Annotated in this window: 48 protein-coding genes and 1 riboswitch (1 of these 49 running past the window's edge); of the genes, 30 read left to right on the top strand and 18 right to left on the bottom strand. The window is 39.2% G+C overall.

Annotated elements, in window-relative coordinates; all coding sequences use genetic code 11:
• Positions 1-853: 853 nt before the first annotated feature.
• Complete coding sequence (locus PVK71_RS13205) at positions 854-2,125, bottom strand: cation:proton antiporter (protein WP_274419282.1); 1,272 nt, start codon at positions 2,123-2,125, stop codon at positions 854-856.
• Between the two features lie 180 nt (positions 2,126-2,305).
• On the opposite strand from PVK71_RS13205, the gene metH reads away from it, so the two are divergent.
• Positions 2,306-5,986: a methionine synthase gene (gene metH, locus PVK71_RS13210; protein WP_274419283.1), complete on the top strand. Its 3,681-nt coding sequence runs from the start codon at positions 2,306-2,308 to the stop codon at positions 5,984-5,986.
• 120 nt (positions 5,987-6,106) lie between these two features.
• Here the strand turns inward: metH and lysC are convergent, their stop codons facing one another.
• A complete protein-coding gene (gene lysC, locus PVK71_RS13215) occupies positions 6,107-7,456 on the bottom strand; it encodes a lysine-sensitive aspartokinase 3 (protein ID WP_274419284.1) in 1,350 nt (449 codons plus the stop codon).
• Positions 7,457-7,521: 65 nt separating this feature from the next.
• Positions 7,522-7,694, bottom strand: a riboswitch (Lysine riboswitch).
• A 215-nt stretch (positions 7,695-7,909) separates the two neighbouring features.
• Here lysC and PVK71_RS13220 point away from each other — a divergent pair.
• Positions 7,910-9,019 carry a pyridoxal-phosphate-dependent aminotransferase family protein gene (locus tag PVK71_RS13220; RefSeq protein WP_274419380.1) on the top strand — a complete coding sequence of 370 codons (1,110 nt, stop codon included), beginning with the start codon at positions 7,910-7,912 and terminating at the stop codon, positions 9,017-9,019.
• A gap of 61 nt (positions 9,020-9,080) precedes the next feature.
• Here PVK71_RS13220 and PVK71_RS13225 read toward each other — a convergent pair whose 3' ends face one another.
• From PVK71_RS13225 to galU, 3 genes are all read right to left on the bottom strand, one after another.
• Complete coding sequence (locus PVK71_RS13225; RefSeq protein WP_274419285.1) at positions 9,081-10,835, bottom strand: PglL family O-oligosaccharyltransferase; 1,755 nt, start codon at positions 10,833-10,835, stop codon at positions 9,081-9,083.
• 99 nt (positions 10,836-10,934) lie between these two features.
• Positions 10,935-13,760 (bottom strand): excinuclease ABC subunit UvrA, encoded by a 2,826-nt coding sequence (gene uvrA / locus PVK71_RS13230; protein WP_274419286.1) that lies wholly within the window; start codon positions 13,758-13,760, stop codon positions 10,935-10,937.
• A 175-nt stretch (positions 13,761-13,935) separates the two neighbouring features.
• Positions 13,936-14,805, bottom strand: a complete 870-nt coding sequence (gene galU, locus PVK71_RS13235; RefSeq protein WP_274419287.1) for a UTP--glucose-1-phosphate uridylyltransferase GalU — start codon at positions 14,803-14,805, stop codon at positions 13,936-13,938.
• A gap of 507 nt (positions 14,806-15,312) precedes the next feature.
• On the opposite strand from galU, the gene PVK71_RS13240 reads away from it, so the two are divergent.
• The 26 genes from PVK71_RS13240 to tldD all read left to right on the top strand — a co-directional run bounded on the left by PVK71_RS13240 (position 15,313) and on the right by tldD (position 45,655).
• Positions 15,313-15,855 (top strand): single-stranded DNA-binding protein, encoded by a 543-nt coding sequence (locus PVK71_RS13240; RefSeq protein ID WP_274419288.1) that lies wholly within the window; start codon positions 15,313-15,315, stop codon positions 15,853-15,855.
• Positions 15,856-16,167: 312 nt separating this feature from the next.
• Positions 16,168-18,147 carry an RNase E specificity factor CsrD gene (csrD, locus tag PVK71_RS13245; protein WP_274419289.1) on the top strand — a complete coding sequence of 660 codons (1,980 nt, stop codon included), beginning with the start codon at positions 16,168-16,170 and terminating at the stop codon, positions 18,145-18,147.
• Between the two features lie 120 nt (positions 18,148-18,267).
• Positions 18,268-19,725 carry an MSHA biogenesis protein MshI gene (locus PVK71_RS13250; protein ID WP_274421829.1) on the top strand — a complete coding sequence of 486 codons (1,458 nt, stop codon included), beginning with the start codon at positions 18,268-18,270 and terminating at the stop codon, positions 19,723-19,725.
• A complete protein-coding gene (pilO, locus tag PVK71_RS13255; protein ID WP_274419291.1) occupies positions 19,725-20,363 on the top strand; it encodes a type 4a pilus biogenesis protein PilO in 639 nt (212 codons plus the stop codon). The genes PVK71_RS13250 and pilO overlap by 1 nt, the downstream gene beginning before the upstream one ends.
• A 1-nt stretch (position 20,364) precedes the next feature.
• On the top strand, positions 20,365-20,700 hold the full coding sequence (locus PVK71_RS13260; protein WP_274419292.1) for a type IV pilus, mannose-sensitive hemagglutinin D (MSHK): 336 nt from the start codon (positions 20,365-20,367) through the stop codon (positions 20,698-20,700).
• A gap of 11 nt (positions 20,701-20,711) precedes the next feature.
• Positions 20,712-22,349, top strand: a complete 1,638-nt coding sequence (mshL, locus tag PVK71_RS13265; RefSeq protein WP_274419293.1) for a pilus (MSHA type) biogenesis protein MshL — start codon at positions 20,712-20,714, stop codon at positions 22,347-22,349.
• Positions 22,350-22,360: 11 nt separating this feature from the next.
• Positions 22,361-23,209: an ExeA family protein gene (locus PVK71_RS13270; protein ID WP_274419294.1), complete on the top strand. Its 849-nt coding sequence runs from the start codon at positions 22,361-22,363 to the stop codon at positions 23,207-23,209.
• Positions 23,206-24,318, top strand: coding sequence for a tetratricopeptide repeat protein (locus PVK71_RS13275; protein WP_274419295.1), 1,113 nt, complete (start codon positions 23,206-23,208; stop codon positions 24,316-24,318). The genes PVK71_RS13270 and PVK71_RS13275 overlap by 4 nt, the downstream gene beginning before the upstream one ends.
• Positions 24,318-26,042 (top strand): GspE/PulE family protein, encoded by a 1,725-nt coding sequence (locus tag PVK71_RS13280; RefSeq protein ID WP_274419296.1) that lies wholly within the window; start codon positions 24,318-24,320, stop codon positions 26,040-26,042. The genes PVK71_RS13275 and PVK71_RS13280 overlap by 1 nt, the downstream gene beginning before the upstream one ends.
• 11 nt (positions 26,043-26,053) lie before the next feature.
• The gene (locus PVK71_RS13285) at positions 26,054-27,283 is read left to right on the top strand and encodes a type II secretion system F family protein (protein ID WP_274419297.1); all 1,230 of its coding nucleotides are present in this window, start codon (positions 26,054-26,056) and stop codon (positions 27,281-27,283) included.
• Positions 27,283-27,735, top strand: a complete 453-nt coding sequence (locus PVK71_RS13290) for a type IV pilus, mannose-sensitive hemagglutinin protein MshF (RefSeq protein WP_274419298.1) — start codon at positions 27,283-27,285, stop codon at positions 27,733-27,735. The genes PVK71_RS13285 and PVK71_RS13290 overlap by 1 nt, the downstream gene beginning before the upstream one ends.
• Positions 27,736-27,823: 88 nt before the next feature.
• Positions 27,824-28,387 carry a prepilin-type N-terminal cleavage/methylation domain-containing protein gene (locus PVK71_RS13295; RefSeq protein WP_130046936.1) on the top strand — a complete coding sequence of 188 codons (564 nt, stop codon included), beginning with the start codon at positions 27,824-27,826 and terminating at the stop codon, positions 28,385-28,387.
• 150 nt (positions 28,388-28,537) lie between these two features.
• Positions 28,538-29,008, top strand: coding sequence for a type II secretion system protein (locus PVK71_RS13300; RefSeq protein WP_274419299.1), 471 nt, complete (start codon positions 28,538-28,540; stop codon positions 29,006-29,008).
• Between the two features lie 176 nt (positions 29,009-29,184).
• Entirely contained in the window at positions 29,185-29,733 is a 549-nt protein-coding gene (locus tag PVK71_RS13305) for a prepilin-type N-terminal cleavage/methylation domain-containing protein (protein WP_274421831.1), read from the top strand.
• Entirely contained in the window at positions 29,730-30,320 is a 591-nt protein-coding gene (locus tag PVK71_RS13310; protein ID WP_274419301.1) for a prepilin-type N-terminal cleavage/methylation domain-containing protein, read from the top strand. The genes PVK71_RS13305 and PVK71_RS13310 overlap by 4 nt, the downstream gene beginning before the upstream one ends.
• The gene (locus PVK71_RS13315) at positions 30,320-31,045 is read left to right on the top strand and encodes a PulJ/GspJ family protein (RefSeq protein ID WP_274419302.1); all 726 of its coding nucleotides are present in this window, start codon (positions 30,320-30,322) and stop codon (positions 31,043-31,045) included. Before PVK71_RS13310 ends, PVK71_RS13315 begins: the two co-directional genes overlap by 1 nt.
• On the top strand, positions 31,035-31,469 hold the full coding sequence (locus tag PVK71_RS13320; RefSeq protein WP_274419303.1) for an MSHA biogenesis protein MshP: 435 nt from the start codon (positions 31,035-31,037) through the stop codon (positions 31,467-31,469). The genes PVK71_RS13315 and PVK71_RS13320 overlap by 11 nt, the downstream gene beginning before the upstream one ends.
• A complete protein-coding gene (locus PVK71_RS13325) occupies positions 31,466-34,663 on the top strand; it encodes a DUF6701 domain-containing protein (protein ID WP_274419304.1) in 3,198 nt (1,065 codons plus the stop codon). The genes PVK71_RS13320 and PVK71_RS13325 overlap by 4 nt, the downstream gene beginning before the upstream one ends.
• 122 nt (positions 34,664-34,785) lie before the next feature.
• The gene (locus tag PVK71_RS13330; protein WP_130044409.1) at positions 34,786-35,829 is read left to right on the top strand and encodes a rod shape-determining protein; all 1,044 of its coding nucleotides are present in this window, start codon (positions 34,786-34,788) and stop codon (positions 35,827-35,829) included.
• Positions 35,830-35,852: 23 nt separating this feature from the next.
• Positions 35,853-36,710, top strand: a complete 858-nt coding sequence (mreC, locus tag PVK71_RS13335) for a rod shape-determining protein MreC (RefSeq protein ID WP_274419305.1) — start codon at positions 35,853-35,855, stop codon at positions 36,708-36,710.
• A complete protein-coding gene (mreD, locus tag PVK71_RS13340; protein WP_274419306.1) occupies positions 36,700-37,191 on the top strand; it encodes a rod shape-determining protein MreD in 492 nt (163 codons plus the stop codon). The genes mreC and mreD overlap by 11 nt, the downstream gene beginning before the upstream one ends.
• Before the next feature lie 9 nt (positions 37,192-37,200).
• Positions 37,201-37,794 (top strand): Maf family protein, encoded by a 594-nt coding sequence (locus tag PVK71_RS13345; protein ID WP_274419307.1) that lies wholly within the window; start codon positions 37,201-37,203, stop codon positions 37,792-37,794.
• Positions 37,795-37,813: 19 nt separating this feature from the next.
• Complete coding sequence (rng, locus tag PVK71_RS13350) at positions 37,814-39,283, top strand: ribonuclease G (RefSeq protein WP_274419308.1); 1,470 nt, start codon at positions 37,814-37,816, stop codon at positions 39,281-39,283.
• 13 nt (positions 39,284-39,296) lie between these two features.
• Complete coding sequence (locus PVK71_RS13355; RefSeq protein WP_274419309.1) at positions 39,297-43,169, top strand: YhdP family protein; 3,873 nt, start codon at positions 39,297-39,299, stop codon at positions 43,167-43,169.
• Positions 43,170-43,279: 110 nt separating this feature from the next.
• On the top strand, positions 43,280-44,098 hold the full coding sequence (locus PVK71_RS13360) for a carbon-nitrogen hydrolase family protein (protein WP_274419381.1): 819 nt from the start codon (positions 43,280-43,282) through the stop codon (positions 44,096-44,098).
• A gap of 111 nt (positions 44,099-44,209) precedes the next feature.
• A complete protein-coding gene (tldD, locus tag PVK71_RS13365) occupies positions 44,210-45,655 on the top strand; it encodes a metalloprotease TldD (RefSeq protein ID WP_274419310.1) in 1,446 nt (481 codons plus the stop codon).
• A gap of 82 nt (positions 45,656-45,737) precedes the next feature.
• Here the strand turns inward: tldD and yjgA are convergent, their stop codons facing one another.
• Positions 45,738-46,268 (bottom strand): ribosome biogenesis factor YjgA, encoded by a 531-nt coding sequence (gene yjgA / locus PVK71_RS13370; RefSeq protein ID WP_165367117.1) that lies wholly within the window; start codon positions 46,266-46,268, stop codon positions 45,738-45,740.
• A 118-nt stretch (positions 46,269-46,386) separates the two neighbouring features.
• Between yjgA and pmbA the strand changes: the two genes are divergently transcribed.
• A complete protein-coding gene (pmbA, locus tag PVK71_RS13375) occupies positions 46,387-47,730 on the top strand; it encodes a metalloprotease PmbA (RefSeq protein ID WP_130044441.1) in 1,344 nt (447 codons plus the stop codon).
• Between the two features lie 86 nt (positions 47,731-47,816).
• On the opposite strand, the gene mgtE is transcribed toward pmbA, so the two are convergent.
• The 12 genes from mgtE to PVK71_RS13435 form a co-directional block, all read right to left on the bottom strand.
• On the bottom strand, positions 47,817-49,172 hold the full coding sequence (gene mgtE, locus PVK71_RS13380; protein WP_274419311.1) for a magnesium transporter: 1,356 nt from the start codon (positions 49,170-49,172) through the stop codon (positions 47,817-47,819).
• Between the two features lie 150 nt (positions 49,173-49,322).
• Positions 49,323-49,601 carry an HPr family phosphocarrier protein gene (locus PVK71_RS13385; protein ID WP_130046924.1) on the bottom strand — a complete coding sequence of 93 codons (279 nt, stop codon included), beginning with the start codon at positions 49,599-49,601 and terminating at the stop codon, positions 49,323-49,325.
• Between the two features lie 2 nt (positions 49,602-49,603).
• Positions 49,604-50,458: an RNase adapter RapZ gene (gene rapZ / locus PVK71_RS13390; RefSeq protein WP_274419312.1), complete on the bottom strand. Its 855-nt coding sequence runs from the start codon at positions 50,456-50,458 to the stop codon at positions 49,604-49,606.
• Positions 50,459-50,477: 19 nt separating this feature from the next.
• Positions 50,478-50,921 carry a PTS IIA-like nitrogen regulatory protein PtsN gene (gene ptsN, locus PVK71_RS13395; protein ID WP_274419313.1) on the bottom strand — a complete coding sequence of 148 codons (444 nt, stop codon included), beginning with the start codon at positions 50,919-50,921 and terminating at the stop codon, positions 50,478-50,480.
• A gap of 1 nt (position 50,922) precedes the next feature.
• Complete coding sequence (gene hpf, locus PVK71_RS13400; protein WP_130044396.1) at positions 50,923-51,210, bottom strand: ribosome hibernation promoting factor; 288 nt, start codon at positions 51,208-51,210, stop codon at positions 50,923-50,925.
• 19 nt (positions 51,211-51,229) lie between these two features.
• Positions 51,230-52,699, bottom strand: coding sequence for an RNA polymerase factor sigma-54 (locus PVK71_RS13405; RefSeq protein ID WP_274419314.1), 1,470 nt, complete (start codon positions 52,697-52,699; stop codon positions 51,230-51,232).
• Between the two features lie 24 nt (positions 52,700-52,723).
• The gene (gene lptB, locus PVK71_RS13410; protein ID WP_274419315.1) at positions 52,724-53,449 is read right to left on the bottom strand and encodes an LPS export ABC transporter ATP-binding protein; all 726 of its coding nucleotides are present in this window, start codon (positions 53,447-53,449) and stop codon (positions 52,724-52,726) included.
• A gap of 2 nt (positions 53,450-53,451) precedes the next feature.
• A complete protein-coding gene (gene lptA / locus PVK71_RS13415; protein WP_130044393.1) occupies positions 53,452-53,949 on the bottom strand; it encodes a lipopolysaccharide transport periplasmic protein LptA in 498 nt (165 codons plus the stop codon).
• A complete protein-coding gene (gene lptC / locus PVK71_RS13420) occupies positions 53,930-54,493 on the bottom strand; it encodes an LPS export ABC transporter periplasmic protein LptC (RefSeq protein ID WP_274419316.1) in 564 nt (187 codons plus the stop codon). The genes lptA and lptC overlap by 20 nt, the downstream gene beginning before the upstream one ends.
• A complete protein-coding gene (gene kdsC, locus PVK71_RS13425) occupies positions 54,490-55,050 on the bottom strand; it encodes a 3-deoxy-manno-octulosonate-8-phosphatase KdsC (protein ID WP_274419317.1) in 561 nt (186 codons plus the stop codon). Before kdsC ends, lptC begins: the two co-directional genes overlap by 4 nt.
• Positions 55,050-56,024 (bottom strand): arabinose-5-phosphate isomerase KdsD, encoded by a 975-nt coding sequence (gene kdsD / locus PVK71_RS13430; RefSeq protein WP_274419318.1) that lies wholly within the window; start codon positions 56,022-56,024, stop codon positions 55,050-55,052. Before kdsD ends, kdsC begins: the two co-directional genes overlap by 1 nt.
• 200 nt (positions 56,025-56,224) lie before the next feature.
• Positions 56,225-57,193, bottom strand: coding sequence for a calcium/sodium antiporter (locus PVK71_RS13435; protein WP_274419319.1), 969 nt, complete (start codon positions 57,191-57,193; stop codon positions 56,225-56,227).
• 200 nt (positions 57,194-57,393) lie between these two features.
• Here PVK71_RS13435 and mlaF point away from each other — a divergent pair, with 200 nt between their 5' ends.
• Positions 57,394-57,671 carry the beginning of a phospholipid ABC transporter ATP-binding protein MlaF gene (mlaF, locus tag PVK71_RS13440; RefSeq protein ID WP_274419382.1) on the top strand. 529 nt of this gene lie beyond the right edge of the window, so the window shows 278 of its 807 coding nt (coding positions 1-278); it begins with the start codon at positions 57,394-57,396; the stop codon falls past the right edge of the window.

Raw genomic sequence — 57,671 nt, forward strand, 5'->3', positions numbered from 1 at the left:
TACGCCTGTAGAAAGTTAAATGATACAGAATATACGTATAGGAGGGGACTTCATACTAATCCGGAAATTAACTGTTTATAAGTATCCCATCTCTTCCACTCATTTTTGTGATGTGATTTCTACAGTCAGAAATGTATCCCAACCGTAACAAACCTCAAAAACAATGCTGCCATAATACAAATGCCAATAATAATCTGATCAATATTACTGGTTAAATCATTCAATAGTTGCGTTAAAAATTATTGTAGAATAACAATTTATAAGAAATTTTGACTTACTCTTAAGTTATTTTACTGTGTGATAAATAGACAATTTAATCACTTACATTGGTATAATTAGTGAAATTTTGATTGGCAAAATAGTGTTGTCGTAACCAACTATAAACTTATGCTATAGGGCTCAGGTTTGGTGAGTTTTGGTAGAAGATTAATGATACTGACATTATTAAATTTGATCGTAATGTCATCGGTATGCCAGTAATACCATTCATTACAAATATAGTGTGACGTCCTTTTTATTCACTTTAGATAATTTATCGTAATATTTTTCTTAATCTAAATCCTTCTTACTGACTAAATCTGGTTAGTCTTGAATTTACTGTGGTTATTTAGTGTTCTTATACCATTTTGGATAAGTAGTTGTTCAGATAATTGCGTAAGAAAAATCGATTAGAACAAGGCTTGAATTACAGTAACTGGTAGAGCTAATTACAAAATTTATAACGCAGATATAATCGATTTTAACAAGCAAGAATGATCAAATACTTATGTAGATTGGTATTAGTAAGGGGCATAAAAAAATGGAGATACATAAAATGCATCTCCACGAATAGATTTCGAATTTTTGGTCAAAATTACTTTTCTAGTTTCTTTGCTTTTTCAATCATTTTTGTAATGGTAGAACCTTGAATTAAAATAGAAAAGACAACAACAGAATAAGTCATAACAAGAATAATTTCTCTGACATCTATATTCTTATCTGGGATGATGATAATTCCTGATGGGATAGCCAGAGCCATTGCCAAAGCCAACCCGCCTCGAAGACCACCCCACGTTAAGATATTTACTGATAATGGATTATAAGTTCTGAATCGTTTAAAGCCAATATATGGTAAGTAAACGCTTAAATAGCGACTTGCTAGCACCAGTGGGATAGATATTGCCATTAAGATCCAGTCTTCTTGATGGAATTGGAATAACAACATAGACATACCAATAAGAAGAAATAGGACGCCATTTAAAAATTCATCAACTAATTCCCAGAAGTGATCTAAGTGGTCTTCACTCTCTTTTGAAAAACCAATATAACGAGTCCAGTTACCGATCATAATACCAGATACAACCATGGCTAATGGACCTGAAACATGGAGTATCTCTGCAAATGCATAGCCTGACGTAGGAATGCCTATGGTTAATAATAATTCCATTGAATGGTCATTTGTTGAGCTGATTAGGTAATGAAAAATTAGACCTAAAACAAAGCCGTAAATAATGCCGCCAATGGCTTCTTGTAAAAATAATGCAGTTACACTACCAACTGTTGGTGTCTCTGAGCCAAACGCGATAGTAAATAATGTGACGAAAATAACCAAACCAAAACCATCATTGAATAATGATTCTCCTTCGATTTGAGTAGAAATTCGTTGTGGTGCGTTCAGTTTTTTTACAATAGCAAGAACAGCAATAGGGTCGGTTGGTGAGATAAGCGAACCAAATAGTAAGCAGTAGATTAAATCAAGGTTAATGCCGATTAGATTACATATTCCCCATAAAGCAAAACCAATAAAAAAGGTCGAGAATAAGGTTGAACCAAGGGCAAGTACGGTTATTTCCCATTTTTGATCTTTAAGGTTTTGAAGTTTTATTCCTAACCCACCAGCAAACAATAAGAAACCTAATATTCCCTTCAGTAGAAAATCTTCAAAATTTATCTCTGTTAAGGTTTCTGTAGCCACTTCTCTAAGGTTAAACCAATCATTTTGGCCTGCGATAATGATCCCAAGCGATAGCATCATTGAACCTGCGGTGATGGCGATTGTTGTTTGCATCTTTCCTATTTTGCTATTAAAAAAAGCAATTAGCATAGCAGCCGCTGCTAAAAAGCAGAGTGTGTTATACACAGACATAGATTAACCTCTAATATGTTCTTAATGTAACAAAATGTGATTAAGGTCATTTTCCGCTCTATTTGATAAAGATCAAACTTTATTTCTAATTTGGATAAATAAATCCGTTTTGGACGTCTAGATTCCTATTAGATGTGTGATAGGATTGTAACAGAAACGTATTATGGATGAGGCAGTACCGTGGCAGGAAGCAATAAGAAAACTGAAATAGAAAAGCATCTTCTGGAACGTATACTTTTGATCGATGGTGGCATGGGAACCATGATCCAAGAGTATAAGTTTGAAGAACAAGATTATCGAGGAGAGCGCTTTAGTGATTGGCATTGTGATTTAAAAGGTAACAATGACCTTCTAGTGCTTTCTCGTCCTCAAATTATTAGAGATATTCATTCTGCTTATTTAGAAGCGGGTGCAGATATCTTAGAGACTAACACCTTTAACTCAACAACGATCGCAATGGCTGACTATGATATGGAAAGTCTGAGCGAAGAAATGAATTTCGAAGCTGCAAGGTTAGCAAGAGAAGTAGCTGATGAGTGGACATTAAAAACGCCTCATAAACCGCGTTATGTCGCAGGTGTTTTAGGTCCGACGAACCGAACATGTTCTATTTCCCCAGACGTAAATGATCCAGGTTACCGAAATGTCTCTTTCGATGAATTAGTCGAAGCTTACTCTGAATCAACTCGTGCATTAATCAATGGTGGTTCTGATTTAATTCTTATTGAAACCATCTTTGATACTTTGAATGCAAAAGCGTGTTCTTTTGCGGTTGAATCTGTTTTTGAAGAAATGGGTATCATATTACCAGTGATGATTTCAGGTACGATTACAGATGCTTCAGGTCGTACGCTTTCAGGACAAACTACAGAAGCGTTCTACAATGCTTTGCGTCATGTTAAACCAATCTCATTTGGTTTGAATTGTGCATTAGGGCCTGATGAATTACGTGAATATGTAAGTGAACTGTCTCGTATTTCTGAGTGCAGTGTTTCAGCACACCCGAATGCAGGCTTGCCTAATGCCTTTGGTGAATATGATCTCTCTCCAGAAGAAATGGCAGAACACGTAAAAGAGTGGGCCGATAGTGGTTTTTTAAACTTGATTGGAGGCTGTTGTGGTACGACTCCAGAGCATATTCGTCAAATGGCACAAGTGGTAGAAGGGGTTAAGCCGCGTCAATTACCTACACTTCCTGTTGCTTGTCGTTTATCTGGTTTAGAACCATTAACTATTGAGAAAGACTCTCTTTTTGTGAACGTAGGTGAAAGAACCAATGTTACCGGTTCTGCTCGTTTTAAGCGTTTAATCAAAGAAGAGTTATACGATGAAGCCTTGAGTGTCGCTCGTGAGCAAGTAGAAAACGGTGCTCAAATCATCGATATCAATATGGATGAAGGGATGCTTGATGCTGAAGCGTGTATGGTTAAATTCTTAAACCTGTGTGCTTCAGAACCTGAGATATCTAAAGTTCCTGTAATGGTCGATTCTTCTAAATGGGAAGTTATCGAAGCTGGACTTAAATGTATTCAAGGCAAGGGTATTGTTAACTCAATATCACTTAAAGAAGGTAAAGAAAAATTCTTACAACAAGCTAAGCTAATCCGTCGCTATGGTGCTGCTGTGATTGTGATGGCTTTTGATGAAGTAGGCCAAGCGGATACGCGTGAGCGAAAAATAGAAATATGTACTAACGCCTATACTATCTTAGTGGATGAAATTGGTTTCCCACCAGAAGACATTATTTTTGACCCAAACATCTTTGCTGTTGCCACAGGGATCGATGAGCATAACAACTACGCTGTTGATTTTATTGAAGCCGTTGCTGATATAAAAAGAACGCTCCCCCATGCCATGATTTCCGGTGGCGTATCTAACGTATCATTCTCATTCCGAGGTAATAATTACGTACGTGAAGCGATTCACGCCGTGTTCTTATATCACTGTTTTAAGAACGGTATGGATATGGGTATCGTAAATGCAGGCCAATTAGAAATTTACGATAATGTACCTAAAGATTTACGTGAAGCGGTAGAAGATGTCGTACTTAACCGTCGTGATGATTCAACAGAACACTTACTTGATATGGCAACAGAATATCTAGAACGAACGGTCGGAAAGGTTGAAGATAAATCGGCTTTAGAATGGAGAACGTGGTCGGTAGAAAAACGCCTTGAACATTCTTTAGTGAAGGGAATTACTGACTTCATTGTTGAAGATACAGAAGAAGCTCGAGTCAATGCCGCTCGCCCTATTGAAGTGATCGAAGGTCCTTTAATGGACGGCATGAACGTCGTGGGTGATTTATTTGGTGAAGGGAAAATGTTCCTTCCTCAAGTGGTTAAGTCTGCGCGAGTGATGAAACAAGCCGTAGCGCATTTAGAACCTTTTATTAATGCCACGAAAGATGTCGGTTCAACCAATGGCAAAATCTTATTAGCAACGGTGAAAGGTGACGTACACGATATCGGCAAGAATATCGTTGGGGTTGTTCTTCAATGTAATAACTATGAGATCATTGATCTTGGCGTGATGGTTTCTTGTGAGAAAATTCTAAAAGTTGCGAAAGAAGAGAACGTCGATATTATTGGACTTTCAGGCCTTATTACACCATCACTTGATGAGATGGTTCATGTGGCTAAAGAGATGGATCGTCAAGGCTTTGATTTGCCACTTTTGATTGGTGGGGCAACGACGTCTAAAGCGCATACCGCGGTGAAGATAGAGCAAAATTACTCTCAACCTGTGGTTTATGTTAATAACGCTTCTCGTGCGGTTGGTGTTTGTACCTCGTTATTGTCTGATGAATTGAAACCAGCATTTATTGAAAAATTAGATTTTGATTACGAGCGTGTGCGTGATCAACATAGCCGTAAAACACCACGAACAAAACCCGTTTCACTAGCAAGAGCACGAGCAAACAAAGTCGATATTGATTGGGTAAACTACACGCCTCCAGTACCTGTAAAGCCGGGTGTACATATTATTGATGATATGGATGTTGCGACGTTACGCGAATATATTGATTGGACTCCTTTCTTTATGACATGGTCTTTAATGGGCAAATACCCTGCAATTTTAGAGCATGAAGAGGTGGGTGAAGAAGCGAAGCGTTTATATAAAGACGCGAACGATCTGTTGGATCGTGTAGAAAAAGAAGGCTTACTAAAAGCGCGAGGAATGTGTGCTCTTTTTCCTGCCAACAGTGTTGATGATGATATTGAAGTGTATACCGATGAATCACGTACAGAGGTATTGAAAGTACTACATAATTTACGTCAACAAACAGAAAAACCAAAAGGGTTTAACTATTGTTTATCTGATTATATCGCACCGAAAAAGAGCGGAAAGGCCGATTGGATAGGTGGCTTTGCTGTGACTGGTGGCATTGGTGAACGAGAGCTTGCAGACGACTATAAAGCCAAAGGTGATGATTATAATGCCATTATGATCCAAGCGGTTGCTGACCGTTTAGCAGAAGCATTTGCCGAGTATTTACATAAAGAAGTCCGCAAAAATATCTGGGGATATTCACCTGATGAAGATCTTTCTAATGATGATCTTATCCGTGAAAAGTATCAAGGCATTCGCCCTGCACCTGGATATCCAGCTTGTCCGGAACATACCGAAAAAGGGACATTGTGGGAGTTGATGGATGTTGAAGAAACAATAGGAATGTCGTTGACTTCTAGCTACGCTATGTGGCCGGGAGCCTCTGTTTCTGGGATGTATTTCTCTCATCCTGATTCTCGTTATTTTGCGATAGCTCAGATCCAAAAAGATCAGGCAGAGAGTTACGCAGAAAGAAAAGGCTGGGACATGTTAGAGACTGAAAAATGGTTAGGTCCAAATTTAAACTAATTTCTTTTTAAATTAAAAATAAAAAATCCCATTAATAAATCTATTAATGGGATTTTTAGTTTATACACTTGATATTAATTCAAGTGTAAATGGTCAGGTCCTTATTTAAATTAGTTCTATTTATTCAAATAACTCTTTATGTAGAACTTGAACTGCACGTTTTGAGTCTGATTCATTTAATAAAAAGCATAAATTATGTTGGCTTGCACCATAACAAATCATACGTAAATTGAAATCCTCTAAAGTACCGAATACTTGTTTAGCTGAGCCTTTAGAATGACTCATTTGATTACCAATGAGCGCAACTAAGCACAAATTGTGTTCTATTTCGATTGTGCAGAGTTCTTCAAGTTCTTGCTGTGCTTCTGGTGGCAATTCAGGTGCTTTGCCATTGGTATTTGTTTGATCAAGAGTGAGAGCAACACTGACTTCGGAAGTTGTAATTAAATCTACAGATATTTGGTATTTTGCCAAAATTTTAAACACTTCGGCAAGGAAACCGTAAGCATGAAACATATTTGGGCTATGTAATGTCACCATGGTTTGATTGCAGCGTAGGGTTAGCGCTCTAAATAGTGGAGAGCTATTTACCTGTTGTTTAATCCATGTGCCGCCTTTTTCTGGTTCTTTTGATGAACCAACAAATACCGGAATTTGATGGCGAAGTGCTGGCAATAGGGTTGATGGGTGCAATATTTTAGCCCCATAATTTGCCATTTCAGAGGCTTCGCTGAAACTGATTTCAGGGATTGGTGAGGCAGCAGAGGCAATACGTGGGTCGGTTGTATAAATACCAGGAACATCGGTCCAAATCTCTAATCCACATGCATTCACTGATTCCGCAATCAAAGCGGCACTGTAATCACTGCCTCCTCGGCCTAATGTTGTTGTATTCCCTTGGCTATCTGATCCAATAAATCCCTGTGTTACAACGATATGTTTTTGACATAGAGGTATCAGTTTTTCTCGAGCTAAACGAGTAATTTCTTCAAGTTGAGGTTCACCTTTACCAAATTTTGAATCGGTGCGTAGTACGGTTCGAATATCAAAGCGAACCGCAGAATTTCCACGTTCAATCAGTAGTTGAGTAAAAAGGTGGGTAGACATTAACTCACCACACGCGACAAGGTGGTCAGTAAGTTTGTCGCTAGGTTGGAAAGTCGCAGCGTCAGCCGTTTTTTCTATATCATCAAGAATTTCAAGAATGGCTTTTTCAGGGTAAATGGGTTCGGAAAGTTGGTCTAATACTGAAAAATGTATGGACTTGAGTTCAGAGAGGATTACTTTTTTTCTTTGGTTATCTTGTGTGCCATTTGCGAGTTCAACTAAAAGATTAGTGACTCCGGAGCAAGCACTGATAACGACAAGGTGAGTATTTTTGTTCTGTTCTATGACATAAGCGCTGCGGCTCATTGCTTCAAAATTTGCAACACTTGTTCCGCCAAATTTAGCAACATTTATAGGGTTCACTTTCCTGTCTCCCGACTACATCCAATGTGGAAATAAATGTGAAGAGTCATAGCAAAAAATAAATAGCTGCTAGAAGCTCTCCACTTAAAATTAAGTGGCAATCGTAAGGATTCAGCCTGTACGATCGATAATCTTTTCCCAATCAAGATTATCTCGGCACTGCTCTCCCTCACTTATTTGTTTGGGAGTTTGGGCTCCACAAATAAAGCTACCTAGGCAGTGCTCCTCTTCTGTGTATGTTTTATATAACAAAACATGTGTTAACAATGTGCTTTTTTATGAAACAAATGTCAATCAATAGTAATGGCTTTATTTGTATTTCTCTGATTTAAAGTCAATATAAGTGTTTTATGGCTATTTTCTATAGTTAAGTCACTCTAATTACTTCGTCTAATTGAGTTTAATTATTATTGTGTCTATTCTTTAAACACCCTATATTTCAAGGAGTGAATGATGCAAAGTTTTATCCCACCAAAAAGAACCCTTATGGGACCTGGACCTTCTGATATATCGCCACAAGTATTACAGGCATTAAGTCGCCCAACGATTGGTCACTTAGATCCTCTATTCATTAAAATGATGGATGAAGTAAAAGAGCTACTTAAGTATGTATTTCAAACAGAAAATGAGTTTACCATTGCGGTTTCTGCACCAGGAAGTGCAGGAATGGAAACTTGTTTTGTTAACTTAGTGGAAAAAGGTGAAAAAGTATTAGTTTGTCGTAATGGTGTTTTTGGCGAGCGTATGCGTCAGAATGTTGAGCGATGTGGTGGAACTGCGATTGTTATCGATGATAAATGGGGTGAGCCAGTTTCACTAAATAAAGTTGAAGAGGCTTTACTGAAACATGCAGATATTAAGATCGTCGCTTTTGTGCATGCAGAGACATCAACCGGTGTATTAAGTGATGCAGAATCCATTTCAACTCTTGCGCGTCAATATGGCTGCTTAACTATTGTTGATGCAGTAACATCGTTGGGTGGTGTACCATTATTCGTTGATAAATGGCAATTAGATGCGGTTTATTCTGGCTCTCAAAAATGTTTATCTTGTACTCCTGGTTTATCACCTGTGACGTTTTCTAAGCGAGCGGTCGATAAGATGAAATCAAGAACTAAAGCTGTGCAAAGCTGGTTCTTAGATCAAAGCTTAGTCCTGTCTTATTGGAGCGGTGAAGGAAAACGAAGTTATCACCATACAGCGCCTGTAAATAGTTTGTATGCATTGCACGAATCATTATTGATGCTTAAAAATGAAGGATTAGAAGCCGCGTGGAGTCGACATGCATTTTATCATCAAGAATTAAAAGAAGGATTAGAATCGCTAGGTATTCAGTTTATGGTTGATGAAGCGTATCGTTTACCACAGCTTAATGCCGTTTATATTCCAGAAGGTGTTAGCGACGTAGAAGTTAGAAGTCGATTACTGAATGAGTATAATTTAGAAATTGGCGCAGGGCTGGGTGATTTAGCCGGAAAGACTTGGCGTATTGGTTTGATGGGATATGCGGCTAAAAAAGAAAATGTCGCATTATGTTTAAAAGCATTATCTGACGTTCTTTAGATTACAAATACAAAAGCCGCTAAAAACGTAGCGGCTTTTTACTGTTTCTTTATTTATGATTTTATTTTTGACGTAACTTTTCGTCGAGTTGTACCAATTCAAATTTGTTATTTGGAAAGAGAAAAATGGCTTCTCTTCTAATATCTTCTGCTCTTTTTTCTTCGCCTAAAGCTTGATAAGCAATGATTAGGTTTTGATAAAAGGCTGGTCTTGGCTTGGTTTTAATCAGTTCTTTTGACCAAGTAATATAAGGCGTGATCAGTTCTGGTTTTTTGTTCATTATCCCAATGGATAGTTGAGCAGATAACACATCCCAATTAAATCTGTCTTCCCAAATCACAGGATTAGTTACTTGATTTAAAATATCAGGGTTCATTGGTCGAGTCGTTTCAAATTTAGTTAAAACCCAATTAGTGTGAAGTGTTGAAAGCATATAAAAAGCAGTGACGATTGGCAGTACTAATGAGCTGACTCGTAATGTTATTTTACTGATATCACTAATGCGGTACTTTTTATATTTACAGCTTAGTTGATCTATCCAGAACAGAAGAATGATGAACGTAAACCAGTGCAACATAGAGTGGTAAAACGGATACTCTAATTGACTATGAATGAAGATCGGGGCGATTAAAGCCAACAGAGCAAATTGTGTATCGAGTTTACTTTTTCGTATTTTGAGTAACACCCCTCCGGCGGCAATGAGTAAACCTAAAATTGCGACGATGCCACCTTCAACAGCCCAATATAGAATTTCATTATGAGGGTGATCCATCGAAGGCAACCCAGGTTTGTAGCTTGATGATATTTGGTGCTGTTTTGCTGTGTATAAGGTGTAATCAGCCTCAAAATTACCATAACCATAGCCGGTAATCGGCTTTTCTAAAAACATGTCTAGAGCTTGTGGAAAGGTATAACGTCTCGGGCTTTCTAGATCAGCTTTTTGACTAATTAATGATACTTTAGATAAATTATCTTGAGATAAGTTAAATAAAACAAAGCTACCACTAAAACCAATAATTAACGCTAATACCCAAGAAAAGAAACGTTGTTTCGTACAATATTTCCACATGTATGGCGTTAATAAAATAAGGCTGAAAACCGTCGCTAGCCAACCTGTACGAGACGCTAATACTACGATCAGAGGTAAGGTAAATAAGATCGTTGCATAAAGTAAAGTGAGAGCAATAACATTTTCACGATATTTAATTGGTTGTCGAGCGAGAAAGTAAGAGGCGATGGCGAGTCCAGTAGCGAGAAAACTTGCCATAACATTCGGTTGCTGAAAAATGCCATAAGGGCGGTTTGCTATAACATTATAACCAAAACTGTTCCCTTCTTTTAAAAAAAGGTATTGGATATAGCCAAAAATCGCTTCGATTAACACTGAGCCTATGGTGCACCACAAGAGCCATTGCTTCTGTTTATTTGAAAAAGCAAACTGTTGCAGAGTTATGAAGAAAAGCAATCCAGCCCATAAACCTAAGAACCTACCTAATGCTAATTGAGGAGAGGCATCATGATAAAAAAGAGGAAGAGAGAGTAAGCTAACAGCGAATAATAAAACCAGAGTTAAGGTCGAATATTTAATTAAACCTTGTTTTGCTATATGGAATAAGGCAATTGCAATTGCAATGCTAGCTGGGATCCAAGAGGCGGCATTGAATGCTAGATGTAGTCCTGAACCACCAGGATTAGGTTGGAAAAAATGAGCACAAACAAAGAAAAGAACACTTAAGCTAAATAGATAGAATTTGGTTAATGGTTTTTTTATCTTTCTAGTTTCTAATTGTGTTCCTTGAGTAAGTAGCGTTGCCATGTTTCATTAATTCCTTATTGCGAGCATGAGAATAAAAGTAAAGCCAACAAAATGCTGGCTTTATTCTATCTGATCCAAGCAATAAAAGGCTTAATTTTATTACTTTAGCATTGGTTTTAAGAAGCGTGCCGTATGAGAGCCCTCAACTAATGCAACATCTTCAGGTGTTCCTTCTGCAATGATCTCTCCACCTCCTTGTCCGCCTTCTGGTCCTAAATCGATAATCCAGTCTGCGGTTTTTACTACATCAAGATTGTGTTCGATAACCACTATCGTATTTCCTCGTTCTCGTAAACGGTGAAGAACATTTAATAGTTGTTGAATATCGTGGAAATGCAATCCAGTTGTTGGCTCATCTAAGATATACAGTGTTTTTCCTGTGTCTCGTTTAGAGAGCTCGCGAGCTAACTTTACTCGTTGGGCTTCACCACCAGAGAGAGTGGGAGCTGCTTGGCCTAAGCGAATATAAGATAAGCCTACATCCATTAAGGTTTGTAGCTTTCTAGCGATCACAGGTACTGGTTCAAAGAAAGTGTGAGCATCTTCAATCGTCATTTGAAGAACTTCATCAATACTCTTACCTTTGTATTTTACCTCTAGTGTCTCGCGATTATATCGTTTACCTGTACATACATCACATGGCACATAAACATCAGGTAAGAAATGCATTTCTACTTTGATTACACCATCACCTTGACACGCTTCACAGCGACCACCGCGAACGTTAAAGCTAAAGCGACCAGGTTTATAGCCACGTGAACGTGATTCTGGAGTGCCTGAAAATAGCTCACGGATAGGAGTAAAAATCCCTGTATAAGTTGCAGGGTTTGAACGGGGTGTTCGTCCTATCGGACTTTGATCTATGTCGATTACTTTATCAAAATGTTCAATGCCTTTTATTTTCTTATATGGTGCAGGTTCTGACGTGGTGGCTCCGTTTAATTGGGTATGAGCAATTTTAAAGAACGTATCGTTAATAAGTGTAGATTTACCTGAACCAGAAACCCCTGTTACACAAGTAAAAAGACCGACAGGTAATTTTAATGTCACGTTTTTTAGGTTGTTGCCTGTCGCGCCAATTAACTCAACCTGTTTTTTCGGATCGGCTTTGATGCGTTCTCTAGGCACGGCGATTTCTTTAGCACCACTTAAGTATTGACCTGTTAGCGAATCTGGATTTGAAATAATATCTTGATAGCTGCCTTCTGCAACAATATGACCCCCATGAATTCCTGCCCCGGGGCCAATATCAATAATATGATCGGCGCTTCTGATCGCATCTTCATCATGTTCAACAACAATAACGGTATTACCAAGATCACGAAGGTGATTAAGGGTTTTTAATAGTCGTTCATTATCTCGCTGGTGAAGGCCGATAGAAGGCTCATCAAGAACGTACATAACACCAACTAAACCGGCACCAATTTGGCTTGCTAAGCGGATGCGCTGTGCTTCACCACCAGAAAGGGTGTCAGCACTGCGTGATAAATTAAGGTAATTTAAACCTACATTGATAAGGAAATGCAGACGTTCATTAATCTCTTTCATTACTTTATCTGCTATTTGAGCTTTTTGCCCTTTCAGTTCTAGAGAACTAAAAAATGCCATTGAGTCTTGAATACTCATTTCACAGATTTCAGGTAATGTTGTATCACCAACAAATACACTACGCGCTTCTAAACGCAAACGCGTACCGTGACAACTTGAACAAGATTGAGTCGAAATATATTTAGATAAATCATCACGAACAGAACTCGATTCTGTTTCTTTGTAGCGACGGTCAAGTGTATTTAATATACCCTCAAAAGGGTGACGTTTAACACGTAAATCACCACGGTCATTACTGTATTGAAACTCAACTTCTTCCGTTCCTGAACCATTAAGAATGATATTTTGGAATTTCTTCGATAGAGATTTAAATGGTGCGAAAAGATCGAATCCATAATGATTTGCTAATGAAGTTAGCATTTGGAAGTAGTAATAGTTTTTTTGATCCCAGCCTTTAATTGCGCCTTCTGCGATGCTGAGCTTATTGTCTAAAACAATTCGGTCGGCATCAAAATATTGTTGAACACCTAGACCATCACAAGTACCACAAGCTCCTGCTGGGTTATTGAATGAAAATAGGCGAGGCTCAAGTTCTGACATGCTGTAACCACAATGTGGACATGCAAAGTTAGCAGAGAAAATCAGGGGTTCATCTTTGTTATCATCCATATAATCGATAACAGCAATACCGCCTGTAAGTTCTAAAGCGGTTTCAAAAGATTCAGCAAGGCGTTGTTTTAGGTCCTCTCTGACTTTAAAACGATCAACAACGACTTCAATGGTGTGTTTTTTATGTAATTCCAACGTCGGTGGATCAGAAAGATCGCAAACTTCGCCATCAATACGAGCACGAATAAACCCTTGAGCAGCTAAATTTTCTAAGGTTTTAACATGTTCACCTTTACGTTCTTTCACAATAGGAGCTAATAGCATCAGCTTTGTGCCTTCAGGTAACTCTAGCGCTTTATCAACCATTTGACTGATAGTTTGTGCGGTTAGTTCTACATGATGTTCAGGGCAACGAGGTTCGCCAATACGTGCATATAAAAGGCGTAAATAATCGTAAATCTCAGTAATTGTTCCGACAGTAGAACGAGGGTTGTGAGACGTTGATTTTTGTTCGATAGAAATAGCAGGAGAAAGGCCTTCGATGTGGTCTACATCTGGTTTTTCCATTAGGGATAAAAACTGGCGAGCATAAGCAGATAATGACTCTACATAGCGTCGTTGACCTTCTGCATATAAAGTATCAAAGGCCAAAGAGGATTTGCCTGAACCAGATAAACCAGTAATAACGGTTAGTTTATCTCTTGGGATAGTTAAACTAATGTCTTTTAGGTTATGGGTTCTTGCCCCTCTAACTTCAATTTTATCCATGAAAATGTCTCTCTGCTTTAAAGAATAACTAGGATAAGTATTGCACAGAGTATCAAAACAACAAAGAGGTACTGGATAAAAAAACAGTGATTTTATTTAAGTGGAGATAGTATAAGGGGAAATGAAAACGCCTTGAGATGTATCACAAGGCGTTTATATACTGGCATGTAGAGGTTTACTTTTTACCTGTAGCTTGCTTTGCTAATTCTGAAGATTTTTTATCTTTTAAATAAACATTCTCGTAGCAGTAGTTAGTTGCTTCGATGTAACCTTCAACGCTACCACAGTCAAAACGCTTACCTTTAAATTTATAGGCAAGAACACAACCTGATTGAGCTTGTTTTAGTAGTGCATCCGTGATTTGGATTTCACCACCTTTACCTGGCTCTGTGGTTTCTAGGATTTCAAAAATATCAGGAGTTAAGATATAGCGACCAATAATTGCAAGATTACTTGGTGCTGTACCTGGTTCTGGCTTTTCTACCATGTTATCTACACGGTAAAGGTCATCTTTGATCATTTCACCAGCAATTACGCCGTATTTGTGAGTTTCATTGTCTGGGACTTCTTCTACTGCCACAATAGAGCAACGGAATTGTTTATACAGCGCAACCATTTGAGAAAGAACACCTTGTTCTTCATTTACACATAAATCATCAGCAAGTACGACCGCAAATGGTTCATCACCCACTAACTCACGGCCAGTAAGAATAGCATGACCTAAGCCCTTCATTTCACGCTGGCGGATATAGGTAAAGTTAGCCGCGTCGATCAGCTCACGCACATCTTCCAGTAACTCTTCTTTATTTGTGCCACTAATTTGATGTTCTAGTTCGTAGTTTTTATCAAAGTGGTCCATTAATGAATGTTTACCACGACCTGTTACAACACAGATCCCATCCATACCAGCATTAATCGCTTCTTCTACACCATATTCAATTAGAGGTTTGTTTACGACTGGCATCATCTCTTTTGGCATTGATTTGGTTGCTGGTAAAAAGCGAGTGCCGTAGCCTGCGGCAGGGAAAAGACATTTTTTGATCATCACTGAGTCCTAGATAGACAATATTTTAAATTCGTTGAAAGCCCATTTGAGCCTCATCATTATGGATGCAGTTTAGCGATTAAACATAATGAAATGAAGCGCTTTGAGTAAAACAATCATCTCGTGCAGCCATTAATGCGATTCATCTATGAATATTAGTTAAAACTAGGCTTAATATTAAGACTGAGGTGCTGTTTTAACCCCATTCCACACACCAAATGAGGCATGATAGAAAATATGAATTCTAATGGTTGAGTTGATTAAGTACAAAGCAAGAATAGCGAAATGAGTATATGAAGTATACTCATTGTAATTAAAAGAGTGATCTAAACTTTTTAGCAGTGTGAGTGGTTAGAACTCTTTAACTGTATCTCTATTTTAAGAGGTTATGAAATGGATTCCATCTTTAGGGGTATCAGAAATAACCTTGAACGTGTTAGACTGAAGACTACTGTATATATAACCGGGTGATATGAATATTCACCTCTAATCTATCTGGAGCAAACTATGGCCAGCCGTGGTATTAATAAAGTTATTCTTGTGGGTAACTTAGGGCAAGATCCTGAAATCCGTTACATGCCAAGTGGCGGTGCGGTAGCAAACATTACAATTGCAACGTCTGAATCATGGCGTGATAAAGCAACTGGTGAACAACGTGAAAAAACTGAATGGCATCGCGTTGCTTTATTCGGTAAATTAGCAGAAGTAGCTGGTGAATATTTACGTAAAGGTTCTCAAGTTTATGTTGAAGGTCAGCTTCAAACGCGTAAATGGCAAGATCAAAGTGGTCAAGACCGTTTTACTACAGAAGTTGTAGTTCAAGGTTTTAATGGCGTAATGCAAATGCTTGGTGGTCGTGCCCAAGGCGCACCTGCCGGTGGTCAACAGCAACAGCAAGGTAACTGGGGTCAGCCTCAACAGCCTGCTCAGCAGAATAATTTTGCACCTCAACAGCAGCAACATCAAGCGCCTCAGCAACAAGCTCAACAAGCACCTCAACCTCAATACAATGAGCCGCCAATGGATTTTGATGATGACATTCCGTTTTAGGACTAAAGATTCATGTTGTTATAGATAGAAAAAAGCCTCGAATTTAGCGAGGCTTTTTTTATAATGAATAATCTAATCAATCAGTGATATTTATTGTTAATACATTGTTTAATTCATTATCCACGTATTTATCTTGGTGAGCTAAAGGGGCCGATAGTGATGTATAATTTTCTGTTACTGAAGCTTCGTATCATAAAGAACTTAATAAGATATTTGTATTACAACTAAATACGGACTTAGAGATAGTTCAAAAATTTACATTTTTAATTGTGGCATGATTCAAAGCCAACTTTTTCAAGGAAGAAAAGTTTAATGAGAAAAACTCCTAGTTTACGTTTGAGTAACCGATTAATTTCGTTTGTGACATTAATGGTCTCAGCCGCCATTTTTATTTTATTTATTGGTGGGACGATCTCATTTAAGCAAATAAGTAATGAATATCTTGATCACTATTTAATTGGTGTAGTTAATGTTGTTGATGAAGAACTTCTTCAGCCAGAGGAAGCAAAATCGATGACTAAGTGGCTACCTAAATTATTAAAAGCAAGCAGTGTAGTAAGCATGGAGCTATCGTCACCCACTGGCATTGTTTACTCTTTTCAAACATTAGCCGTTATGCCAGATGATAATTTACTATATCAAAAAACACTGCCTTTAGAGCTGAATAAAGGCTATTCCATCACTTTCAAATCAGTCCCTCCTTATAGTGCTTTTACTTATTCTTTAGGGGCGCTATTTTCAATTACAGCAGCTATTGCCGTAATTATCGTCTCATTATTGTGGGGCGTAGTCTGGCTAAGAAAACAACTGCATGGTTCAGAGTTGCTAGAAGAACGTGGGCGTATGTTATTGGCTGGAAAGCTAGATGATTACGCTATAGGTAATGAAGAAGAGTGGCCAGCAACAGCGAGCTTGGCTCTTGATAACGTGATTGCTGAACTGAAAGATGCAAGAAAAGAGCGTAGCCGTTTTGATACATTTATACGTACGCATACCTTTCTTGATCAACTTACAGGTTCGGCAAATCGAGTGTTATTTGACAGTAAGTTAGAGTCAACTTTGCAAGAATCAGAAAGCCAAGGGGTTCTTTTATTATTACGTATTAATGGTTGGGAAGAATTAATTGAAGAAAGTGGAAAAGCAGTTGGAGATGAACTCATTGTTGAGATAGGCAAGCAATTAAATAATGTAATGCAACGTTACAATGACAGTGTTCTTTCTCGTTATTATCAATCTGATTTTGCTCTTCTTATTCCACAGCAGTCACTAAAAGAAGCCAAAATTTTAGCTTCACAGTGTTTAAAAGTGATAGAAAAAATTATTCCACCCCAAAATTTAGATATTGATAATTGGTGCCATATTGGCGTCAGTATGTACGTGAGCGGAGAGAGGCGAGGTCGCTTGATGGATGAGCTTGATATGGCTCACCGTAGTGCATTATTACAAAATAATAATAGCTGGTCATTGTTTAAAAAACAGCAGCAACTAACTGAAAGCTTAGGAAGTGTGCGCTGGAGAAACTTGTTTGATGCTATTTTTTCTCAAGATCAATTAATTCTATATAAGCAATCAACATTCTTATTTGATGGAGCTGATATTACTCCGCTTCATTTAGAGCTTTTTTCTCGAATTAAAGATGAGAATGGTGTGCAGATCAAAGCTTCTCGATTTTTACCTGCGATCGCACAAGTAGGGTATCAAATTAAGTTAGATGCTGCCGTGTTAAAACAAGTTTTCCCTTTATTGAGTGAGCCTGAATATTCACAGCATTCTTTTTCTGTACATTTGCATGTTAAAAGCTTACAAAATTCAGGATTTATTAGGCAGTTACGAAATCGACTATTACAAACACCTCGAGCTCAACTTCAGCGGTTAAGTTTTGAGTTAGTTGAAGGGCAAGTAGTCACTTACTTAGATGCGGTAAGACCAGTAGCAAAGCTAATAAAAAGCTTTGGTTGTCAGTTAATTGTAGAGCAAGCAGGAAGAACAATAGTAAGTACTCACTACATAAAAGATTTAAGTGTTGATTACATTAAATTACACCGCAGTTTGATTAAGGATATTCCTCAACGATATGAAAACCAATTATTTGTAAGAAGTTTATTAGGTGCTTGTGAAAATACAGGTTCACAAGTTATTGCTGTAGGTATTGAAAATAAAAAAGAACTAAAAGTAATAAAAGAGCTTGGTGTTGAAGGTGCTCAAGGGCGAATTTTTGAAGCCGAAACGGCCTTGTTTCATCACAAAGAAAAACTATCAATACCTAAAAGAAGGAGTCGTTGGGAAAAGTAAGTTTTTCGTGTTTTATTAATTACAGCATATCAGAAAAGAATAGAATGTTGTATGATTGCGCGAATTGTGCTTTTTACGAGAGCATTGTAAATAAAGTGAGAGATAAGAGACTAGCAGTAGATGAAGATAATGGATGCATTTAAAAAACTGAAGCTATCTCGTTCAGTCAATGTCACAGCATCAATTGTGATATTGCAAGGCGGTATTTACATTGCAAAAAGTGGTGGAAATAAAGCGCTTAAAGAGCAAGTTTTCATGCCTGTTAGTCAGCCCCAAGCGTGGAGAGATTCGCTTGTTAGCGCTTGCCAAAAGATGGGTTTATCTGACTGCTGTGTAAATATTGTCATCGGTTCTCATTTATATCAATCCTTTCAAATAGAAAACCCAAATATCCTTAAAGAAGAACTGCCAGGTGCATTGCCTTTTTTAGTGAAGGATTTAATTAGTGATAGAGTCTCTGACATCGTTGCCGATGGTGTAGATATTACCAACGGGAAAATGCAGGTTTATATTTCTCAGGTTTCAGTAATAGAAATGATTCTTGAGTTATTAAAACCACTTTCAATTCAGATATCTAACGTGACGCCTGATGAATTAGTGTGGAAATACGCTAAACCAGAACAAAATAGCTTCATGTTATTAAGCCACAGTGCTTCTGCTGAATTTAAGTTGCTTGCTTTTAATGAAGGTAATTTACATTTAAACCGGTCATTGCGTGGTATTACCGCCCCATTAACTGGCGAACTATCTAATAGTTTTCAGCTTGATAGTTTAGCTTTGGAATTGCAGCGTTCTTTAGATTATTTAAGCGCACAACTGCACGGCGTTAATATTAATCATCTTTATTTCCGTTGTGATGATGAAGATGATGCCGAACTTTCTGCCGAGCTACAAAATCGTCTTGGTGTACAAGTCGCATCATTATTAGTCGATGAGCCAAGAGTATTTCGCTCTGGTGAAGTACTAAGCTGGTTAGGATTATTTAACAAGCCTGATATTAACTTATATAACGACAGACTGAAGCCTAAAGTCGATCACTTTACGTTACAAAATGTGATAATTAGTTGGGGAGTAGGTCTTGCTGTAGTAGGTATGATTACGGGCTATTATCAGTGGCAATTGAGCCAGTTAGAAAGTCACCTAACCGTATTATCTTCGCAAGAACAGAGTTATCAGCAAGAACTGGGTAGCTTGAACAAGCAGCTTGAAAGTAATAAACCATCCGCTGCAAAATTAGCAGCAATTAAGCGCTTACAGGAAGATATTGAATCTAAGAAATCATCATTAAAAGTTATCGATAACTTTGATGAGGGAATGCAAATTGGTTATTCCGGTGTGATGAGTAGCTTAGCTAAGCTTGGTAAAGAGAACATATCGTTAACAAAAATTTATATTTCAGGAGAAGATGTAAATTTTGTTGGGTACGCTCGAACACCAGATGTGGTACCAAATTGGATACAGAGCTTTGAAAATGAATTGCACCTTATTGGTCGGACGTTTAATCAGTTAGATATAAAAACCGATGAGAAAGGGTTGGTGTCGTTTGTTTTAAATACTAAAGCGGCAGAGGAAAAATAATGGAGCATTGGATTAAAGCCAAAGATGCATTTTTTGCACTTTCACAACGAGAAAAAATACTTATTACTCTGGTTGGTTGGTTCGCGGTCATTTTTATCTCATTTAGTCTGTTTATTGAGCCTGTGCTTGTTGCAAAGCAGAAGGCTGAGCGTGAAACTTATCAGGTAACTAATTCAATTACACCGTTAAAACAGAAAATTGAGTTAGCTCATTTTCGCCTACAAAAAGACCCAAATGTTGAAGTGGACAAGCAGTATCAAGATTTAACGCTACAAAGCCAAGATTTAGCTCAATTATTGTCTAATCGAGTCGCTGCATTGGTTTCTCCTACTCAGATGGCTCAGCTTTTAGAAACAGTATTACAGCAGTCGTCAAAGTTAACTTTGATCTCTATGAGTACGCAGCCTTCAGAGCGCTTGCTTGATGAGAATAATAAAGCCGGTTATTACATTCATCCGATTAAATTAGTGTTGTCAGGTAACTACTTTGATATAGAAACGTATTTATCAAGTTTAGAAGCGTTACCTGTTAAATATTATTGGAGAAACTTCCGTTATGAAGTTAAGAAATACCCAACGGCAGAGCTAACGATTGAAGTATATACACTTGGTTCAAGTAAAGGATTTATCGGCGGTTAATATGAAGGTTTTTCTTATTTTATTGGCTTTATTTTCAAGCTTTACGTTTGCTTCAGATAGCATTGAAGGGCACGATCCAACTGAACCATTAAGTTGGACTAAGCCTGTAGGTAAAAAGAAAGTGGTGACTAAAAAGCGTCATTACTTTCCATCTCTGCAAGCGATTAGTTGCAGTGGTACAAATGATTGTTATGCCGTATTAGATGATAGATCAATGAAAAAAGGCGACAAAGTATCAGGATATACCTTATTAGCGATTCGTGAAGATAGCGTTTCTATTGGTCGTTCTGGTAAAACGTGGCAACTTTCTCTATTTTCACAAAATATTAAGAATTAAGGTTTGCAGTAATGAAAGTATGTAATGTCATCATTGGATTAATGGTTGCATCATTAACAGGATGCTCAATGGGTCATCGAGATCCTGTTGAAATAAAACAAACCTTAGATAAGTCTATTAATGATAATGGCAGTCAGCTACTTGTCGATTTGCCTGCATCTGTCCAGGCAGATCTGATGCCTGAGCTTAACGCAAAAGCTGTTGAAATTGAAGAACCTGTGAAGCGCTTTAGAGTTAAAGCGAATGGTGTTAATGCCAAGGCTTTCTTTACCAGTTTAGTGAAAGGTACGGAATACAGTGTAGTAATACATCCTGCAGTTTCGGGTCGTATTACGATGAATGTTAACGATGTCACTCTAGATGAAGTACTTTCTTCTGTTGAAGACTTATATGGCTATGAAATTGTAAAGTCAGATAAAATATTACAAGTTTACCCTGCGACTATCCGCACAGAAACAATCCCTGTTGACTATTTACAGCTTACTCGTAAAGGCCGTTCACTAACGACAATCACAACCGGCTCTATCACGAATTCTGAAGGTAATTCATCATCAAACAATAGCGATAATTCAAGTTCAAATTCAAATAATAGTTCATCATCTTCAGCTACTGGTGGAACTGAAATTGAAACTACCAGTGAAAGCGATTTCTGGAAAGAATTAGAGAAAGCTGTTTCAGTTATGATCGGCAATGGTTCTGGTCGTAGTGTCGTAGTTTCACCGCAAGCCAGCGTTGTAACAATTACCGCTTCTCCGGATGAATTACGTAAGGTGAAAGCATTTTTATCGACTTCACACAAACGTTTACAGCGCCAAGTGATTTTAGAAGCAAAATTATTAGAAGTAACCTTAAGTGATGGATATCAACAAGGTATTAATTGGACTAATTTAAGCGCATCAATTGGCGGTACTGATATTTCTCTTAGCCAAACGGCGGGTACCACCGCGGGTGTTTTACCCGGAATGGATGCGATTGGAACACTGCTTGGCGGTCAAACCAATATTAAGATTTCTGATGGTAACTTCGATGCCGTTTTAAGCTTCATGGATACTCAAGGTGATTTGAACGTTCTTTCAAGTCCTAGAGTGACTGCGGCAAATAACCAAAAAGCAGTGATTAAGGTTGGGCGTGATGAGTATTACGTCACTGAAGTATCAAGCGTAACAGGCAGTGGTGATAATTCAAATGCATCACCAGAAGTTACTTTGACTCCATTCTTCTCGGGTATTTCACTAGATGTAACGCCTCAGATTGATGATAAAGGTAACGTGATGCTGCATGTTCACCCATCAGTTATTGATGTTGAGAATGAAATTAAAGAGATAGATCTCGGTGATGTAGGTGGTGTACTTCAATTACCATTGGCGAAAAGTTCAATTCGTGAATCGGATTCTGTTATTCGTGCTAAAAGTGGAGATGTGGTGGTTATTGGTGGTTTGATGAAATCACAAACCGTTGACCAAGTATCTAAAGTTCCATTCTTAGGGGATATTCCTGCACTAGGCCATTTATTCCGTAATGTAAGTAAGTTAACTCAGAAGACCGAGTTAGTTATTTTATTAAAACCAACGGTGGTTGGAGTGGATACTTGGCAAGAAGAGTTAGAGCGTTCTCGTGATTTATTACAAGAATGGTTCCCTGACGAGTAGCGACTACTTTTATGTACGAGCAACATTTTGGCTTAAAACAGCTTCCCTTTACGTTAACGCCAAATACCTCTCTTTTTCATGGATTACCGCCTCACTATGAGGCGATTCAAACCGTTTTGTCTGCCATCTCAATGGGAGAAGGCGTCATTAAGGTAACTGGTGAAATTGGGACGGGAAAGACGCTTGTTTGCCGAATGTTGATGAGCCAACTTCCTATGAATGTCGAATTACTCTACTTGCCTAATCCTGTTATGAATGGACGAGAATTACGGCAAGCATTAGCCAAAGAACTCTGGCTAGAACAAGAGGGGGATGGTACTGCTTTAACTGAGCTTATCCATGAAAAATTGATCGATATTCAAGCGGAAGGAAAGAGCGCAGTAGTGTTCATAGATGAAGCTCAAGTCTTGAGTGATGAAGCATTAGAAACCCTACGCTTATTTGGTAATTTAGAAACGGATTACACTAAGTTACTTCAGATTGTACTCTTTGGACAGCCTGAATTAGACGAGCGCTTACAGCAGTATCATCTACGACAATTAAGACAACGAATTACTTTTTCAGCAAAATTACGCTCACTTAATGTAAATGAAGCGGTCGCTTATATTACTTATCGGATGAAAGAGTCTGGGGCTCAAGTCAATCCATTTACCCTATCTCAAATGAAAGCGGTTTGGCGTGCGAGTAGTGGTGTACCTCGATTGATTAATCAAATATGCCACAAAGCGTTGCTTATTTCTTTTTCTGAAAAATTGGATAAAGTATCTAAAAAAGCGGTATTTAATGCAATTATAGATACAACGGATACCATCAAACCCAAGCACTATTTACCCAAATTTTGGGGTTGGAGAGCCTTGTGAGTGCCACAAATAAAGCCCTGTTAAATATAACAAAACAAGATGCAGATATAGAGAGGAAAACATCTCTATCTCAAGCTGACGTTCCTAATATTGAATCAAAATTTAAAGCACCTTTCTTTTTTGCTATTGGTGTAATGAGTTCATTGTGTTTAATTGGGTGGGCAACACTGAGTAATACTCCAAATGCCATTAATAATGAACATCAAGTATCAGAGGTGATTGTAGAGGACGTTGTTGATCATTCAGAACTTTCTAAAGGCTCTTATTTACCTGTTAATTCACCAACGGCAAAAATTATTACCTCAGAAGTTAGTCGTATATATTTGAATGAAAATGTTGATGAGAAAACCTCAAGCCATCATATCGAATTACCGAAAGTAGGAGAAAGTTCGGTACGTTTTGTAAATAGCGAAACAACGCCAACGAAAGCTAAAGAGGTGTCTATTGTCCCAGATACACCTCGCGAACACGCTGTTAATCAGACTGAATCTCAAGAGCAATTACACGTTGAAGAAGTCGAGGTTCTTCCTTCCGAACTGGCTCAGAGAAATCGTGACGCAGCAAAAAAAGCCCTAGATAATTCTGATTTTAATACTGCGATGAAAGCTTATTATAGGGTATTGAAATACCAACCTAGTGATGAAGATTCTCGTAAAAAACTAGCGGCTTTGCTTTATGGTAAACGTGAGATTCAGGAATCAGCTGCCATCTTACAACAAGGCATAAGGTTAAATAATGATAGTATTGACTTACGTTTAGCTTTAGCTAGTTTATTGCAAAAAGAGGAGCAGCCAGAAGCCGCACTCTCTGCATTAGAATATATACCTTTAGGAGCATCTGTCGATTATTTAGCTACGCGTGGTGGCTTAGCTCAAAAATTAAAATTGATGGACTTAGCTGAAGAAAGTTACCAAATGTTGGTAGCGAAAGATCCAGATAATGGTCGTTGGTGGCTAGGGTTAGCTATTGTATATGAGAGAAATGCACAAGTTAAAGAGGCACTGAAAACTTATAAAGTAGCATTAACAACACCTGGTTTATCACGCTCTTCTCAAGTGTTCGTTCGAGATAGAATTAAGTTATTAGAAACAATGGAAGGTAATGAATAATGCGTTTTCAGTTAAGAAAAAGACTTGGTGATTTATTAGTCGAAGAAAACATTGTTACTGAACAACAGATTGAGCAGGCGCTAGCGGCACAGAAAACAACTGGCCGCAAGCTGGGTGCAACGCTTATTCAGCTTGGTTTCTTAACCGAAAAGCAAATGCTAACTTTCTTATCTCAGCAATTAGATGTGCCTTTGGTGGATCTAAGCCGTGCAGATATTGATGCAGCAGCAGTGCAACTACTGCCAGAGGTTCATGCGCGTCGCTTAAGAGCATTAGTACTTAGTCAGCATGGTAATACTATTCGTGTAGCGATGAGTGATCCAGCCGATCTTTCTGCTCAAGAAGCTCTATTCTCTCAGCTTCAACAATATCAAATAGAGATGGTTATCGCTTCAGAAAGACAATTAGTCGATAGCTTTGATCGTTTTTATCGTCGAACTAAAGAGATAGCTTCATTTGCAGAGCAGTTGCATTCAGAGCACCAAGAGACGGACGACTTTAACTTTGGTATATCAGACAGTGATAATGACGAAGTTACCGTTGTAAAGTTGATTAACTCATTGTTTGAAGATGCAGTCCAAGTTGGAGCTTCAGATATTCATATTGAACCGGATGATAAAGTATTACGACTTCGTCAGCGTATTGATGGCATATTGCACGAAACCCTACTTAATGAAGTCAACATTGCGCCAGCATTAGTATTGCGTCTAAAACTAATGGCGAATCTTGATATCTCTGAAAAGCGTTTGCCTCAAGATGGGCGATTTAATATTAAATCTCGTGGTCAGTCAGTGGATATTCGTTTGTCTACTATGCCTGTGCAATACGGTGAATCGGTCGTTATGCGTCTGCTTAACCAAACCTCAGGGATCCGAGAGTTAGAATATTCAGGAATTCCTGATCATCTTTTGGTTCGTTTACGTAAGCAGTTAGGCCGCCCTCATGGCATGATCTTAGTAACAGGTCCTACTGGTTCAGGTAAAACTACAACATTGTATGGTGCATTAAGTGAACTTAATAAACCAAGTAAAAAGATAATTACCGCTGAAGATCCAGTGGAATATCGCTTACCACGTATTAATCAAGTTCAGGTAAACAGCAAGATAGATTTAACCTTCTCTAAAATTTTAAGAACCTTCCTACGTCAGGATCCTGATATCATTCTTATTGGTGAAATGCGTGATCAGGAAACGGTTGAAATTGGTTTGCGAGCAGCATTAACTGGTCACTTAGTGTTATCAACGTTACACACTAATGACTCTGTTGATAGTGCGCTTCGTATGATGGATATGGGGGCGCCTGGCTATCTTGTTGCTAGTGCTGTCCGTGCGGTATTGGCTCAACGCTTGGTAAGAAAAGTGTGTACAGAATGCTCAGTTCCTGATCCTTTAGATGAATCACGTTTGCAATGGGTGCAAAGTCGCTTCCCAAATCAAGCCTCGGTTCCATTTAGAAAGGGTGCTGGTTGTCAAAGTTGTAACTTAACAGGCTACAGTGGCCGAATTGGTGTCTTTGAATTATTAGAATTAGACCAACCAATGATGGATGCACTGCGTGGAAATAATGCAGTAGAATTTGCTCAAAAAGCACGAGAAAACCCAGATTACAAACCATTACTAGCCTCAGCAATGGAGTTAGCAATGAATGGCATTATTAGTCTCAATGAAGTGATGGTCTTGGGTGAAGGCGATAACTCCTCCTCTCATCAACCAATATGGTTATAGGTTGTTAAGCCATGGCTATATATAAATATACAGGCCGAAATGCCAAGGGTGCATCGGTATCAGGAAAGATTGAAGCGCCGTCACAAGAGAGTGCTGCAGAGCAGTTAATGAATGAGAGTATCATTCCTATTTCAATACATTCTGGTAGAGAATTAAAAGGTTCGGCACCCTCTGTTGATTGGAAGACGTGGTTTCAGCCATCGATCCCACTTGAAGTGTTAGTGATCTTTTGTCGCCAAATGTACAGCTTAACGAAAGCTGGCGTGCCTTTGTTAAGAGCCATGAATGGATTGACACAAAACAGTAATAATAAATTGTTAAAGCAATCACTTGAAGAGGTTACTGCCGATCTAACTAATGGTCGAAGTTTATCAGTAGCAATGAAGCAGCACCCTAGGGTATTTAGCTCTTTGTTCGTTTCAATGATTCATGTAGGTGAAAACACCGGTCGTTTAGATCAGGCCTTACTTCAATTGGCTAATTATTACGAACAAGAGATGGAAACTCGTAAGCGAATCAAGTCAGCAATGCGTTACCCAATTTTCGTATTGAGCTTTATTTTCATCGCCATGTTAGTGCTTAACGTTAAAGTGATCCCGCAATTCACTTCAATGTTTGCTCGTTTTGGTGTTGAATTACCGCTACCGACACGGATATTGATGGCAACCTCAAGTTTTTCTGTTAACTACTGGCACTTTATTTTAGGTGGTATGGCTGGCATGTTTGTTGCCTTCCAATCATGGGTTAGCGGTGACGTAGGACGAGAAAAGTGGGATAAGTTTCGACTTAGGCTCCCTATTGTTGGTGATATTGTTACTCGAGCCCAAATGTCTCGTTTTTCAAGAACTTTTGCGTTAATGCTGAAATCAGGGGTGCCATTAAATCAATCGTTAGCACTCTCTGCTGAGGCTCTTGGTAATAAGTATTTAGAGAACAGATTGTTAGAGATGAAAAGTGGTATTGAGTCGGGAACCAGTATGTCAGCCACTGCTGCTCAAAGTGGGATCTTTACGCCTTTAGTGCAACAAATGATTGCGGTAGGTGAAGAGACTGGGCAAATTGATGATTTGCTATTAGAAGTCTCCGATTTTTATGATCGTGAAGTTGATTATGATTTAAAAACATTAACAGCGAGAATTGAACCTCTGTTATTGGTTATCGTATCAGGCATGGTACTCATATTAGCATTAGGTATTTTCTTACCAATGTGGAATATGTTGGATGTAGTAAAAGGAAGTTGATGATGAGAGTAACCCGTATTACGTGGGGGGCTTTATTCATTATCTTACTGGCTGTTATTTTGGTTCAGTGGGATAAAATGGAACCAGAAGTCGAAGATACTGCATTGATGATGGCAAGTCGCGAAATCCTATCATCTGCAAATGAGTTTAAAAATTATTGGGTGGTTAATGGGCAACCCGCAAGTATGGATAAAGACAATATTGAGGTCACCTTCAGTAAATCTGGTTGGCCATTAGTATTGAATGATAACAAGCTAGATTGTGAGCAATGGCTGCATTTACTGTTACCAAGGAAAGAAAAAATTTATGCAGATACTATAAAAGTACATGATAATTCAACAAAAAAAGAACAATATCAATGTTCTTACAGTGCGTCGAATGGTAAAGTGATTTCAGTTATGCTCATCAATGGCGTATTTAAAGTCAGTGTCGTTTTTTTGGGTGAAGGTTAAGTTGTCGTTTTTTTGACGAACAGCGTGTTTTTTTTTACAAAATCCCTTACAATTCAGAACGAAATAAGAAATAGAGAGAAGCATTACGATGAAACACCAAAAAGGTTTCTCACTGGTTGAGCTAGTGATTGTGATTGTGGTTATAGGTTTGCTGGCAACAGTCGCATTACCTCGATTTTTAGATGTTAGCCTTGAAGCAAAAAAAGCCAGTATTGAAGGTGTTGCTGGTGGTTATGCAACGGCGGTGCTTTCGGCAAGAGCACAATGGGAAGCTGAAGCTCGTCCTAAAACTGATGGCAGTAATGCGGTTAGTTATGATGGCACTGAATTTTGGTTAACAGACCCATCAAAAAACAATCAATCAGATTTTCGTCCGGGTTATCCAATTTCGCCTCGTGAAGATTTAGATGGTAATGATACGGGTGATTACCCAGGGTCATTAACCGCAAAAGAGTGTATTTTGCTAATGGAAATGCTACTGCAAAACGCACCCTATGTGACCGATGACAGTAATGATAATAAAGCTAAATACTTAGCAGAAGTGATTAGTGAAAACAGTCGCAATCAATGTAAATACACACAACAAGAGAATGAAGGGCACTTCTTTACGTATGAGCCAGAATCTGGCCGTGTTGTGGTGACTTTACAATAAAGATTAATACCTTGGTGATAACGTTGATTATGGGCAAGGTACTAAATGAAAAACTGCTTAAACCAATAGTGTTATAGCGGTAACTGTTTTAACAATAATGGTGGTAACAATCGAGTTCCATCACTTTTTATAATAGAAAGAGAGTAGTAAATGAAAAGACAAGGTGGTTTTACCCTTATTGAGTTGGTAGTTGTAATCGTTATTCTAGGTATTCTAGCAGTAACTGCTGCACCTAAATTCCTTAACCTACAGTCTGATGCACGTGCATCATCACTGCAAGGCCTAAAAGGTGCTATGGCTGGTGCAGCTGGTATCGTTTACGGTAAAGCCGCGATTGAAGGTAAAGAAACTGATGCTACGGGTGATAAAGATGTGGATGGTATTAAAATTTATCAAGGTTATCCTTCTGCAACAACAGACGGTATTGGTAAAGCAGTTGTTGGTTTAACAGAAGATTGGTCAGTATCTCCTGATGTAACAACTCTTGGCTCTAGAACTTATGTTGCAGCTTTCAAAGGTGTTTCAGGTGCTTCTAATATTAAAGCTACACAATGTTTTGTGACATATTCAGAAGTTTCAGGTGCGGCACCAACCGTAACAATTGATTCTAAAAAGTGTTAATTAGTATAGTTTAAGTAATTTTAAAGCCAGCGATCTTCGCTGGCTTTTTTGTATCTAAAATTAACAATCCCTCGCTATCTCTATAATTTCCGTTATCCTAATAACAGGAAGCAATAAGGTAACGGATGATGACCCCTTTTCTCATAAAAAAACACTCAAAAAAACCAGTAAAGAACATGGGGTTTACCTTAGTAGAGCTCATTGTCGTGATCCTGATATTAGTCATTATTGGCGTATATGCCTCGAGCAAATACATGGGAGCGAGCCGTTTTTCTTCAGCGGCAGCACAAGAGCAAGTACTCTCTATTCTGCGTCAAGTTCAAATCACCGCGATGCAAGTAAATGGTTCAAATGACCACGATGGTTGTCGGTTGATTGTCATGAGAAAAACTCAATTTGGTGTTAGCCAGTCATGCCCAAGTCGAGATATGAGCAGTGCGATATTATCAGATTACTCTAAAGACAGTAATCAACAGCAACTTGAACAGATCCAACTTAATTATGCGTTTAACAGCACTAATGGAGTGACCTCCGTTTCTGAATTGACCTTCGATTTATTAGGCCGGCCCATAATGGCGACCTCATCTGCAGCCACCTCTCTTTGTACTATCAGTGATTGTCGAATCACCATTAATACACCCTCTGTGAACGAAAGCCGATCGGTATGTATTAATAGCGAAGGGTTTATTTATCGCTCACGAGAAACCAGTGGATGCAGATTATGAATCGCGCTGTTAATCGTCAAAAGGGCTTTACCTTAATCGAATCTATTATTGGTATTATTATCCTGGGTTTTGCGCTATTGATTTTAGTGACGGGCGTGTTTAGTTCGGCCTCTAAATCGCATCAAGCCACCTATCAATCTCAAGCAGCAACGCTTGGGCATTCGATAATGACGGATATTCTAAGTCGCCAATTTGATGAGCATAGCGATCCTAATGGTGGAGCGTATCGTTGCGGAGAAGTATCGGCACCAGATGCGTGTTCAAGTCCTAATGAACTTGGGCGAGATACAATTGCAGAAAAAAATACAACTAGCCATTCAGCTATTTTTAACGATGTAGATGACTTTATTGGTTGCTGGGGAGAAGCGACTCAATGCACTTCTGGACTGGCTAGCTATCAGTTAAATCGTTTAATAGACTCAAGCAGTGCGGATGAATATAAAAATTTCACAGTTGAAATCAATGTCGCTTATGCGGATGTAGATAATAAAGCAACAGTAATAACTCAGTTCAAAAAAATCAATATTACTCTGTATGCAAGCAGCCACGCTCAATATACCTTTAGTGCTTATCGAGGGAATTATTAATGAAGCGTATCAGTGGATTTACCCTTATCGAGTTGATCTTAACCATTGTTGTTGTTGGGATTATCGCTATCGCAGCAAGCAACACTCTAGTACTTGGTTTTCAAAGTTATAACGACAGTATTGATCGTCAAGATAACCAAATGCAGGCAAAGTTTGTGATTGAAAAACTCAGCAGAGAATTGCGTCATGCCGTGCCAAATAGTGCAGAGGTTATAAGTAGTCAATGTGTTAGTTTTATTCCTCTAAAAGTCAGTGCTTTTTATTTTGAATTACCTCAATTTAATCAAAAACAAATAGATGTTGTTTTGCTCTCTAATAATACAGTGACGCTTGATAACTTTAGGTTAGTGATTAACCCGAGTTCCCAATCTGATTTATTAGATGACGCCCATCACAGGTTTATTACTATAGAGTCTATGACACAATCGGGAGGTATTTCTACCATCCACTTCCCAAACACTACGAATAATCCTGCATTTATTTCAAGCTCTGTTTCTGAGCGTGCCTTTATTTATCGACCAAGTGTTGTTGAGTATTGTATACAGGCGGGCGGGGTGTTTCGTGATGGGGTGCAAATTGCTAACCACGTTACCTCCGGTGGATTTTCTATTGATAACGCGTCACTCAATCGTAATAGCATGATTAAGATGGTCTTAACGTTTGAAAATGATCTTGGTGAGGCAACTCAGTATCAACATGATGTGCAGGTGATCAATGTACCATAATCAATCAAAGCAAAAAGGTAACCTATTGATCATGTCAGTGGTCGTTATGGTTGTGGTGGGGTATCTGTCATTAAATTTATTGAAAGTAGAAACCAGTAATCACGATACTGTATCTAAAGAAGTATTAGGTACACAAGCATGGTCTTTAGCGCACTCTGGAGCGGAGTGGGGGTTAGTTCGCTTGTTTCCATTAAACCAATCCGGGGCTGATGATTCTATTTGTAATGGCAGCGTTCATACTCCTGATATGGAACTTGATAACAGCGGTTGTCGCACTAAACCGCAAGTGAAATGTGAAATGACATCCGTAAATTACAAAGGTAATGCTATTCGATATTTTCAGATTATAAGCACCGCAAGTTGTGGGACAGGGATAAACCAAGTGACGCGAGTTCAAGAAGTATGGGCGAAGGAAATAGAATGAAGCAATATCAATCGGTTGGGTTACTTTTTTTATTAACGTGGTCAACGTTACTTTTTTCTGCGGAAAAGCCACTGTTTATGGACAAAAATACTACCTTATCCACATCGGTCTGTGACTTGTTTCCTAATACGGTGCAATCTTGGCAAGGCAACCAAAATAATTTTTTTTACTCTGATTTAAGCCAAACAAATATTGCTTTTATTGATTTGCTTGATGGCGGTAAAGTAGGCTTTGATAATTTAATTATCAATGATTATAACAACCCAATTTACACTCCGGATAATCAAAAACGATCCAGTCGTTGTAATGATAGGAACACGGTATGTGAACTTGGTGATGAATTTGCGCCTGCTTATAGCGCCAATTTTATTGGTACCATACCTAGCAATATCCATATAATTAATGATTTACCGCCTTCTGCTGTGGATGTTACTTATAATCAAAATACCTATTTTAAAAGTACTTATAGCTCAACACATAATACTATCGCATTAAGTGTTGCAGCAGGTCGAACGATGACCTTCAAAGAAGGCGAGTATTGGTTTGATAGTATTCAAATAGCACACGACGGTAAAATAATCGCTGATGGTAATGTGGTCTTTCATGTTAAAGATCAATTAAGGGTTGATGGTGAGATTCGGCAAAAAGAAGCGAGTTCTCTTGTTATTTTCTCTTATCGAAAAGAGGGATGTCCTAAACCGAACAATTATCCAAATGGGATCCCAGATTTATTTTGGCTTCCAAGTATGACTAATCCATCTTACGATTTTCAAAGAGTCTTGCTGGATAATAATGCGGTAGTTGAAGCGCATATTTATGCTCAAGGACCGTTACTATTATCGGATAATTCTCAGATAATTGGCTCGGTTACGGCTTGCCAAATAAAGATGAATAAGGAAAGTAAAATAATTGGTAGGCGATTACAAAATTGTGATTCTTCAAATTATCAACTCGTCATCTCGCCAACATCAGGTAAAGGCTTGGCCTGTGACGGTATAGAAATTGATTTCTCCCTTGTTGATCCTAATGGCAATGTGGTTGAAGGTAAGGGGCAGAAATTACAAGTAATCAGTAATCCAGTTGATGTTGGAGATAGAAACTCAGCATGCTGGAGTGACGATGGAAACATTACAACTCCCGAGTGTAACCATGCTGATGATAGTCGTTTCGATACGGTATTTCCATCAAGTGGCCCTGCGGTGGTTACTCGATATATTCATAGTAAATTTTTAAACTCTTATAACGTATCAGCCAGTGTTAGTAGTGACAATTTAACGACAATAGAAGGACCGTATGAGTTTATAGCTAAAGCGATAAGTATTGTTCCATCAGAGGGTGTTGATGGCTCTGATAGTAATCAAGTAGCAGGTCGACCTTATCCATTTAGATTAAAAATTCGTGGTAAAGAAAATGGAAATGGCAATATGCTAAATTGCCATATTATTAAAGAAACCGCAGACATTGATGTCACATTCTCGAACTCAGTCTTGCCTGTGACCAGTAATGAGAATATTGAGATTAAGCAAGAAGGCAACGGTTGGATTGAAGCGAATCGAACTTTATCGGTTGCGTTTGTGAATGGTGTTGCTGGTGGAGATGAGAGTCAGGCTGATGGCTCATTGAAAGCGCGTTTGAATGACGCCGGTAAAGCAAAATTGACGGTTAGTGCAAATATTCAAGACAAAACGTTTACTACCTCGGAGCAATTTTATTTTCGTCCTTTTACCGCGGCATTGTGTGACCAATCATCAGCATTACCATCTTATACCGATGAGCTTAATGGCGCTTACTTGGCTTCAGGAACCGATTTTAATGCTTATTTAAAAGCAGTTAATTGGATAAAAGGATTAGATACAGGACTCTATGGTGATGGCGTCCCTGATTATGACAATCCATCGTTAGTGTGCAGTAAGGCCGTGACGGCAAGCTATATTACTCACAGTGAGGGGATGGCTCAATTAAGCTTAGCGGCTCAATTAAACTACCCACTATCAGGGGAGATAGGAGTGATTACCGTAGATGGGCACCCTATTGCTAATTTTAGTAAAGAGGTAACCAGTGAGAATAAAAACGCGTCAACACAAATGAACTGGAATGAAGTAGGCACTCTGGGTTTTGATGTATTCCAGAATAATTACTTTAATCGCTCGGGGTTTACTATCCCGTCAACTTTTTCTAAGGTCGGGCGTTTTTATCCTGCGTATTTTTCTATAACTACTACGGAATGGGATTACCCAGAGGAGCAAGGTTCAATTGATGGGACCTATGTTTATATGGGACAAAACTTTACCAATGTCGATTTTCAGGTAATGTCTTATAGTGCTTCAGGTACCGACACTATAAATTATGGTGGTTTTGATGAATCACTAAAAGCGTCATTTTCCTTGATTGGTGATCATGCAGCACGCTTAAATATTACCGATGTGGATCTAGAGGCTTCTCATTGGGGAAATGGTGCTCTTTGGCAGGTAAGTAATTTAAATCATGCTGTTGTATGGTCTCGTTTAAATGATTCTACACTTGCTGGAGACATCACGACAAAGCCTGATGGGCCATTTAATATGAATCGAAATACAAGCTCAATAACCACGGCGCTTAGTTTAGAGATAAGTGGTGAAGATCCTGTGTCATTTGATGCGACCTCTTTTGATCCTGCAGTAATAGAGCAAGAATTGCTTTCGCAGCCTGATACTCGTTATGGTCGAATGGTATTAGATAGTGTAGGGACCTCGGTTGGCAGTGATGTAAATGTGCCACTGCGTGTTGAGTATTGGAATGGCAATTCCTTCGTTCTGAGTAATAAAGATGATGCGAGTAAGTTTGAAGGTGAAAAATATTGCAAGCAAACAGTATGGCCAGACCCCACTCAATCAAGTAGTGTGATATTAAAAGGATCTAATACAGTTACTCAAGGAAGTGATGTTACTAATTTAGTTGCAGATGCAAATAAGAGTTCATTACGAGAGCAGGTTCGTTTTTGGTTAAGATTGGCGAATACCTCTCCACAAACCAGTGAAACGAATGTGAACTGTCAAGGGATATTAGGGTCAGATGATAAACAACCTTGGTTGCAATTTAACTGGCGAGGAAAAGGTGATGAAGATCCATCAGCAGTGGTCACCTTTGGTATTTACCGTGGGAATGATCGCGTCATATTCCGCGGAGAAAGTAACATTATTGGTACTTCTAACTAAAAATTGAATAAAAATCCTGATTTGCTTCAGGATTCTGTAGCAATGCCTTGCTGATTAGGCTAGGCATTGGTACATTTAGTAAAATTTATCTCATTCTCACGTTTTCAGGAAATACGAAGATTATGTTTAAAAAACTTCGTGGCATGTTTTCAAACGATCTTTCGATCGATCTAGGTACTGCCAACACACTTATCTATGTAAAAGGTCAAGGTATTGTTCTTGATGAACCGTCTGTTGTTGCTATCCGTCAAGACCGTGGTGGCGCAACAAAAAGTGTTGCCGCTGTAGGTCACGATGCAAAGCAAATGCTTGGCCGTACTCCTGGTAACATTTCAGCTATCCGTCCAATGAAAGACGGTGTTATTGCTGACTTCTATGTAACTGAAAAAATGTTACAACACTTTATCAAGCAAGTGCATGACAATAGCGTATTACGTCCAAGTCCTCGCGTGTTGGTTTGTGTTCCTTGTGGTTCTACACAAGTTGAGCGCCGTGCTATTCGTGAATCTGCACAAGGTGCGGGTGCTCGTGAAGTTTACCTTATCGATGAGCCTATGGCTGCGGCAATTGGTGCGGGCTTACCTGTATCAGAAGCTACGGGTTCTATGGTGATCGATATCGGTGGTGGTACTACTGAGGTTGCTGTTATCTCGCTAAATGGTGTGGTTTACTCTTCTTCTGTTCGTATCGGTGGTGACCGTTTTGATGAAGCAATCATTAACTATGTTCGTCGTAACTACGGCAGCTTAATTGGTGAAGCAACTGCTGAGCGCATCAAGCATGAAATCGGTTCTGCATACCCAGGTGATGATGTTTGTGAGATTGAAGTTCGTGGTCGTAATCTTGCAGAAGGTGTTCCTCGTAGCTTTACTCTAAATTCAAACGAAATCTTAGAAGCACTTCAAGAGCCTCTATCAGGTATCGTTTCTGCAGTAATGGTTGCTCTAGAGCAATGTCCACCTGAGCTAGCGTCTGATATTTCAGAGCACGGCATGGTATTAACGGGTGGTGGCGCATTACTTCGTGATTTAGACCGTCTTCTAACTGAAGAGACAGGTATTCCAGTTGTTGTTGCTGAAGAACCACTAACATGTGTGGCTCGTGGCGGCGGTAAAGCATTAGAAATGATCGACATGCACGGTGGCGATCTCTTTAGTGAAGAGTAATGATTAATAACGGGTGAGTGGATATGACTCCAATCTTTGGTAGAGGCCCTTCTCTACAGTTTCGCCTGTTTATTGCTGTAATGATATCGGCTAGCCTTATGCTGGCCGATAGTCGTTTAAATGCATTTTCTGAGATACGTTACCTACTTAATAGTTTTGTTGCCCCTATTCATTATGCAGCAAACCTTCCTCGTACGATGTTTGATGGTATGTATGAACGGTTTAATAGCCGAAATACACTCATGCTTGAAAATCAGAAGCTTAAGCAAGATATTTTTATTCAAAACAGTAATTTATTGTTGTTGGAACAGCTAAAACAAGAGAATAGCCGTTTACGTGATCTTCTTGGTTCCCCTTTTATTCGAGATGAAAAGAAGATGGTAACCGAGGTGATGGCTGTTGATTCGGCACCTTATACTCATCAAGTCATGGTCGATAAAGGCTTGATCGATGGTGTGTATGAAGGACAACCAGTGATCAACGATAAAGGCATTGTTGGCCAAATTAACTATGTTGGAGCGCATAATAGCCGAGTATTGCTATTAACAGATGCAAACAATGCGATTCCTGTTCAAATTGTTCGAAATGACATTCGAGTTATTGCGTCAGGTAAAGGCCATTTAGATACCATGCAACTTGAACATATTCCGACGAATACCGACGTTGAAATTGGTGATTTATTGGTGAGTTCAGGTTTAGGCGGTCGTTACCCTGAAGGGTATCCTGTTGGTTATATTTCCAGTATTGATAATGATAATAAGCGCCCATTTGCTTCGATTGAATTAGCCACAAGCGTTGAATTTGATAAATTGCGTTATTTATTATTAGTTTGGCCGACAGAAACAGAAGTAAAAGCCAAGGAGATACCAGATGGCGAGTAGTCATTTAATGCGTGGCCGAATCATTATTTGGCTCTCTTTTTTAATCGCATTAATTTTGCAAGCTGCACCTTGGCCAGGAACGCTAGAAGTATTGAGACCTTCTTGGATTATCTTAGTAACGTTTTATTGGGTACTTGCATTACCACATCGAGTGAATGTGGGTACAGCAATGTTTTTGGGTATCTTATGGGATCTCTTATTAGGGACGACATTAGGTATCCGTGGTATGACGATGGCAATTTTAATCTACCTTGTTGCCGCTAATTTTAAGTTATTGAGAAATCTGGCATTATGGCAACAAGCCGCCATTTTTTCAGGATTAACGCTTTTAGGTAAAATAATTGAGTTTATGGGTGAGTTTTTAGTTCATGATGTGTCCTTTAACGCACACTTTTTATGGGCTGGCGTGTTAAACTTTCTTCTATGGCCATGGTTATTTTTATTGATGCGTAGAGTGCGTCGTCATTGGTCAATTCGATAAGGGCAGGGAATGGCAACTCAAGTTTTTTTAGCTTCTGGCTCACCGCGTAGAAAAGAGCTACTAGCTCAATTAGGTTACCAATTTGAGGTGTTATCTGTGGATGTTGAAGAGGTGCATCAAGCGCATGAGACACCTCTAATGTATGTAGAGCGTCTTTCTAAAGATAAAGCTCAGGCAGGCATAAAAGCATTAGCTGAAGGCAACGCAATAGAACATCTTGAGAAAAAAATAGTCCCAGTATTGGGCTCTGACACCATAGTAGTTATCGATGGTGTTATTTTAGAAAAACCAAAAGATTTTAAAGATGCTAAGAGGATGCTCTTAGCACTGTCTGGTCGTCAACATCAAGTAATGACTGCTGTAACACTAGCGACACCTGAAACAACAAAAACCAAAACAGTAATAACACAGGTGTGGTTTAGACCACTTTCAGAACAAGAAATAGAACAATATTGGGAAAGTGGTGAACCTTGTGATAAAGCGGGTTCATACGGAATTCAAGGTAGTGGTGGGCGATTTGTCTCGCGTATTGATGGCAGCTATCACGCTGTCATGGGACTGCCTTTGATGGAAACAGATCAGCTCTTACACCAATTTTTGTAAAAATTAGTGAGGTGCTCCAATGAGTACAGAGTTGTTAATAAACGTAACACCGAGTGAAACTCGAGTTGCGATGATTGAAGCTGGCGTGCTTCAAGAGATCCATGTAGAAAGAGAAGCACGACGTGGTATTGTCGGTAATATTTATAAAGGCCGAGTAAGCCGAGTATTACCGGGTATGCAAGCTGCATTTATAGATATCGGTTTAGATAAAGCTGCATTTTTGCACGCCTCGGATATTGTTCCTCATACCGAGTGTGTCTCTGAAAATGAAAAACGTCAATTCCAAGTAAGAGACATTTCTCAACTTGTTCATCAAGGACAAGATTTGGTTGTTCAAGTGGTAAAAGACCCGCTTGGGACCAAAGGCGCTCGTTTAACGACAGATATAACTCTTCCTTCTCGTTATTTGGTCTTTATGCCGGGGGCGAGTCATGTCGGTGTATCTCAACGCATTGAAAGCGAGAAAGAACGTAACCGCTTAAAGAATACCGTCTCTGATTACTGTGATGAGTTTGGTGGGTTCATAATTCGAACTGCTGCGGAAGGCGCCAGTGAAGCAGAAATCTCACAAGATGCCGCTTTCTTAAAGCGTTTATGGCATAAGGTTATTGAACGACGTAAAAAGAGCAAAACGAAGTCAATGCTTTATGGCGAGTTAGGTTTAGACCAACGTATTTTGCGTGATTTTGTCGGCACCGAATTGGATTTAATTCGCGTTGATTCAAAATTGGCTTTTGAAAAGTTAAAAGAATTTACCACAGAATTTGTTCCTGAGCTGACTAAGAAGCTTGAATATTATTCTGGTGATAAACCAATTTTCGATATGTACGAAACGGAAAATGAAATTCAGCGAGCACTTGATCGTAAGGTCGAGTTGAAGTCGGGTGGTTACTTAATTATCGACCAAACCGAAGCCATGACAACGGTTGATATTAATACCGGTGCTTTTGTTGGGCGTCGTAATTTAGAAGAAACCATTTTCAACACCAATATTGAAGCGACTCAAGCCATTGCTCGTCAACTGCGTTTACGCAATTTAGGTGGGATCATCATTATTGATTTCATTGATATGCTGAGCGAAGAACATCGTCGTCGAGTACTTCAATCTTTAGGGTCAGCACTAGAGAAAGATCGAGTAAAAACCAACATCAATGGGTTTACTCAACTTGGTCTTGTTGAAATGACTCGAAAACGCACTCGAGAAAGTATTGAACATATTCTATGTGGTCAGTGTCCTACGTGTGAAGGACGTGGTGCCGTTAAGACGGTTGAGAGTGTGTGCTATGAGATATTGCGTGAAATCACACGAGTAAACCGAGCTTATGATTCTGATAAGTTTGTTGTTTATGCCTCGGTAGCTGTTGCTGATGCTCTTGAGGGGGAGGAATCCCATGCATTAGCGGAGCTCGAACTCTTTATTGGTAAGCAGGTCAAAATTCAAGCAGAGCCTTTGTATATTCAAGAGCAGTTTGATGTTGTAATGATGTAGAGAATAATAATACGTGACCACTAAGTTAATTCGTTTCGAACGTTGCTTGATGGGATTATTGCTGCTGGTATTTTTGCTAGCAGCATTAGTCATAACCAGCTTGCGTCTGTTTCTTCCCTCTTTGAATCAATATCAACCTGAAATTGAAGCATTTCTTTCTAAAGCGACTGGTTTTTCTATCTCTATTGGTGAGTTAGATGGCCGTTGGCGAAATACCAACCCTTCATTAAATCTTCAAAAACTGAAAGCGATTGACCCTGTCTCTGGTGATGAAATTATTTCAGTTAAAGAAGTCGAAATTCAATTAAATATTCTCTCTTCTCTATGGGCAAGACAGCCACAATTTGCAGATTTACGCATTGATAAACTTAATGCGGATCTGACGTCATTAGGGAATAGCTCTACTGAACCGAATACCCCAAAAGATGAGGCGGAAGCCAAGGAAGATAACTCATTAGCGAAACGATTAGAGGATATCTTTTTAGTTCGTCTAAATCATTTCTCAGTGAAGAACTCACAAGTTGCGTTTGTTGCACTGGATGGAACAGATAAAACGGTACAAATTGACTCGCTACAGTGGCGAAATGAGCGTAGAAAGCATTTAGCTGAAGGCGTCGTTAGTGTTGTAGGAAGTGAGATTAATCAACTTAAAATCATCGCGAATTTTAAAGAAAAAGGCACGTTTAAAAGTTTAGACGGCCATTTTTATATTGAAGCAAAAAATATTCAAGTAACACCATGGATCACGGAAGAGATTAAGAAAGAATATGGGGTTACCCAAGGTGAAATATCGGCTAATGCATGGCTATCATTTAAAGATGGCCAACCTATAGATGCATTAGTGGAAGCCTCTCCTTCTTATCTTAATTGGATTGAAGATAAACAGGTTCACCAAGCAAGCGTCGAAGGGGGCGTTTTTGAGCTTCAGCCCGATAAGCAAGGGTGGAAGGTATTTGCATCAGATGTTCAGATAAAGCATCAATCAAGCTTATGGCCTAAGATCTCAGGTAGCTTTACATGGCAGCCTGAAAAATGGATTTTAAACCTTATTCACATTGATCTTAAAAGTGTATTAAGTTTAAAAACATTATTACCAGCCTCTCAAGATAATATTACCGATCTTCTCACTACTTTAGATCCAAAAGGCAGCATTAATGATATCCGTGTTGAATTTGATCATACTGAAGGATTAAGTTATTCCGCATCAATTCATGCTGCTGGAATGCAGCAGTGGGAGTTACTTCCAGGCTTTCATAAGTTAGATGTACTTATTGCTGGTGATGCTGAAAAAGGCGAAGCAAAGTTATCATTGGTAGACGATACCTTGCCTTATGGTGACGTATTCCAAGCACCTTTAAATATAACTCATGGTGATGTGAGTATTTATTGGGAAGTGAATAATGAAGGGTGGTGTTTGTGGTCAGATTACATCAATGTAGCAACACCGGATCTACAAGCTAAAGGGGAGTTTCGTTTAGATTTCCCTAAAGATAAGCCCTCTGTACTTTCTTTTTATGTCGAGGCGGATGCCTTTAATGCGGATCAAACGTGGCGCTATTTACCAACATTGGCATTAGGACAAGACTTAACGGATTATCTCTCTTCGGCGGTGCAGGGCGGAAGTGCTAAGACGGTGCAATTACTGTGGTATGGCGAATTAGGTGATTTCCCATATACAAAATATGACGGTATTTTCCAAGTTAAAGTGGGGTTGAAAAATGCTCAGTTTTCGTTTGATACGGCCTGGCCTCCGCTAACAAATTTACAGTTAGACTTACTGTTTCAAAATGCCTCAATGTTCTTAAGCTCACATTCTGCTGATTTAATGGATGTCCATGCTACCCGTGTGACAGGGCGTATTGCTAATTTATCCGAAGATGGAAAGCTCACCATTCGTGCGACAGCTAATGGGTCTGGTAAAGCGGTACGTGAATACATGACAGCGACACCATTGGTTGACTCTGTGGGAGCAGCATTAAACAGTATTCATGTAAATAATCGAGTTGATGCTTTACTGCGACTGGATATTCCTTTTACCGGAGAAGACGTGAGAGCTTGGGGTTATGCAGATTTAGCTGGTAATCATATTGAGTTGCAATCTCCAAATATAGTATTAACAGACGCTAAGGGACGAATTGAGTTTGATAATGACGTGGTTAAATCATCAGGAATTAAAGCGTCATTATTGGGACAACCAGTTACCTTATCATTTGATGGTGAAGCACAATCTGATTTTTATAGTGTTGCTATTGAAACAAAAGGAAAGTGGAAGGTATCCCCGTTAAAAGACTACATAGATTCTCCAATGATGGAAAAAGTCAGTGGTGTATCTTCATGGAGTTCAAATATTAATTTGCAAGTGGCTGATGTCGGTTTCACTTATCAAATTGGCGTTAATGCAGCGTTAGGAGAGATGGTGTCAACACTGCCATATCCATTAATGCTGGAAAAAGGAACAACGGAACAGGCATTATTACAAGTGTCTGGTAACTCAGAAAAACTTTCTGGCCGCTTAACGTTACCTAATACTAAATACCAAGCAGAAATAAATATCTCAAGTTCAGAACCAGTTATTACTGCCAGTCATGTCATCGTTGGTCGAGGTAACTTTAAGGTGAGTCCTGTTGTGGGACAATCTGCTTCCATTAATACCAAGACATTTGATTTAGATACTTGGTTATCTGAACCTATTTTGGCAAAAGAAAAAGTACAAAGTGCATCGAAATCATCATCGGTCAGTCATTTCCCTACGATTCCGACACCGACTCGAATTGATGCAAAAGTGAAGTCATTACGAGTAGCGAGTTTAGATTGGAATGATGTCAGTATTGATGCGCGTAAGAAGTCTCAAGGCTGGTATGCACAAGTACAAAGCCAAGAAGTCGATGGCAAAGCCAGTTGGAAAGGAAATGACGATTTATTAGTTCAATTAGATAATCTACATATTTACATTCCTAGCCTAGATAAGCCTGAAAATCAAAGAGGGTTGAATCGAGCGAAAGTAGACGACCCACTTATTTCTGAGTTTGATCGTGAGTTTTTTCGTTTAATGCCTAATCTAGAGTTAACGATTAGAGATACGTGGATTCAAGGCTATAAGCTTGGAAAGGTAGATACAAAGCTGCATAAAAAAGGCGATGCTTTTTATCTAGATAAGTTAAATATCACTAGTGGTGAGAATAAATTGGCGATGTCTGGTAGCTGGGTGCTAAATAAAGAGAAAAGCCATTCAGCCTTTAAAATGACAGCGTCAGGAAAGAATAACTCTGAATTACTGGCTCGATTTGGGATTAGTTCTGGTGTTCAAAAAGCCAGCTACAGTATAGATGCAGATCTCAATTGGGATGGTGCACCATGGAGTATTCAAGTTAATACTTTATCTGGATCGTTAGCTTCAACACTCGGTGAAGGGATTATTACTGACGTCAAAGGAGCGGCTCGTTTTCTTGGACTATTTAGTATTGATTCCATCATTCGTAAAATGAAATTGGACTTTAGAGACGTCTTTGATGATGGTATGGCCTTTAATTCGATCACAGGCAGCGGAAAAATGCGTGAAGGTATCTTTGTGAGTAATAACTTAACGATGGATGCTGTTGCAGGTGAAATGATAATCAAAGGTAAAGCTGACTTAAATACTCGTCTTGTTGATGCGGAAGTGAAATTTACTCCCGACTTAACCTCTGGCATACCTATTATTACTGCCTTTGCTGTGGCTCCTCAGACTGCGATTATTGTGCTTGCGGTAGCCACCGCCATTGCGCCTGTTATTGATGTAATTACTCAGGTTAATTACAAAGTGGAAGGACCGTTGGAGTCGCCAACAGTTAAAGAGCTTTCGCGTAGTCAAGGTGAATATCAATTGCCTGAAAAAACAGAAAAGTAATAATAACCTCACCAAACGGTGAGGTTATTTTTTCTAAATAGCGATCAAAGATTTTATCTGAATTGGTATTACTTATCATGATAGATGCAGCATCAGTGTAAGGATATATGATGAAGAAAATTGGTGTAGTACAGATGAATTCAGGTACGGTTCCTGAAGAGAATATGAAGCAATTAAATCTCAAGCTGAAAGGGTTGCAACAGCAAGGGGCAAAACTTGCTTTAACGCCAGAAAATAGCATTGTCTTTGGGAAAAAAGAAGATTATGAGCGTCATGCTGAATCGTTAGGTGCAGGGGTTTTACAGCAAGAGTTATCTGATCTAGCGAAGCGTTATCAGCTTTGGCTTATTGTTGGTTCTTTTCCTATCCGTAATCATGATGGTAGCTTGTCGACGACATGTTTAGTCTTTAATGATAATGGCGTTCTTGTTGAGCACTATAATAAATTGCATATGTTTGATGTTGAAATCGAAGATGGTCACCATAGCTATCGAGAGTCAGACACATTTACCCCTGGTAATGAAGTCAAAGTGGTAGAGACACCGTTTGGCAAGATAGGTCTATCCATTTGCTATGATGTACGCTTCCCACAGTTATATAGCGAGCTTCGTCAACAGGGCGCTGAAATTATTGTTGTTCCTGCCGCATTTACTAAAGTAACAGGTTATGCCCATTGGGATATTTTATTACGCTCAAGAGCGATAGAGACGCAATGTTGGGTTCTTGCCGCTGCTCAATGGGGGAATCATGGCGCTGGTCGTGAAACCTGGGGGCACTCAATGGTTGTTGATCCTTGGGGAAATAAAATGACAGTTCAAAAAGAAGGCACAGGAGTGATTATTGCGGAGCTTGATCTTTCGCATCTAAGAGCGATACGTAGAAAAATGCCAGTCGTTCAGCATTCGAGATTGCATTGTCAGCTTAGCTAATCGCAATAGTTACCGTTTTATTTAATAAAAGAGTGAGTTTCACTATAAAAGCCATTCTTTTTTATTCATAATTAGATCCTAGATCTTAAATTCTTAACAAGAGTACCTCGAATGAGTTTGCAAGAAGTAGAACAATCCTTATTGAGTCAAGCAGGGATCGGTCAGCAAGAACTGTCTCAGACCTTAAGTACCATCGCAAAAAGAGACGTAGACTATGCTGATATCTATTTTCAATCTTGCTGGCATGAATCGTTAGTACTCGAAGACAGCATTATTAAAGATGGATCTTTTAATATCGACCGTGGGGTTGGTATTCGTGCTGTTGCTGGTGAAAAAACAGGCTTTGCGTATTCAGACCAAATTAACCTTGAAGCATTAACTCAAAGCGCTAAAGCGGCTCGCGGTATTGTTCAACAAGGTGGAGAAGGCAGAGTTAAGGCGTTTTCAGCGCAAACAATTCCTCAGTTTTATGCGCCAATCAATCCACTTAATAGCTTGGATAAGCAACAAAAAATCACATTGCTTGAAGAAATTGATGCGTATATTCGAGCAAAAGAACCACTCGTTCAAGAAGTATCAGCAAGTATCAGTGGTGTTTACGAACAAATGTTGGTTGCTGCTTTAGATGGTACGTACGCTGCGGATATTCGCCCATTGGTGCGTTTATCTATTAGTGTATTAGTTCAGCGTGGTGATAAGCGTGAGCGTGGTAGTGCGGGTGGTGGTGGCCGTTATGGTTACGATTATTTCTTAACCGAAGTAAATGGTAAATCTGTCGCGTTAGAATTTGCTGATGAAGCGATCCGTCAAGCACTTGTAAATCTAGATGCTGATGCAGCACCTGCTGGTATGATGCCTGTGGTACTTGGTTCTGGTTGGCCGGGTGTTTTATTACATGAAGCGGTTGGACATGGCCTTGAAGGTGACTTTAACCGTAAAGGGTCATCGGTATTTTCAGGTAAGCTTGGTGAGCAAGTTACCTCTTCTGTATGTACTATCGTTGATGATGGCACCATGGCAGATCGCCGTGGTTCATTAAATGTGGATGATGAAGGTGTAGCGGGTCAATATAATACGTTAATTGAAAACGGTGTATTAAAAGGCTATATGCAAGATAAGCTGAATGCACGTTTAATGGGCGTAGCACCAACGGGTAATGGTCGTCGTGAATCGTACGCTCATTTACCGATGCCACGTATGACAAACACTTATATGTTACCGGGTGAACATACACCAGAAGAGATTATCTCAACGGTTAAAAATGGCATTTACGCACCAAACTTTGGCGGTGGTCAGGTTGATATTACGTCAGGTAAATTTGTATTCTCTGCATCAGAAGCATACTTAATTGAAAATGGTAACATTACTCGCCCAGTTAAAGGCGCTACCTTAATTGGTTCTGGGATTGAAGCAATGCAGCAGATCTCAATGGTTGGTAATGATTTATCACTCGATCGCGGTGTTGGTGTTTGTGGTAAAGCAGGACAAAGCGTACCTGTTGGTGTTGGTCAACCGACATTAAAACTGGATGCCTTAACGGTTGGCGGTACTGAGTAACAGCCAGTTAAAATTATGCGATACTTATAAGAAAGGGCCACGTATTTAAAAATACGTGGCCCTTGTGCATTCTAGATAAGACTTATAAATCTTCGTCTAAGTATAGATCTTTTAATACTTGGAAAATTTCTCGATACGCTTTTGGCGGCTTTTTCGATGCTTTTTCTTTTTGTGCTTGGCGAGCAAGTTGGCGGAAGCGTTGGCGATCTGCTTCTGGGTATCTCACCATAACCTCTTCAATTACCACATCTGGTGTTTCGATCATACGGTCACGCAGGATCTCTAATTTTTGAAGTGCAATTGTAGTTTGTGAGTGCTTATTACGAATTTTATCTAGAGCTAATTGAATTGGCTCAGGATCTTCAAGACGCATTAATTTACCAATGTATTGTAATTGGCGGCGTTTTGCTTCGTTCTTAAAGCGTTGTGCATCAGCTATTGCAACTTGCAAGTCTTCTGATAATGGGAACTTAGCAAGAACAGATGGTTTTAACCCCACCAATTCTTCGCCTAGCTTTTGTAAGTCTTCCATGTCATTTTTCATCTCGGTTCTGCTTACCCAGATGATCTCTTCTTCTTCTTCCCAAGGTGCTTTTTGATTTTTACGTGCCATGATATTCATTCTTTAATGGGTGATTCTCTCTATTTTAGCAAGATAAATGGAGAATTGGGCGCAAATTTATCACATAGAGTGTTATTCTAGTAAAAATGTATATATTCAGTCTGATGTTATGGATGCAAAAGCCCAAATGATGAATCAAAAAATAGAACTTGAAGCAGCAGTAGCCAAAGCGCTAGAAATGGCGACAAAGCACGCAAGCGCTGCAGAAGTAGCAATCACTAAAACGACAGGTATTAGTGTATCAACTTTAATGGGAGAGGTTGAAAACGTTGAATTTAATCGTGATGGTGCATTAGGTATTACCGTTTATCGTGGTCACCGTAAAGGCAGTGCATCGACGTCTGATCTAAGTGATAAAGCGATTCAGCAGACGGTTGCGGCTGCACTAGATATTGCAAACTATACGTCTGAAGACCCATTTTCTGGACCTGCACCAAAAGAGCTAATGGCTCAAAATATTCCTGATTTAGATTTGTTTCATCCAGACGATCCAGAGCCGGATTACGCAGCACAAAAAGCCATTGAAGCAGAACAAGCAGCATTAGAATACCACTCTTCAATTAAACAGAGTGATGGTGCAAGCTACGATAGCCATTATGGTATTAAGGTTTATGGTAATAGCCATGGCATGTTAGCAAGCTACCCATCAAGCCGTCATAGCATCAGCTGTAGTGTGATTGGTGTAGATAAAAATGGCGACATGGAGCGCGATTACAGCTATACCGTTGCTCGTCATCGTGATGATTTATGGGATGCGAAAAAGGTTGGTTTAGAAGCCGCTGAGCGTACAGTGAGTCGTTTAGATGCTAAAAAGCTAGAGACTATGAGAGTCCCTGTTATGTTTGCAGCAGATGTTGCGACAGGCTTATTAGGACATCTTGTCATGGCGATCAGTGGTGCTAACTTATACCGTAAATCGACATTTATGCTTGATAAGCTAAATGAGAAGATTCTACCTGAATGGTTTAATGTGAGTGAGCGCCCACATATTCTAAAAGGATTAGCAAGTAGTCCGTTTGACAGTGAAGGTCTATACACGCAAGATCGTGAGATTATCACTGATGGTGTGTTAGCAACGTATTTATTAACAAGTTATGCGGCACGAAAATTAAATATGACGCCAACAGGCCACGCTGGCGGCATCCATAACTGGTTTGTTAAATCAACGGGGCAAAGCTTCGAGCAAATGCTAAAAACCATGGGCACTGGCCTTTTAGTGACAGAGCTGATGGGGCAAGGTGTAAATACGGTAACAGGTGATTACTCTCGTGGTGCGGCGGGTTTCTGGGTTGAGAATGGTGAGATCCAATATCCAGTTTCTGAAATTACCATTGCAGGTAACTTGGCTGATATGTACCACAATATTGTTGCTGTAGGTAATGATGTAGAAACACGTTCACAAATTCAAACCGGTTCTATCTTAATTGAATCAATGAAGATTGCGGGTCAGTAATACGGCCTGAAGCTATACAAATAAAAGTGATAAAAAAAGCGCACTGTCATTAATGAGAGCGCGCTTTTTAATAGGGATTGTTCGAACTACATTAAAATAGTAGCCAAACCTAGGAAAGCAGATAAACCAATAATATCGGTGATGGTAGTTAACGCCATTCCTCCTGCTAATGCAGGGTCTATATTCATTTTCTTTAGAAGTACAGGGATAGCAACGCCAGCAACTCCGGCTACTGTTAAGTTAACGAGCATTGCAGCAGATATGATTACTCCAAGCATAATGTCACCTTTCCAAACCATAACGATACCGCCAATGATAGAAGCCCACAAAATACCATTGAGTAGGCCAATGCCTGCTTCTTTGAATAATAATTCTTTTTGGTTACTGTCGCCGATATGACCAACGGCTAAACCACGGATCACTAGAGCAACCGTTTGATTTCCAGCAACACCTCCCATTGAAGGAACAATGGTCATAAGTACAGCGATGGATGCCATTTGCGCTAAAGTGGCTTCAAACATATTTGAAACCGAAGCGGCAGCAAGGGCTGCAAGTACATTCATACCAAGCCAAACACTACGACGGCGTGCTGATTTTACTACGGGTGCGAAAGTGTCTTCTTCGTCATCCATACCGGCCATGCTCATCATTGAGTGCTCGGCATCTTCACGAATAACATCGACAACGTCATCAATAGTAATACGGCCTAAAAGTAGGTTGTTTTCATCAACAACCGGTGCCGATATCCAGTTACGACGTTCAAATAAGTTAGCCACTTCGCCATCGTCAGTATTTACTGGGATCGCTTCATCGGCATCATCCATCACATCGCTAACCAATACATCAGGTTGTGCAGTAAGAATAGTGGTTAAGGATAAGTGACCAATTAAACGGCTTTCTTCATCCAATACATACAGAGCATCGGTTGCTTCTGGCAATTCGCCTTTCATGCGAAGGTAGCGAAGGACAACATCGATCTCTACATCAGCACGAATGGTAATGAAGTCGGTATTCATCATACCGCCAGCGGTGTCTTCTGGATAAGATAGGGCGGTTTCAACGCGGAAGCGATCAACCGTATCCATTTGACTTAATACTTCGCGTGAGAGGTCGTCAGGCAAACTACGAAGAACATAGGCAACATCATCCGTTTCCATGCCTTCGGTTGCTTCTACTATGCTCTCAAGAGCCATTTGAGAGACGATGCTATCTTTTACGCCTTCTGATAACTCATCAAGGATTTCACCGTAATCTTCAGGATCGGTTAATTGCCATAATACGTTACGGCTTTTTCTGGGCGAGGCTTCTAATAGATGGGCAATATCCTCGGGTTCCATGTCTTGTAATAAACGACGAACATGGACAAACATCCCACTATCAAGTGCATTAGATACTTCTTGAAGAGTTTGATGGGTTTGATCGAAATCTTGTAGTTCTTGCATACTCTCCCCCATAGAAAACCGATTTCTAACTCGAATAATGAGTATAGATAATTTAGATTAGATAATGGGCTGAATAGTAACGCAATTTGGAGGGCGCGATAAGTGAATTTTGTAAGGATTGGGTTAAACTGGTGTTGAGATGAGTATTATCTACTCATCTTCGTCAAAACCCGCTTCAATCAGTTCGCAAATAGCATTGAGCGCTTGCTCAGCATCAGGCCCATCAGCAGAAACATCAACATACTGCCCTTGTGCTGAGTCCAGCATTAGCAGCCCCATGACACCATCAGCAGTTGCCTGTTTTTTCTCGTCATTGGTTAGAGTGATTACAGCATCAAAGCTTTGTGCCATTTCAACTAATTTGATGGCTGCTCTAGCATGTAACCCAAGCCGATTTTTTATCAACAGGTGACGGGATGAAATTGGCATTGTTAGTGCCTCTCTAGTGTTTTATGACGAATTTGCACTTGTTGCCCTTGCTGTTTAAAGTACTCACCAAGCTGCTGGGTTATATAGACAGAACGGTGTTGCCCACCAGTACAACCAATCGCAACGGTTAAATAACTGCGATTGTTTTTTTCTAAGGCAGGTAGCCAAGTAGTAAGAAAGGTTTGAATTTGTTCTTTTAATAGAATCACATCATCGTGTTTTTCTAAGTAATCAGCAACGGGTTTATCTAATCCTGTCATTGGTCTTAGACTTGGCTCCCAATGAGGGTTAGGTAAAAATCGGACATCAAAAACATAATCCGCATCGGTGGGTAAGCCGTGCTTAAAGCCAAAAGACTCAAACACCATAACTAATTCTTTTGATTCTCGACCTAGAATACGGGAACGTAGAGTTTCACTTAAGTCATGAATGGACTTTGTGGTGGTATCAAGAACTAAATCTGCACCTTCTTTAAAGTTACATAGAATGTTTTTTTCTAATGCGACGGCTTGCTCTAGTGAACATTGTTCACCAGTTAAAGAGAGTGGATGCAAGCGACGAGTTTCACTATAACGCTTAATCAATTCTTTATTTTCAGCGTCTAAGAAAACAACAGTTACATCATGATTTTTTTTCAGTTCAGTTAAGGTATTGGTCAGTAATTGCGGATCTTTTGGTAGATTTCGAATATCGATACTTACGGCCACATTTTGAGTGGTGTGTTGAATGGACTCGACAAACTGAGTAAGAAGATCAATAGGGAGATTATCGACACAATAATACCCTAAATCTTCTAATACTCGAAGTGCAACGGATTTACCGGCGCCAGAGTTACCACTAACTACCATGAGTTTCATTATGCGACCTTTGTGTTTATTAAGAGGTGAAAATTTGATATAGGTCTTGATCACTCTCGGCATGACGAAGTTGACGTAAGACATGCTTATCATTGAGTTTTTCAGCAACACAAGAGAGTGTTTTTAGGTGAAATTTACATTGCTCATCAGGGACGAGTAAGGCAAAGAGTACATCGACAGGACGATTATCTATGGCATCAAATTCGATCGGTTCTTGGCACCGAAGTAAGACAGCAACGGCATTATCACAGTTAAAAATTCGACCGTGTGGAATGGCAATACCATTACCAATGCCGGTACTTCCCATTTTTTCTCGGTTTAATAAACTTTCAAATAACTCTTGAGGGTTTTGCCCAATTTTGGGTGCCGCAATTTCACTAATAAGTTCTAATGCGCGTTTTTTACTTGAGCATTGGACTGCACTTTTAGTGCAGTCCAATGAAAGAATGGTGCTTAATTGCATGTTAATGACTACTTAGTTTTTCTTTATGTTTATTAAGTTGGCGAACGAGTTTGTCCACCAAACCATCAATAGCGGCATACATATCTTCTGCGTCAGAATGGGCGTGTATGTCACCTTGATTTACATGAAGTGTTGCTTCGGCTACATGCAGTACTTTTTCTAATTTTAGTACAACATGGACATTGTTAATGTGTTCAAAAAAGCGATCGAGTTTTTGGAATTTGGTATCGACATACTCACGAAGGCTATCGGTTAGTTCGACGTTTTGACCTGTGATGTTTATTTGCATAACACTTCCTTTCTGTTAATTAAAGTAAACGCTTACGCTGATTCGATGGAGCAATACCTAGTGATTCACGATATTTAGCTATGGTGCGTCGTGCAACTTGGATACCTTGTTCAGCTAATAAGGTTGCGATTTTACTGTCACTTAACGGTTTGGCTTGATTCTCAGCCGCGACCAACTTTTTCACTAGTGCTCGAATAGCGGTAGATGAACACTCACCCCCATTATCCGTACTAACATGACTAGAGAAGAAATATTTTAATTCAAAAATACCACGAGGGGTATGCATGAATTTTTGTGTTGTTACACGAGATATCGTTGATTCGTGCATTTCAACGTCTAAAGCGATGTCATTGAGCACCATTGGCTTCATCGCTTCTTCACCATATTCGAAGAAATCTTGTTGATGTTCAACTATACAACGCGCAACTTTGAGCAGCGTCTCGTTTCTGCTCTCTAAACTTTTAATTAACCACTTTGCCTCTTGCAAATTGGTTCGAATAAATTGTCCGTCAGGACTGTTACCTAATCCTTTACCTAATGCTGCATATTCCGCATTTACTTTTAAGCGAGGTACGCTGTCTGGGTTAATAGTTACAACCCATTTGCCATTATGTTTAAAGACTGAAACGTCAGGAATAACGTATTCTGTGTCAGTATCAATAACTCGATTTCCAGGTCTAGGATCAAGTTCATGAATTAGCATCATGACTTGTTTTAAGTCACTTTCTTTAAGCTTAGTCTCTTTTGTTAATTGTCGGTAGTCACGATTACCTAATAGGTTAATGTAATTGGTTAGGATCAATCTTGTTTCTTGAAGCCAAGGCGTGTCCGCTGGATAGGTGGCAAGTTGTAACATTAAGCATTCAGCAAGATCACGTGAAGCTACGCCTAATGGGTCAAATTGTTGAATGCGTTTTAATACGACCTCAACCTCATCCATTTCAACATCATCATTACCAAGACTTTCTAATACCTCATCAAGGCTGATGGTTAAATAACCATAGTCGTCTAATGATTCAATAATGGTGGTAGCAATAGTTCGGTCAATATCACTGAAAGGGGTTAAATCCGCCTGCCACATTAAATAGTCTTGCAGGCTTTCAGTCGTTTCACCCTGATATAATGGCGTATCATCATCAATAGCTAACCCTGTACTGCCACTGTTAGCACTATACACATCATCCCAGCTCGCATCCATTTCAAGCTCTTCTGAAATATTATTGCTTTCAATAACATCACTGCTGTCAGTAATAGGATCTTCTTGTTCTGCACTTGCGGTTTCTTTTTCAGGCGTTGGCTCTGGAGATAATAAACTTTCAGGCGTACTTAATTGCTCTTCTTCAACATCAAGAAGAGGGTTAGAGTCGAGAGCTTCTTGAATCTCTTGCTGTAGGTCAAGGGTCGACAACTGTAATAATCGAATTGCTTGCTGTAACTGAGGCGTCATAGCAAGTTGTTGGCCCATTTTTAACTGAAGAGATGCTTTCATTATATAGTGATACCTTTATATAAATTACAACTTAAACTGATCACCAAGATAAACGCGTTTAACGTGTTCATCATTTAATACGTGTTCAGGGGTGCCGTTGGCTATCATATGGCCTTGGCTAACGATGTAAGCGTGCTCACATACATCCAGAGTTTCACGAACGTTATGGTCTGTAATTAACACACCTAAACCACGATCTCTTAAATGTTGAATGATTTTTTTGATATCGATTACAGAAATAGGATCGACACCAGCAAAAGGTTCATCTAATAGGATGAACTTTGGATTTGCTGCTAATGCACGGGCAATTTCAACTCGACGACGTTCGCCACCAGATAAGGCCATGCCATTACTGTTGCGAATGTGTTGAATATTGAACTCATCAAGAAGCTCTTCGAGTTTGTCTAAACGCTCGGCTTTGCTTAGATCTTTACGAGTTTGCAGAACAGCCATAATATTATCAAAAACAGACAGTTTTCTAAAAATAGAGGCTTCTTGAGGTAGATAACCTATGCCCATTTTTGATCTGTTATGCATTGGCTGCAATGAAATATCAACACCATCAATAGTGATCGAGCCTTCATCACGAGAGACAAGGCCAACAATCATATAGAAAGAGGTCGTTTTACCTGCGCCATTTGGTCCAAGTAAGCCCACAATCTTTCCTGATTCAACCGTCAAGCTCACATCAGTAACCACTTTACGGCTACCGTATGTTTTTGCGAGGTTTTTTGCTTCTAAAATGGCCATAATTATTTTTTATTCAATTGGCTAGGCTGAAGTATGGTAGTAACTCGTTCATTTTTACCACCATCAGCAATTAATTTTTGAGTCTTCATATTATAGGTAATTACTTTACCTTTAATGATGCTGTCGTCTTGAGTTAATTCAGCATTATCCGTCATTTTTAGAAATTCTTTTTCTAATTCATAACGCAATTTATCAGCCTTACCTTTGAGGGTTTTGCCATCATCAGTTAATTGGCTAAAGCGTGTTGGTTTTCCATACGCTTCTAAGATCTCACGACCTTCTTGCCCTTGAGGGCGGATAACGATAAGTTTATCAGCAAAAATTTCAATACTGCCTTGCTTTAATGTTACATCACCAATAAATGTCACTTGATTACTTTGCATATCAAAGTCTTGTGAATTTGAATTAATGTGTATTGGTTGCTCTGTGTCGCTGCTTAATGCCCAGCTTGGAGAACTTAACAATAAGCCAGCAAGTAGACTAACGTGTGAAAGCTTCATAGATACCTTGTACATTTTTTAATAGGGTCGTTTGTTGGCTAGTAAAGTTACCTTTCATACCTACGCCTGTTGTTTCAAACGTTGGGCCAACTAAGTTAACGACATCTTCTGTCGAAAAATCCTTGGTGGAAAGTTCTATTGTTATGCTATCGGTTGTCATTGTGTCAAATGCTGCACCAGGCAGTAAATTTTTTACGATGACATTACCGCTTAAATAGAGCTCATGGTTTTTATTTAGGACACCAATATCAGAAATTATTTCCCACTCTTTTAGTTCTCCATCTTTAAAAACAAAAAGGTGCGGGGTTGTAAAGTTGGTTTCACCAGTTTTAGCAAAGCGCTCTAAGGCTTTTGCATCGATTTGGTAATTACGAACACCACTTTCATCATAGTTATTATTGCTAATGTCTCTGCCTGTAAAAACAGGGACTTGTTGATCTGGTGTTATTTGCTGATTATTTTGAGCGTATTCGTAATACAAGTAATACCCTGACCAGCTGGAGATCATCAATAATATTGCCATGAAAAGGTGTTTCAAGGTCATATACTTAAACCTTTATGTTGCTCAAGTTCGCCTTTGGCTTCTAGGATAAGATCACTAACTTCGCGAACAGCGCCATGGCCTCCCTTAATGGTGGTCACATAATTTGCGCGTTGCACAAGTAGTGGATGTCCATCAGAGACACAAACTTTTAGCGCTACCTTTTCCATTACTGGCCAGTCAATAAGATCATCACCAATATACCCAGTATGCTCAGGTGCGACATTGAGTTTAGTTAAAATATCTTGATAGGCTTGCAGTTTATTATCTTGACCTTGATAAATTAGTTTAATACCAAGGGCCGTCATGCGGTTTTCTACAATTTTAGAGTTACGGCCCGTGATGATGGCGATTTCAACGCCAGCAGACATTAACGATTTAACACCGTAACCATCGCGAGTATGGAAGGTCTTTAACTCTTCACCGTCATTACCCATATAAACTAGGCCGTCAGAGAAAACACCATCAACATCACAGATAAGTAATTTAATGTCTTTTGCAATGTTAAACACGGTTTCGTCGACATTACCGTAGAGTGTTGAAATGAATTTAGTTACCATTACATTACTCCCGCTTTTAGTAAATCGTGCATATTAAGTGCTCCGACTAAACGATGTTTTTCATCGCATAACAGTAGGCCATTAATTTTCTTATCTTGCATTAAGTTCAGGCCTTCAACCGCCAGTAGGTTTGGATTTGCAACTGCTGGAGAGTGTGTCATCACTTCACCAATCGTTTGGGTATGAATATCAACTCGATTATCCAATAAACGACGTAAATCACCATCAGTAAAAATACCAATGACTTTTTGTTCGTTATCGACAATGGCGGTCATCCCTAATCCTTTTTCAGACACTTCAAGCAGTGCTGTTTTAATTAGAGCATCTTTCGTTACCATTGGCAGTTCATCATCTTTGTGCATGATATCAGACAATAATAGCAGTAATTTACGGCCAAGTGCGCCACCTGGGTGAGATAAGGCAAAATCATCCGCAGTAAAGCCTCTTGCTTGTAAAAGAGCGACAGCAAAAGCATCACCCATAGCAAGAGTTGCTGTGGTACTTGATGTTGGTGCTAACCCTAAAGGACACGCTTCTTGAGGTACGGTAATTTGTAAGTTTACATCGGCTACTTTTGCCATGCTTGAATCAGGATTACCGGTCATGGTGATTAATGTAATACCAAGACGTTTAATAACCGGTAAGAGCGCTAAAATTTCACCCGCTTCACCTGAATTTGAAATGGCAATAACCACATCGCCTTTTTCTATCATACCCAAGTCACCATGGCTTGCTTCACCTGGGTGCACAAAGAAAGAGGGGGTGCCTGTACTTGCTAATGTTGCTGCAATTTTATTTCCTATATGGCCCGATTTCCCCATACCCATTACAACTACTTTACGCTTACATTCCAACATTAATTGGCATGCTTTAGCAAAATCATCATTAATGTAGTTGTTCAGTTGGGTGAGTGCATCTATTTCAATTTGAAGTACATTTTTTCCTGCAGAGCAGAAATCAAACTGAGTTGCCATCGGGGTACCACCTTTAGTTTGGTTATAACAGATGTATGATTTGGATGAGTAGCGTATACAATTATTATGCCATATACCAGAGGTAGTTCAAGCTAGTGGGGATGGTTATGAGAATGAATCAATGAAATGTATATGGGTTGTTAATTAATAAAGCGTTTTTACTAATTAACAAACCTATATTTTTTAAAATGAGAGTGTGATTATATTGTGTAAAAAAGGTAACCTTGATATGCCAAGAAGCATGCCACTAATACACCACCTTCAATTCGGTTAATACTGCGGCTCTTACCTAGTGCCATAAATAGCAATAAAACTGAAACTCCCATCATTACATAAAAATCACGACTCATTAAATCAGGGCTAATTTCTGATGGGTTGATAAGTGCAGGAATCCCCATAACCGCAAGGATATTGAAGACGTTTGAGCCGATAATATTACCCGCAGCCATATCATCTTCACCTTTTAATACACCCGCGACAGATGCAGCCAGTTCAGGAAGACTTGTGCCTAATGCAATAATCGTCAAGCCGATCACTAGATCACTCATGCCAAAGAATTTAGCAATAACAACGGCATTATCAATCAGCATATTTGCACCAACGGGTAGCAAAATAAGCCCAACAACAACCCAGAATAAGGCAATTTTATTATCTACGCCTTCAGGAATTTCTGACTCTTGCTCTTCGAGAAGGATATCCCCATTTTGCTGTTCGCTTTTACTGATATAAAGCATCGCGATAATAAAGGCAGCAAAAAGTACAATTAATAATACCCCTTCGTAAAAACCAAGGTAGTTGTTATACATGATTGCGCCTGCTAACAAGGTCACAATCAACATGAGTGGTAGTTCACGACGAATGATGCCAGAGCTAATCGCAAGAGGCTTAATAATCGCGGTTATACCTAAAATTAACGCAATGTTCGCAATGTTTGAGCCTATTACATTACCTACTGCGGTATCTGTTTTACCATCTAATGCCGCTGCGGCTGATACCATCATTTCTGGTGCGGATGAGCCCATAGCTAAGATAGTCATACCAATCACAAGAGGAGATATACCGTAGTTTTTTGCTAATGCGGCAGAACCAAATACCAGTTTATCAGCGCCCCAAACTAGTAGAGAGAGGCCGACAATAAGAAGTAGAGTTGGCATGAACAGCTCTGTCATTGTGTTAATTTCCTTTTGTAGAAGATATTTTATAGTTGAGGGGAGCAATTTTGACGCTTATCTGACAAAAAGGAAAGAGAAAAGGACGCCTTTACTTAGGGATAATCGCAACAATGTTAAAAAAAAGAAATGGCATCGGTAACTTAACGTATACTTATGCAGGTGTTGTTAGAAAGTGATTTTAGATGAATTATATTGATATGGATAAAAAAACAACCTTAATAAAAGTAGAAAATCTCACTTTTAAACGTGGTGAGCGAGTGATTTTTGATGACATTAGTTTGTCTGTCCCAAAAGGAAAAATTACCGCCATTATGGGGCCGTCAGGGATAGGGAAAACGACATTATTACGATTGATTGGTGGACAGATTTTCCCTGAGTTTGGAAATATTCATTTTGAAGAGTGGAATATTCCTAAACTGGGAAGAAAGGCGCTTTATTTAGCACGAAAAAAAATGGGTATGTTATTTCAATCAGG

The sequence above is a fragment of the Aliivibrio sp. S4MY1 genome (assembly GCF_028765545.1).
Taxonomy (GTDB): domain Bacteria; phylum Pseudomonadota; class Gammaproteobacteria; order Enterobacterales; family Vibrionaceae; genus Aliivibrio.

Coding starts and splice junctions, on each gene's coding strand:
- PVK71_RS13330 (WP_130044409.1), top strand. CDS start 34,786: ATGTTTAAAAAACTTCGTGGCATGTTTTCAAACGATCTTTCGATCGAT.
- pilO (WP_274419291.1), top strand. CDS start 19,725: ATGGAGCATTGGATTAAAGCCAAAGATGCATTTTTTGCACTTTCACAA.
- PVK71_RS13290 (WP_274419298.1), top strand. CDS start 27,283: ATGATGAGAGTAACCCGTATTACGTGGGGGGCTTTATTCATTATCTTA.
- PVK71_RS13435 (WP_274419319.1), bottom strand. CDS start 57,193: ATGACAGAGCTGTTCATGCCAACTCTACTTCTTATTGTCGGCCTCTCT.
- PVK71_RS13325 (WP_274419304.1), top strand. CDS start 31,466: ATGAAGCAATATCAATCGGTTGGGTTACTTTTTTTATTAACGTGGTCA.
- ptsN (WP_274419313.1), bottom strand. CDS start 50,921: ATGCAATTAAGCACCATTCTTTCATTGGACTGCACTAAAAGTGCAGTC.
- mshL (WP_274419293.1), top strand. CDS start 20,712: ATGAAAGTATGTAATGTCATCATTGGATTAATGGTTGCATCATTAACA.
- uvrA (WP_274419286.1), bottom strand. CDS start 13,760: ATGGATAAAATTGAAGTTAGAGGGGCAAGAACCCATAACCTAAAAGAC.
- mgtE (WP_274419311.1), bottom strand. CDS start 49,172: ATGCAAGAACTACAAGATTTCGATCAAACCCATCAAACTCTTCAAGAA.
- lptA (WP_130044393.1), bottom strand. CDS start 53,949: ATGAAGCTTTCACACGTTAGTCTACTTGCTGGCTTATTGTTAAGTTCT.
- csrD (WP_274419289.1), top strand. CDS start 16,168: ATGAGAAAAACTCCTAGTTTACGTTTGAGTAACCGATTAATTTCGTTT.
- pmbA (WP_130044441.1), top strand. CDS start 46,387: ATGGATGCAAAAGCCCAAATGATGAATCAAAAAATAGAACTTGAAGCA.
- lptB (WP_274419315.1), bottom strand. CDS start 53,449: ATGGCCATTTTAGAAGCAAAAAACCTCGCAAAAACATACGGTAGCCGT.
- PVK71_RS13285 (WP_274419297.1), top strand. CDS start 26,054: ATGGCTATATATAAATATACAGGCCGAAATGCCAAGGGTGCATCGGTA.
- hpf (WP_130044396.1), bottom strand. CDS start 51,210: ATGCAAATAAACATCACAGGTCAAAACGTCGAACTAACCGATAGCCTT.
- PVK71_RS13280 (WP_274419296.1), top strand. CDS start 24,318: ATGCGTTTTCAGTTAAGAAAAAGACTTGGTGATTTATTAGTCGAAGAA.
- mreC (WP_274419305.1), top strand. CDS start 35,853: ATGACTCCAATCTTTGGTAGAGGCCCTTCTCTACAGTTTCGCCTGTTT.
- galU (WP_274419287.1), bottom strand. CDS start 14,805: ATGATCAAAAAATGTCTTTTCCCTGCCGCAGGCTACGGCACTCGCTTT.
- PVK71_RS13225 (WP_274419285.1), bottom strand. CDS start 10,835: ATGGCAACGCTACTTACTCAAGGAACACAATTAGAAACTAGAAAGATA.
- PVK71_RS13295 (WP_130046936.1), top strand. CDS start 27,824: ATGAAACACCAAAAAGGTTTCTCACTGGTTGAGCTAGTGATTGTGATT.
- PVK71_RS13220 (WP_274419380.1), top strand. CDS start 7,910: ATGCAAAGTTTTATCCCACCAAAAAGAACCCTTATGGGACCTGGACCT.
- lptC (WP_274419316.1), bottom strand. CDS start 54,493: ATGACCTTGAAACACCTTTTCATGGCAATATTATTGATGATCTCCAGC.
- PVK71_RS13310 (WP_274419301.1), top strand. CDS start 29,730: ATGAATCGCGCTGTTAATCGTCAAAAGGGCTTTACCTTAATCGAATCT.
- PVK71_RS13270 (WP_274419294.1), top strand. CDS start 22,361: ATGTACGAGCAACATTTTGGCTTAAAACAGCTTCCCTTTACGTTAACG.
- PVK71_RS13315 (WP_274419302.1), top strand. CDS start 30,320: ATGAAGCGTATCAGTGGATTTACCCTTATCGAGTTGATCTTAACCATT.
- PVK71_RS13300 (WP_274419299.1), top strand. CDS start 28,538: ATGAAAAGACAAGGTGGTTTTACCCTTATTGAGTTGGTAGTTGTAATC.
- PVK71_RS13345 (WP_274419307.1), top strand. CDS start 37,201: ATGGCAACTCAAGTTTTTTTAGCTTCTGGCTCACCGCGTAGAAAAGAG.
- tldD (WP_274419310.1), top strand. CDS start 44,210: ATGAGTTTGCAAGAAGTAGAACAATCCTTATTGAGTCAAGCAGGGATC.
- PVK71_RS13250 (WP_274421829.1), top strand. CDS start 18,268: ATGAAGATAATGGATGCATTTAAAAAACTGAAGCTATCTCGTTCAGTC.
- PVK71_RS13205 (WP_274419282.1), bottom strand. CDS start 2,125: ATGTCTGTGTATAACACACTCTGCTTTTTAGCAGCGGCTGCTATGCTA.
- PVK71_RS13320 (WP_274419303.1), top strand. CDS start 31,035: ATGTACCATAATCAATCAAAGCAAAAAGGTAACCTATTGATCATGTCA.
- yjgA (WP_165367117.1), bottom strand. CDS start 46,268: ATGGCACGTAAAAATCAAAAAGCACCTTGGGAAGAAGAAGAAGAGATC.
- PVK71_RS13260 (WP_274419292.1), top strand. CDS start 20,365: ATGAAGGTTTTTCTTATTTTATTGGCTTTATTTTCAAGCTTTACGTTT.
- PVK71_RS13405 (WP_274419314.1), bottom strand. CDS start 52,699: ATGAAAGCATCTCTTCAGTTAAAAATGGGCCAACAACTTGCTATGACG.
- PVK71_RS13360 (WP_274419381.1), top strand. CDS start 43,280: ATGAAGAAAATTGGTGTAGTACAGATGAATTCAGGTACGGTTCCTGAA.
- kdsC (WP_274419317.1), bottom strand. CDS start 55,050: ATGGTAACTAAATTCATTTCAACACTCTACGGTAATGTCGACGAAACC.
- mreD (WP_274419306.1), top strand. CDS start 36,700: ATGGCGAGTAGTCATTTAATGCGTGGCCGAATCATTATTTGGCTCTCT.
- PVK71_RS13240 (WP_274419288.1), top strand. CDS start 15,313: ATGGCCAGCCGTGGTATTAATAAAGTTATTCTTGTGGGTAACTTAGGG.
- rng (WP_274419308.1), top strand. CDS start 37,814: ATGAGTACAGAGTTGTTAATAAACGTAACACCGAGTGAAACTCGAGTT.
- kdsD (WP_274419318.1), bottom strand. CDS start 56,024: ATGGCAACTCAGTTTGATTTCTGCTCTGCAGGAAAAAATGTACTTCAA.
- rapZ (WP_274419312.1), bottom strand. CDS start 50,458: ATGAAACTCATGGTAGTTAGTGGTAACTCTGGCGCCGGTAAATCCGTT.
- PVK71_RS13305 (WP_274421831.1), top strand. CDS start 29,185: ATGGGGTTTACCTTAGTAGAGCTCATTGTCGTGATCCTGATATTAGTC.
- PVK71_RS13385 (WP_130046924.1), bottom strand. CDS start 49,601: ATGCCAATTTCATCCCGTCACCTGTTGATAAAAAATCGGCTTGGGTTA.